Source organism: Viridibacillus sp. NPDC093762 (assembly GCF_050279675.1).
GTDB lineage: Bacteria > Bacillota > Bacilli > Bacillales_A > Planococcaceae > Viridibacillus.
On the sequence record NZ_JBNNUK010000005.1, the window covers coordinates 1 to 57,671 of the forward strand.

The following is a 57,671-nucleotide window of genomic DNA, read 5'->3' on the forward strand; positions in this document are numbered from 1 at the left end:
AAGGAAAAATTAAAAGACCTAAGCCCGGTGGAATACCGAACTCAGGTCTTAGAAGCTGCTTAAATAAATATGTCTAACTTTCTTGGGTCAGTTCACAAATATAAACCTGTTTTTTTTATTGAAATCAATAAGTAATTTACTATTCCATTGACTATTGGACTAATGTTGCTTTAAGAGTAAAAAATCAGAGTCGATTCTTCATGTAAAAGGAAGTTGATTTTTTTATATGGTAAAATACAGTGATTGCAGTACTGAAGGTAGAGGGATATTGAATGCACATAGTCTGTAAAAACATCTCAATCATTATATAAATCTTTGCAATTTTGCCGCTAGCAAAAGACATAGAGTATGAACAAGTGACTGATAGCGAGTATATAGATCACATAAAATACATGGCATATTTTTTTATGCAAAACAAAATAAGTGATTTAATAAGTATCATCAGGAATTGCTACAATATTTACCTTTTTAAAATGTTAATTGTTAAATAAAATTTTGAAATAGACAGGGGGGAGAAAATTGACTGAAAAAAATTGCCCTTTATGTGGTGAGGAAAACAAATGCATGGCTGGAATAGAAGGTCAAAATGCGTGCTGGTGTTATATAGAGAAATTTCCTAAAGGAATTTTTGATTTAGTTCCTCAAGAGAGCAAGGGAAAGCAATGTATTTGCAAAAACTGTTTAGATACATATAGAGAAGAAGAAGGTAAGACAAAGTAAGAATTCAACTTATAAAATCTATAAGCGTAATATAAATATAGATGGAGGAATCGATTTGAATAAACCGACTGAGAATAAAAACAACATACGAATCGTGTTTTTATTAGCTATGTTGTTTATTAGTGTTTTGATTTATCCCATTGATAAAAGTTATGCTTGTTCATGTGCTCAGCCAGATCCGCCAAAAGAAGCTTTAAAAAGTAGTTCGGCAGTTTTCTCTGGTAAAGTTATTGAAATTGTTGATATTAACAAAAATAACGAAATACAATCTTCTGCAGATCCAATTGCTATTCTATTGGAAGTAGATAAATCATGGAAAGGAATCGACAAAACACAAGTCATTGTTTTCACAGAAAGAAGTTCGGCTAGTTGTGGCTATGGATTCTCTTTAAATGAAAAATATTTGGTATATGCATATAAGGACGGTGGAGAATTAAGAGTTAACGCTTGTTCAAGAACTGCGCCTTTGTCGGGAGCTAAAGAGGATATTCAAGCTTTAGGGAAAGGTGAGACACCGGCTGAACAAGTAACTTTAGACATAGAAAGCATTATGGGGCAAGAAAAGTCACCTTCTGAAAGCGCACAAAATAATACACAAATATATATTGTATTAATAATGTTAATACTTTTACTGACTGTTATAATCATTAAAAGTCGTAGGAAAAAATAACTAAAAATTTGATACAAAAATAGGTGCTTTGAATGCAAAAGAAAAGTCGATTCCTTCACTTTATAGGAATTCGACTTTTTATTTTTTATATGCTATTCAAAATAATTATTTCTAGAAATAAAAGTGACCATATTATAAATTTATAAGTTTTTCTAGATAACTTTTTTAATTATAAGGCATACATGAGCAATGATAATAAATCTGGTAACTTCTTATAATTTCCTTTATCAGGTAAAATGAAATCTATATCAATAAAAAGAAAGTAGGGAAGTTAGATGAAACGAAGTTCTATTGAGCAATCTTCAAATCACTATGATGAACAGCTTTTCTCGATTGATGAACAAATCTGTACATTATTAAAGCAACGCAAGGAAATTTCAATTGACCGTTCAGGTTTTCCACCTGATGAAGTGCTCTCAAAATGGGCAACAAAATTTGATTTGTATGAAGAATATTTAAGTTCGTTATTTGGAACAGTTAGCATGCATGACTATTTTAAACCTCGAGTTGAACCTAGTGGGTTTAGAAAGCATTTACCAGTTTTGAAATCAGTTGAAATTAATGAAAAAATTTATACTGTAACGTTTATAAGACAGTTTGAAAATGCCAGTGTTGTCCATCTTAATATCGATTGGAATGAAACAAATGAAACACTAATCGATCGTCACTTCAATCATAATCATTTTACTTTGTCTATTGGACAAGCTTATGATTGTCGAAATGACGGAGCATCAGGATCGACTGGGAACTTCGTGCATACATTCACTGTTTCTCCACCATTACCTGACGATATTTCGGAGATGACTTTAGTGTTTAAAGAATACAGCGATGTCTTTAATGATAAAGCAACAGGGCTGGAGATTGTTATACATTTGGAGTAGTGCAAATGTATAGAGAAAATAATGTTGTTTAATTCGATTGTAAATCCTTAATTTTCGCTTTCGATAGTTGATATAAGAAAGAGTTGCCTCAAATTTGAGCAAGATCAACAATTTTTCGGATAACCGTTTCAACTTCAGTGGAGTCTTTAATGATAAATAAATGGTCTGCCTCACCTTCAATCGGTGCCACTACATCATTTTGATTCGTTTCATTGTGCTGTCGAGTAAGCACTTCAGCAAAAGTTGATGCGGTTCTTAGTATAGAAGTATCACGTTGACTTTTCTCAACACGATCTCTAAGAACATATTCAGGAATTTCAAAACTTACAAGAATACTCGTAAATCCTTTGCTATGGAATTGTTCGAGTAGCTTTAAGCGTCCTTTTAGATTGCGATTTGAGTTGCATAAAATAAGATGGCAATGCGTTTCAGTAACAGCAAAATTAACAATGGTTTGTGTCAGAGCGTATTTAATTGTATTCTTTCCTTGTTTCGGTAATAGTGTTTGGTAATTCATTTGAAGGAATTCAGCATGCTTATCTTGATCAATGACAACAGAATTAAACATCTGATTTTCTAAAGCTTTTGCAAATGTAGTTTTACCGCTATGGGTTTTACCAACAGTCATAATTACTAATCTATTCATAAACATAACTCCAATCTTAAAAAATCAAGGTAATCTGCTTTTTCTTGAATATCGATATATTAATTGTACAGTAAAAAATGTAAAATATATAACAAATATTGGATTTAATATAATTTCTAAAATAAAGAAAAGGTGGAATAACTAGATGATGAATGAAAGATTTCCGATAGGAGAATTCGTTTGTACAGAACACATTTCAACAGAAGAAATCAAGGCTTGGGTAAATGAAATTCGTACGTTGCCAATGAGATTAATGGAAGTAGTCCATCATGTAAGTGACGAAGAACTAGAGTATACATATCGAGAAGGTAGTTGGACCATTCGACAAATTGTCCATCACATTGCAGATAGTCATATGAATGCTTATATTCGTTTTAAATTAGCATTAACAGAAGAAAATCCAATAATTAAACCGTATGCTGAAGAGAAATGGGCGGAGTTGCCTGATTCAAAATTATCCATCGTCACTTCTTTGAAAATCATTGAATCCTTACATGAGCGTTGGGTTTATTTACTTGAAAATTTAACTGATGAACAACTAAAAAGAACATTAATCCATCCTGATTCTGGTATTGTATCGGTCAAGAAAAACATTGGTATTTATGCGTGGCATGGTAATCATCACTTAGCTCATATTAAAAATGCTTTAAAGGAATAAAAAATTAGATTTACCTGAAAGATAAAAAATCCACTTTGAACAATCTTGTTTTCATAATGGATTCTTTTTGTTTTCAGTTAAATATTGAGCAGCTGTTTCTTTATTTTCAAACTTTACTTCAAACCTACATGGGGGTTGAAAGGTGGGTCGGTACATCATATTACATATGCTATTCAATTTCTCCAGTATTCTTTACTAGGCATTCACCTATATCTCTTCTTTCGCATACCTTACATCTATAGAAAAACTTCCAGTTAGAGAGGAGATTTTTTTAAGGTGAGCGGAAAAGCGTTACATTATTTTTTTGGAGGAAATACGGCAAGAGGTTTCTTTAGCCTATATGATTCTAATTTTGAGGGATTGGAGAAGGTCTTCATATTAAAAGGAGGTCCAGGGACTGGGAAATCAACTTTAATGAAGAATATTGCGAATGACTGGCAAGAAAATGGGTATGATGTAGAATTCATCCATTGTGCTTCCGATTCAGATTCTATTGATGGTGTTGTTTTTCCTGCATTAAAAATAGGAATAGTTGATGGGACGGAGCCACATGTCATAGAACCTAAGGCACCTGGTGCTATTGAGGAGTATGTAAATCTAGGGAATGCGTGGAATTCACAACAACTTAGCACTAAAAAGGATGAAATTATTCAATTAATGAAGGAAAAAGAAGAGGCGTATGCGCAAGCTTATCATACTTATGCAGAAGCGTTAGCCGTTCATGATGAATGGGAAGCAATCTATATTGCCAATATGGATTTTGAAAAGTTAAATGTGTTGACTGAGGAAATAAAGACAACATTTTTTGGGGAAATTCATTTAAATAAGGAAGCAGATGTCCGACATCGCTTTTTAGGAGCAGCTACGCCAATAGGTGCTGTAGACTATGTGCCAAATCTAACTGAGAACATTCGTAAGCGTTATTTTTTAAAGGGTAGACCTGGTTCAGGAAAATCAACTCTTCTGAAGAAATTAGCTTCTATAGCTGAAGAAAGAGGCATAGATGTAGAAATCTATCACTGTGGGTTCGATCCAAATAGTTTGGATATGGTCATCCTCAGAGAAATTGGAATCGCGATTTTTGACAGTACTGCACCTCATGAATATTTTCCATCTCGTGAAGGCGACGAAATAATTGATTTATATAATGTTGCCGTTTTCCCAAGAACGGATGAGATTTATGAAGAGCAAATTTTGGAGATTTCCAAACGATATCGAAATAAAATGAACGAGGGAACAGCAAGTTTAGCTGAAGCAAAAAAATCACATGATAAGTTAGAAGTAATTTATCGCGAAGCAGTTGATTTCTCTATTGTTGAAGGTATACAAAAAGAAATTGAAAATACGATAGTTGAGCTAGTAAAAGGTTCAACTGTGGATGAGTTTAGGTAAAGTATTTTATGATAGATATGAACTATTAGCGCATATCTTAATCGTGGGCATCAGTTAGGTATGTATCTTTATTAATAGTGTTAGAGTTTTTAATTTTAAAAAATATATAAGATTAAGTTACTGGAGAAATTCAGTAACTTTTTTAGTATGCTATTCAAATTTATAAGAGTGTATGTTGTTAAACCATTGAGAACTGGAACATCATACTTTTAAGCGTACAACATCTTACATAATTTGATTAAATAAAAAAAGGGGGACCATCACTTTAAAGATTGAATTGTAAGCAACAACCCTTAGGAAAAAAGTCTCCCTATTAATCACATTTTAACAAATCCAAGAATTTGTAACGAAGAATATAGATAGCATTTCAGTTGTATAAGACTGTATTATTTATCAATCGTCTCAGTAAATGATTTTCTCTGTGATTTTAACTTTTTAATTTTTACGTTAATATTTTGAATGGAATTCTCATTTAGCTCCACTTTTCCATCTTTTTCGAATTTTTTCCACGCTTTGAAGTTATTACGGTATAAGTACTCAGATAAGCGATAAATATCAGTATTATGATCTAATGCTTCTTTGTATGTGCCTTTTATTTCTTTTTTTACTTCATTTATTACCCCTTTTCGAATTTCCTCAGACGATACGTCTCCATGAAATTCACTAATAGTGACATTCATTTTTAAATCAATATCAAATTTTACATCACTTTTTCTAACAACTGGTTTTACTTTCACTTTTAATTTATCAACAACAACCGTAAATTCTACTGATTCATTAGAATCAATCTTGACTGTAACTTCCCCACGTTTTGTATCTTTCGTCATCCATTGTAATCCACGTATTTTGTCCGCGGGCAAGTACCCTTTAAACTTTTTTGGAGAGAGTAGTCCAACTCCTGATAACTCAGTGGTTTTTGCTTTTCCTTGTTCAGTCGCCCATTGTTTGTTTACAGATATAAATGGAATCGCAATTTCATGATTAGGTTCATTTAGTCCAATTATTAACTCGCGGAAATTGATGGGTTTTATAAATGATTCTTGTTCATATGAATTTTCCGGGTCTCCCAACTTTGACAATATAAGTGCTTTATTGATGATGGGTGTTGCTAACAGTAAATCCTTAATAGAATCATTAGTACCATACATCCAGATTTGATATCTGGTTTCTCTATAACGAAGGAAATTATCGATAACAGGATTTGCTCTTCCATCTTTTAACACTTCCTCCGAGAAAATGATAAACGAAAAGAATCCCCAAAAAACTTTTTGATCGATGGAATGATATAACTTGAAAATTGCTTCATCAATTGTTTTACCTTTAGCATTACCTACTTCTGATTGTACGGGGTTGGTAGTAGGTTGTTCCGTTTTTGCTGTATTGGTAAAATCAATAATTTGGGCATAAACTACGTATTCCCCATCTTTGTAATCCACGCCCACACCATGAATATAAAGCATCCTTTCAGGTTCATCTACATCCCAACAACCTGAAAGCAAGGTTGACAATATTAGTGCAATAATCAATATTCTCTTATTCATTTTCATCCTCTTTTTTCCGTGTTTTATCTAGAGGATCTAACATATTTGGACGCTCTTTATAGTCTTTTGGAGGAAGTCTAAATATTGTTTTTTTAAAGGTTGACCAACTTAAATCTGCAGAAATATTCATGTATGGAACTCCGAACGTTCGAATATTTGATAGGTAAAAAAGTGTAAAGTAAAGAGACATAAAGAAGCCGAATAATCCTAAAAAAGCTGTAGCTAAAATAAAACAAATACGTAACACACTTACTGCAGTAACAAGTGATTGATTGATTAGCGTAAATGTTGCAATGGTTGAAATCGCTATAATGACAATCATCGCAGGACTTGTAACCCCAGCTCGAATAGCTGCATCCCCAATAATTAATCCTCCAACAACACTAATCGTTCCTCCAATCGCAGCAGGAAGACGTAAACCGGCTTCTCTGAATAACTCAAACATAAGAAGCATAAGGAGCATTTCAACTGCAGAAGGAAGTGGAAGTCCTGTATTCAATTGTACAATGGTCGCTAGTAATTGCAGTGGTAATTGATCTTGATGAAAAGTAGTTAAAGCGAGCCAAAATGCAGGCAGGAGCAAACCGATTAATATACTAAACACCCGTAGTACCCGCTCAATTGAACTGAAAATGATCGTATTTTCATTGTCCTCACCAGATTTTAAGAGTAAAAATAAATTCACTGGTGTGATGACTGCATAGGCTACTCCGTCAACCATAATAATAAAACGCCCCCTTACTAAGGACTGAATCACATGATCTGGTCTTCCTGTATAATCAGTACGTGGAAAGAGCATCCCGCTTTTAATAATGTGCTCCATTAATATGTCTCCGCTAAAAACAATATCTGTATCGACTGTATTAAGCTCTTTTTTGATTTCACTCAATATTTCTTTATTGGCAATATCATCAAAATAAAGAATGGCCACAGAAGTTTTTGAACGTTCTCCCAGTTCTAATTTTTCGACGCATAATGAATTTGTAGGCAATCGCTTTCTTATTAAGGCAATATTAACTGAAATATCTTCGATGAAGTTATCTCTAGGGCCTTTAATAACCATTTCCATTCGAGTTTCTTCCGGATTTCGATTGGGCATTTTAGCAATATTACTTGAATATAGAAGCAATTCATCTTCAAAAAAAAGAAGTAAGTGTCCAGAAAATACAAGTGAAATTGCATCTTCTTTATCTTCAACTTTTATTAAATCAGGAAGTATTAATTCGGTTTTCACGGTTTCTTCCAAATTTTGATCTACATTAGTAGATAGAAATTGTTGAACTCTTTGGACAATAACTTCATTTAACATCTGTAGATTTATCATTGCATCACAAGTAATAAAGTGTACATTATGTTGATTGAATGTATACGATTGAAAATGAACATCCGCAGACTTTTGAAATAACTGCCTCAAGGTATTTAGAGCTATTGGCTCTTTAGCCGATGTCATCATCCTTCACTACTTTCTAGAAAATTATTTTATTTGGGCCTTTTTATCTGCTCTTCCTGAAAAAAAAGCTATAATTCCAAGGAAAAGGGATAGTATTAAAAAAAAGAGAAAAGTAACGGTCAATAAATAATGCCCCTTAATTTTAAGAAACATACTGTCGCTCATTAGGAATAATGATAAAGAAATAAAGAAGAAAGCAGGAGATAGCGTTAACCAAATACGCTTTTTCTTCCCGTTCATATTGAAAATATCTACAACGACGTATAGTAATAAGCCAACTCTTATAAATGCACCCGTAAGCCATTGATAAATTGAAAGAAAATCAAGATGTTCAATAAAACGACCTATTGAAATGAGTCCCCACTCTTCATAAGCAGGATACGTTTGTTTGGTAGCTTCAGTTGGTCCAAATTCAATGATTGCTCCAACGAGTGGCCCTAAAGTTAGTCCCATTAAAATAAAAAGCATAATCGTGAAATGGTACCAAAGAATTTTGCCTTTAATTTGATGTTGAAGAAATAAAAACAGTACGAGCTCTATAAACCCGGAAGCTGGATATACCATTCCTTTGAAAACTGGTTGTAAGCCGTGTTCAAAAAAAGGACGCAATAATTCGGGTTCTTTAACTTGAATGTTCGTAAATGCTACAAAAAAGCCAAAAATAATTACTCCTAAAAGTACCATTACATTTATCATCGCAATGCTCTGTAAGTTAGATGTGACAAGTAGGATACAAAGAATTGTATAAATGATCAACATAATTAACATAGGTGTTTTAGGTAAAAAGGTAGTTGTAATCCATTGCAAAGTTTCTCTCATCGTAAAAGCAGCCATAATCATGAGATAAATGGCTATAATATATAGCACAATAGAAGAGACAACTGTGCCTAACTTACTTTTTAACCAATCTTTAATCGGTTCTTGTTTTGATTTTTTATGAATATAAACTAAAAGAAACAGCCAAGGAAAAAGTGCGACTGTCGCTAATAGGATAGAAGCCCATCCATCCCTCTCAGCAACTTTTAATAACGACGGAATAATAGTTACATGATTTTTTAAACCGATTACTGTCATCGACAAGAAAATGACGTGTAAAATACTAATTGTACCGATGTTTTTCACATTACACCCTCTAACATCTATTGGTATCTCTTAGTTTTACCAATAATGGGGAAGTTTATAAGGAATATAGTGCAAAAAAATTAAAACCACTTGAATAATTAATTAGATTCAAGTGGTTCTAGCTATTTACAAATTTTTATCAGGAGCTTAAAGGCTCTTCGAGAGAGTACAATAATTTCTCTATTTTATTTTCGCTGGCTTGAACCCATCTACTTTTATCTTCAATATGACCGTCTTTATCCAAAGGCTTTTGAAATTGACTAACCCCAGCGACAGCCGTTAATGCATTTTCATTACGGTCTAAACCGATATTCACAACATGTTTTATGACATAAGGGGAACCAAATGCTATTAAAGCTTCGTAGTGATCTAATTCTCCCTCTAAAACTATAAAGGGAAGTCTTAAATATATCGTCTCTCCAGCTTCTCTCCATAAAATGCTGTCAAATTGCCCTTGATCATACTCGAAATTAGAGGAAAATTTACAACCATATTCCTCGAAAATTTCTCGAATATATCCAAAATGAGTTTTTCTACCTTCAATAGGGGATTGTAGTCTAATAATTATTATTCACTCCAGTTAAAATAGATTATTACTATTCTATACAAAATGAAGAGTCTCATACAAAAAAGTAACAAGAGTTAAAAAAAATAAGTGTCCAGTTGAAAGAGAAAACTTGAGATATAAACGAAAAAACATGAGATCAAAAATTTTAGATATGTGCATTTTATCTTCTATTCACATGTTAATAATCTTTAAAGAGTTTATTTTTAAATAAATAATCATAGGTATTTCTTTTTGGGACAACATAAGTAAGAAAAAATCTCAAGAGGTGATGATCATGATTATTGAAAGGTCGTCTAGGTGGGAAGAAGACTTCATAAATAAGCTAGAGAGTAATGGTGAATGGGATAGTTGGAAACTTTACAATATGAATTATGACGTAGTGAAAACAAACCTTATTACTGAATTTTCTGGTCTCCAATCTCCTAAATACTTACCGAACCTAACACCCCTTACTCATCAATTAGAAGCAGCTGAAACAGTCATCGAAAGGATGAATGGAAAAGCGATTCTTGCAGACGAAGTTGGTCTTGGTAAAACGATAGAAGCAGGTCTCATACTGAAAGAATATCTAATAAGAGGTCTTGTAAAAAAAGCATTAATATTAGCTCCAGCTTCTCTTATTAATCAATGGGTAGAAGAATTAAATTATAAATTTTATATTCCGGTAATTGCATATAAAAAAAATGTTCAGTTAGATCAATACGATATAGTAGTCATGAGTATGGATACGGCAAAAAAGAGTCCTCATAAAGAGGCAATATACACTCAAGATTATGACATGATTATTATTGATGAGGCACACAAATTAAAAAATCATAAAACAAAAATCTATGAGTTTGTCCAAAGTTTAAAGAAAAAGTTTTGTTTATTATTAACTGCTACACCAATTCAAAACGATGTATTTGAATTGTTTTATCTCATTTCTTTATTAAAACCTGGGCATCTAGGTAATTACGAAATGTTTCAGTCCTCTTTTTCAGCAAGTAAACATAATTTAGAGCACGATGAGTATTTAAGAGAATTAGTTAATCAAGTGATGGTTAGAAATAGAAGACAGGATACAGGGATTGAATGGACAAATCGACAAGTGCAGATTATCCCGATTCAATTTACAGATGAAGAAAGAGAAGTTTACAATTTGATTTTGAATTTAAAAGATGTTTCGTCTGCGTTTTCTGGCGCATTTTCAATGATTACTTTACAAAAGGAAATGTGTAGTAGCAAGGAAGCTACTTACTTAACCTTAAATAATATGCGTCAAAATTGCGGTGACCAAGAAGAGGAAGATTACGTTGAAGGGGTCATTCAAAAACTAATGGCATTGGAAGTGAACACGAAAGCGGAGAAAACGTATGAGATTATTTCCAAGACAACTGACAAGGTCATTATTTTTACTGAATATCGAGCAAGTCAAGCTTATTTGCAGTGGTATTTGAATTCAAAAGGTATTACAAGCGTTCTTTTCAATGGGAAATTCAAAAAAAATAAACGTGATTACATGAAGCACTTATTCAAGGAACATGCACAAGTCCTGATTGCCACGGAAGCAGGAGGGGAAGGTATAAACCTGCAATTCTGTCATCATGTCATAAATTATGATTTACCTTGGAACCCGATGAAGTTAGAGCAACGAATTGGCCGTGTCCATCGTTTAGGACAAGAACATGACGTTCAAATTTATAATCTAGTGACAGATAACACCATTGAAAAAGACATTCTGGACATGCTCTACGTTAAAATTGACGTCTTTGAAAAAGTAGTCGGAGAATTAGATGACATTTTATCAGCTTTAAAAAAGTCCATATAAAACAAAAGAACGGTGGTAAATGTTTTTCGCCCGGAAAAGAAGCGCCAGGAGAATTCAGAGGAGGGTTTACATGTTTCCACAACAAGTTCATGGTTACTTGCGAAGTTTTTTTCTAGAGAACGATTGTCATGTTGTAAATGAAAGTGACCATTACATTACTGTGCAATTAACGATTGATATGGATAAACGAATTATGAACCGTCCTTTTTATTGGAGATATTTAGAAAGTACGAACGGTGTACCATGTCCGGCTCAATTAACATTAATTACAGATCAAACGAAGCTTGACGGCAATATTAAAGGAGAAGTTGTACATTTCGGTTCTCCTCGGCTCAATCAATTGTTTCAAGCAACCAAAGAGTTAGGGGCAATTGTACAAATGTTTGAGAATGTAAATAATCTTGAGACAAAGACCATTTTAACTCCATGGCTTGCTGTAAATTATAAAGTGTCATATTACAGTGATCAAACAAAAGAAATGCTGTATTCTTTTGGAATCAATTTAATGACTGGCCAACTTTTAGATGGCTTTCAAGAATCATTAAATGAAGTAGATTTAATACCAGCCATGCCAGAAAATGCATTTGAGCTGCCTTATATTATAAAACCGATTCGCGCTTTAGAACGATTAAATGTGGCAATAGAAAAAATCGTTCAACAAGATGACCATACTTGGGCTGAAGAAGCGAACAAAAGATGGCAAAAGGCACAGCAAGTATTAGAGTACTTTTATGATGGGGTTGAAGATAAGCCGGAAAGTTACGAAATGGAGAAGCAAGCACTAGAAGAACAATACGACCCTAGAATTAAAATAGAAATTATTAATGGTGGATTATTTTATTTGAGATAGTGAGTGCTGATGATATTTTGCAGAAAGCTCAGGGATGATATAAAAAATAATTTGATTATTAAACTGCGCCTATTATAAAGGAAAGTACATTACTAAGTAACTGTAGTAATGTACTTTTTTTGTGAAGAGAGTAGGAGTGGAATTGGAAGAAAAGTTAACACATTTTATTGGGCTCTAAATAACTACTCGAATGTTCGATTCTTTCGTTGCTCCCAATTATACAAAAGAGTAGAGAAAAGGTTTGCTCCCAAAAACAATAAATTTCCTTGTGCATTAAAATGTAACTCTTGGGTTTCGAAACTCATCTTCTCATAATATTCTTCTTTCGTTAAACCTAATTCCTTTATTTTTTGATCAGTCTCTTTTAAATGTGTAATGTACTTATATTGCATAGGCATTAAAATTAACGATAATAAAATATAAGCAGCAACAATCCATAATGTTATATTTAAACCCACCACAAAAATCCCCCTTTCTTAAATGTTTCTTCTAAACCGAAAAATTGGAAAAGGTCTGTTTTTATCCACTTAAAAATATATATACGCATTCATGCTATTTCTGATGCACTTCATTTCTAACTATTTGCTTTTTAGTTGAACTGTTATATTCTCTAAAATATATCTTGCATTATTAAGTCCGAGGACACTGGTTTCTTTCCTATTTCTCTAGCCCAAACTGATAATTGTCCGATATGATGAATTTCATGTGTAATGATGTGATGAAGAATCTTGTTATATGTAAAATTCATTTTATTTCCATTTCCCATTGGGTAAACGAGAATTTTCTCTTGAGCTTCATTAATATACAATTTGATGAAATGCTCTGTAATGGGCTTTGTATGGGAGCTGAATTCTTTTATCGCATTCAAATTTGTTATTTCATTTATACTTTTTTCAATAATGGGTGTTCCTTGCATTTGATTGATCCAGAGTTGTTCACAGTCAATGACATGAAATAAATTTTTGAGAATACTTCCCATGCCACCTGTTCGTTTCTTTACAAGTTCTTCATTTGGAATGGTCTCACACCACTGAAACCATTCTTCTCTAATTTCCCAATTATATTGAAACAGTTCGTACATTTAAATCCATCCTCCTATTTTAATTAGATAAGTTCGAGTTTCTGTAATGCAAATTCAATTCCATCTTCACTTGAGCTTTTAGTAATAAAATTTGCAACCATCTTTAATCTTTCATGTCCATTGCCCATAGCGATGCCGTAACCAACAAGTTCAAGCATATCTATATCATTTTCTCCATCACCAAACGCAATTGCCTCTGATGAATTGATATTGAAGTATTCCAAAACTTTCTTAACAGCAATAGATTTTGATACATCTTGTTCTAATACATTAAGAATAAAGGGATGCCATCTTTTAAATTTTAAGTGAGGAAATCTTTGAACATATTTCTCTATCGATTGTTTATCTACATACAAACACATTAAATATACTTCTTTATTAATAATTTCTTCATCTGTAATTTGATATTCATTTAAAGATAGTGTTTCATTTAACGCTTTTAGAGTAGCTGGGTTTTGTACGCCATTCATTGAAAGTTCTTCTGTGAAAAACGATAAACTGTGTTGGTTTTCACACGCAAAATCATTTACTTCTTTCACAATAGCTCTTGTAACAGGGGTTTTATGTATAATTTGATCTTGATGTTTTACATAAGCACCGTTAGCTGTGATGAACGTGTCTATTCCTAAATCTATTAAAACCTCACACATTGATTGTGGTCTACCAGTTGCAGCTACTACTCTGATACCGTTATTTTTAAGCATTTGTATAGCTTTCTTTGTACTTGATGAAATACTGCCATCTTGATAATTTGTAAGTGTACCATCAACGTCAAAAAATACAATCTTATGGGTCATAATAATTCTCCTTTATGTTAATGGGAATTCTTACTATTTATTGTAACTTGAAAGGAAAAACAAAAACAGCTTGTAATTTTTCATCACAGGCTGTTTCATCAAACTATAAAATATATATTTAGTATCTTGAACGGTAATGTATTTACATTGAAGAATACCATAAAAAAATTATTGGATAGAGATCTCTGTAGTACTGAACTCTTGATGATAATCTGGATGTGAATGGATTATTTAGCTATAATACGTAAAGGAGTTTAGGTAAAAGTAAATATATAATTCCAAGGGGTTTATCAGAATTGAAGTACATAAAATTTTTTCTATACCTAGTTTTCCTACACTCTATTGTAGGTTTATGTTTTTACTATAGGGGCACTTTTAGTGAGTCATTTAGCGATTTCAGTGGTTTAGATATTACAAGGTTAATCATTATTATAATAATTTTGACGTCTTATTATGGGCTAATCAGAGATTTGTTTTCTAGGTTTGGCGAGATTTCTAATAGAGTTAAAGTTTTATTAGTTTTAGTATCTTTGTTTCGGTATTCACAGTAGGACTCTTACTTAGTGTTTATTTCTAGTGGTAATAGTGAATGGCTTCCTTTATTAAGAAGACCGTATTTTGTCTGTTATTGAATTGTAGCAGCTCATCGTATAGTTTAGATGTAGAGTTAATCATAATGAGGTGAATTTTTTGTCAATTGAACAAGCAAGTAAACTTGATATAAAATACATAATTGAAGAATTTGGAAGATTAGATCTTGAAGAAAATGAAAACCCGAGAGAAGAGTTCAAATATATTGGTCTTTTAGACGTTTATAGTTATTGTCTTTCTGTAGACGAAGCATCAGAACTTCTTACATCCTTTGAAGGTCATCAATTAAAATATGAAGAGAATTTCAAAGACTTTTTTATTAAAACTTTTCACTGGACACAAGACATGCCAGTTTACATTCATATGTCTCCTTTTTGGGGAGAAGACTTTAAAAAACTTAAGCCTGCTCATTTCAATGGGTATCATCTAAGCAAAGCCGAAAAAAAGAAAGTAGTTCAATTACTCACTTATAAGACTAATACCTTTATAGTAAGTACCATACAGGAATTGTTATTATTTGTAATGCTTGCAACAAGAGAAATTTGGTTGCCAATTTTCTTTTTCCCTGGAATTGAAACCGCAATCCTAGGGAATTTTGAATTAAGTTTTCCAGTTTATTGTAAACATCAAGACTCTTATATCCAACTTGAAAAATTGGCAGAAGAATCGGGCATTTACATAAGGTAAACATAGCTATGAGAATTTTTCATTAATCAATGGTGGCTTAATCATTGATGTCAGTGAAATGGATAAAGAGCCTCTGGTCCAAGTGGAAGTTCTTACTTAGCCATACAGCGAAAAACCTTATCATATATTGATAAGGTTTTTATAATGAAATCGATTTTATAAATAATCCGAATTATTCCATTTGATATCAGCTAATTTTTTAACGTGATAATAAAATCAAGACATATTTCATTATCTTCAGCTATTATCATTTTGAACAGTTGCTTCCTATTCTTACTTAAGTAATATCTGCGCTTTCATTTCTAATTTTCCGCCTTGAAATGTAAAGTTAGCATTTGAAATTCCATCTTTCCCGTAATACACTATCATATAAGTGTAATATGTATCTCCTTTTGAACCAACTTCAGACAATAATTCTCCTTTACCACCAACGATTTTCTGTACACGTTTATAAGACATTCCGTTTTTAATTTTATTGTATTCTTTTTTTGTTATTGTTACTTTTGACTTTGCGTATGCGACATCTTGTCCGTTAATTGCAATTGGTGTAGCCACTCCGAATGTTAATAAACTTGCTATTATAAAACCTTTAATCATTTTCTTCATTTAACTAACCTCCAAGTTATATTTTCCACTCCATACATTATTATACAATATATTTGTGATGATTAATTAGAAATAAAAAATTTGAGTATGTGTATAATCTATAAACTCTCTTAAACAATGCAAATTTATAGGTAAACCCCATTTTTTGATTCTCTAAACATGAAGAAACTTGAGTGAAATATAGTTTGTGAGTGAGGTAATTAAAGTACTAATAAGATTGCCCAATCGATGTGCATAATCCCATTCAGCGTGCTAACAATAAGGAAGATATGAACAGAAAGGGAGAGGATACACCATGTTATCATTTCAACCGAATTGTTGGTCGGAGCATGAAGAACTTGAGGTTGTTTTGCTATGTACACCATCTAAGTTGGAAGTGCCAAATTTAAAAACTGCTGAGTATGTGGGGTGGAGCTCTTCTGTTAATCATGCAAAAGCACAACAAAATTTCATGGAATTTAAAGGTGCTTTGGAGAATGAAGGAATTAAAGTCGTAGATTATTCTGAAGAACTAGCACAAGATGATCGAAACTTAAGTGATCAGCTGCTTAATCGTTATTTTGTACGGGACCTTGCCTGTGTGTTTGGAAACATCATTTTACCAGGGAAAGCAGGGGTTTCTATGAGGCGCCCCGAGTATGTACAAGCACATTCGCTAATGGAAAAGTGGTTTCCAAAAACCTTTTTATTACATGAAGATGCTAATGTAAGAGCACTAGAATTTGGGGATGTACTAATACTTAATAGAGATGCTGTGTTAATAAATATTGGCATGCGTACAAGTAAAGAAAGTGTGGAGAAGGTGAAGGAAAAGATTTTTCACGCTGGTTTTTCTGAAATAGGAATAATTGATTTACCACGTAGGCCAGATACACTTCATTTAGATATGAATTGTAATGTAGCAAACGAAGATTTACTTATAGCGAAGAGTTTCGTACGTTATTTACCATTACATGTTTTGACAGAGAATGCCTCTCGATTTGAAATGCCAGAGCAATTTTTAAAGCGCCATGGATTTGAAGCATACTGGCTAGATGAGTATAATACTATTCCTGATATTAACTTTCTTAACATAGATCCAGAAACATTATTAATAAGTAAACAAGCACATAAGCAGATGATCAAAAATCATCCTAAATTGCAAAAGAAGAATATTATTGAAATTGAAGTAACAGAGTTAGAGAAAGGTGGAGGAGGCATTCGCTGTATGACACTGCCTCTAATAAGAAAATCCTTAAAATAACACTTTGCAATAAATGTATAGGAGTGATCCTGATGGGGTCAAAAACGAAGAAAAGCCTTATGACGTGGTGGCAGTTATCTCTTCTTGGAGTGGGATGTACGATAGGAACAGGTTTTTTTCTTGGTTCAAGTATAGCCATTGAGAAAAGTGGACCTGCTGTATTTATTCCCTTTATTTTAGCTGCAATCGGAACATATATCGTATACGATGCACTGTCAAAAATGTCTGTAGAGCATCTTGATAAAGGATCTTTCCGTTCATATGCTAAGAAAGCTTTTGGAAGGTGGGCTGGCTTTAGCAATGGATGGGTATATTTGTTTTCTGAAATGCTCATTATGGGAAGTCAACTCATAGCATTAGGGATATTTACGCAGTTTTGGTTCCCATCTTTGTCTCTTTGGATAGGAACATCCATATACGCTGTACTAGGTTTACTTGTTATACTTACTGGCATGAAAGGGTTTGAAAAATTTCAAAATATTTTTGGATTGATGAAAATGGCAGCTATAGTCATGTTTATCATAGTTGCTGTGATCCTATTGAGCAGGGGGATGAATGGTCAACCGGGTGACGTCAATTCATTGCTAGATAATTATAAGAACTTCTTTTCGGAGGGCTATAGAGGGATTTGGCTAGCGCTGCTCTATGCATTTTATGCTTACGGTGGAATTGAAGTAATGGGCCTTTTAGTTATTGATTTAAAAGATCCCAAAGAAGCACCTAAAGCCGGAAAAATTATGATAATTGTACTGACCATCATCTATATTTTGTCCATTGTTCTTGCTTTGACATTCATTTCTTGGGAAAAATTCAAAGTAGAAGAAAGTCCATTTATTACAGCTCTTGAAAATTTTCAGCTCCCATATGTGATGGACGTCTTCAATGGAATTCTGATAATAGCTGGTTTTTCGACGATGGTTGCCTCATTGTACGGAGTACTGACAATATTAACTTCGCTTGCAGAAGATCATGATGCACCTGCTTCCTTGGCGAAAAAAGGAAAAATGAAAGTGCCGTTACCTGCATTTCTTTTTTTAGCTGGTGGCTTGCTCATAACCATTATCGTTGGTTTTTTGCTGCCAGATAAGATTTTTGAATATATAATAACAGCTGCTGGTTTGATGTTCCTGTATAATTGGTTATTCATTTTAGTGACTTATACGAAGCTAATGAAATTGTCGCTATGGGAACGAGTGAAAACAATTATAGGAATGCTGTTGATCGTTATAACGATATCAGGTACGTTAGGTGAAAAAACAAGCAGACTCGGATTATATGTGAGTCTGCTCTTCATAGTCATTATAGGAATTTGTACATTTATAATGGCGAAAAAATGGGGGAGTAAAAAGAATGGTTGATAAAAGGTACTGATTTAGGGCGAATTCACAATTTGTCTTTTAACCTCATAAAAGGACATTTGGATGCGCTATTATCATCATCATTGCTTAAATAATATTGCTTCCATTCAAGAGTGTCTTCATTTCCATACCATTTTAGATCAGGATGAACTGAAATGCCATCATATGCAACAAGGCGTTTACGTATCAATTTTCTCATTTTGAGTCCATTATCAATAGAGTTGTTAATTTCATCGAACACCCAACGTGGCTGAAATACTATGAGAAGAGATGGAAAATGACGACTCTTTCGTAATGTATGAGCAGGTGTGGCACAGAAAACAAAATAAGGTTCTCCATCAAAACAAAATTCCCATTTATGATGAGAGGGATATATTGGCATATCTGTTGGCCAATCTTTTTCATCAAATGTTGTCAGCTTATTTAAAATGGACCAAAATAATTTGCGAAAGTCCTCCAAGTCATAGTCCTCAATAATTTCCTCTGGCGTTTCCAAGAAAATAGCTAAAGCGGTATTTTTCCCTGCATCACGTGAACATTTTCCATACTCCCTCAAGCAGTTTGCAAGATCATTTATAGAACTTAGTTCCCGAGGATCTCCTACAAAACTAAACCTAAGGTAATTCGATAAAAATCCATGTCTTGCTGGGAAACACGGATACGTATTGTCTTCGTCTGCAATCATGGAAGAGAAGGATGTATAAGCTGATTGTTGCCATAATGGAAGTGTTTCAAAATGTACATCTATCCAGCGTTTTTCTAAAAGACCTTTCACTTCAGATGCCTCCTTCTATACTTAATTACTTTATTAATGGAGGTACAAATGGGTGACTATCGGTCTGGAACTATTTGAAAATCGGCAGATATGCTTCATAAAAAAACTAACACCATTATTGGATAATCCTCTCCAATTGATAGTAACTGTAACAATCGTGAGTTCATAAACTTTTCTAAAATTGCTAACGGGGTTTATGGAATTATCGCTCAAGAAGATGCTTAGAAATATGTCAATACTGTAGAATAATAGTTGCACTAAGCTATGCATATCAGATGTTTTGATAATACTGCCCCGTATATTCAAAACCTAAAAATAGTATTAAGTAGCTAAGGGGATTTATTAATTTTATGATAGTTCAATATTCAGAAATGTATAAGAAGCACTGTTAATCAAGCAAGACTCTTTTAAGATATTTTAGTTGACTGTTTACCCACGGGGGTATAATATGGTGTTTGTAAGAAAGTTGTTAGTGATTTGCGAAAGTATGGGTACTTGCAGTTCTACGAATGAAGGAAGAAGGAAAGAGTTAAAAGTAGGTAATCTTACAGCATAGTGCAGTACATTCTGGTTTCTAGTGAAAATTTGTGTAATAGTTACAGATACAGATAATCTTCTGAAATGTATTAAAAGAGCAGATGAAGACAACTCAAAAAACAAGTGTTTAAGGAAGCAGTAAATGTAGTCGGGAAAAGTCACTAAGGCTTGCGACTATTTATTTTTATAATAAATAATACCCCTGGTGGTATAAAGGAGTTTAGAATGGAGAAGAAAAGAACGACAATCGTATTATTTAGCGGTGATTATGATAAGGCGATGGCAGCATACATTATTGCAAATGGGGCAGCCGCATATGATCATGAAGTAACAATTTTTCACACCTTTTGGGGTATTAATGCACTTCGTAAACAAGAAGATTTAAAAGTGAAGAAAAGTTTCCTTGAAAAAATGTTTGGCAAAATGATGCCACGAGGTGCAGAACAACTCGGTTTATCAAAAATGCAAATGATGGGTATGGGCCCGAAAATGATTAAGCACGTTATGAACAAACATAATGCCTTAACATTAACGCAATTGATTAATATGGCACAGGAACAAGATATTAAATTAGTATCCTGTACGATGACAATGGATCTACTAGGACTTCAACAAGATGAATTAATAGACGGAGTACATTATGCAGGCGTTGCAGCGTACCTAGCAGATGCTGAAGACGGCAATGTTAACTTATTCATCTAAAATATATTTTTTTATAATAAATAATACCCCTACGGGTATGGAGGTATAAGAGATGTTAAAAGCAGATATGCAATTAGATGCTAAAGGCCTTACTTGCCCTATGCCAATCGTCAAAACGAAAAAAGCAATGGCTGACTTAGTAGATGGTGAAATTCTTGAGGTACAAGCAACAGACAAAGGATCAAAGGCAGATTTAGCTGCATGGGCAGGTAATATTGGACATCAGTATATTGGTACTATTGAAGAGAATGAGATCCTATATCACTATATTCGCAAATGTTCAAATGACATAAATGTGGAAGAAACATTTGAATATACCATTTCAAATGAAGAAATCACAAGTCGTCCTGGAGTGATCCTAGATGTTCGTGAAGAAGTTGAATACGCATTCGGTCATATAGAAGGTGCAATATCCATTCCATTGGGCGAGCTTGATACACGGATAAAAGAATTGGATATGGATAAGGAAATTTATGTGATTTGCCGAACAGGTAAACGTAGTGATATGGCTGCACAAAAGTTAGCAAACGCTGGATTTAATAAAGTATACAACGTACTACCTGGGATGACAGCCTGGACAGGTGATTTAACAAAAAAAATATAATTGGTGGAGGGAAAATCAATGTCAAACAAAGTAGCTATTATCGCTAGTAACGGTGGTCTTTTCGATGCTTATAAAGTATTTAATATCGCAACAGCTGCAGCTGCTTCTGAGAAAGAAGTTACGATTTTTTTTACATTTGAAGGCTTAAATTTAATTCATAAACAAGCAATGCAAGCATTATCAATGCCAGAAGGGGTTGAGTTCATGGCTGAAGGTTTCGCAAAAGCAAACGTTCTGACAATTCCTCAATTAGTGGAAATGGCACTAGAGTTAGGTGTGAAATTCATTGGGTGTCAAATGACAATGGATGTTATGGGCTTAACTATAGTAGATTTCGTTGAGGGGATTGAAGTGGGTGGAGCTGTTACATTCTTAGAATTTGCAAAAGATGCTTCTCCAACATTAACATTTTAGTTTAATGTGTATTTAATATTGCTATTAATCCGTGCAGTAGGAGCATTTTCTACTGCATAAAAAATCGTGAAAATAATACCTATGGGGGTAAAGTGGATATGACAGTAAATACATGTACTGCAGCAGATGTTGCACGTAAAGTTATCGAACAGAAGGAGTTATTCATTTTAGATGTACGAAATGCAGATGCATTTGAAGATTGGAAAATTGAAGGCCAGAAATTTGAGTATTTAAATATACCTTATTTCGAGCTACTTGATGGTGTAGAAGAAATCCTTCCAAAAATCCCAACGGATAAAGATGTATTAATAGTTTGTGCAAAAGAAGGTTCATCAATTATGATCGCTGAAATGCTTTCAGATGAAGGACTTGATGTTTGTTATCTTGCAGGAGGCATGAAATCTTGGAGTATGTACTTAGAGCCAATTAAAGTAGGCGAACTTCCGAACGGCGGTGAATTATACCAATTTGTACGTCTGGGTAAGGGATGTCTTTCATACATGGTGGTTTCTGATGGAGAAGCAGCTTTAATTGATGCGGTACGTTTTACGGAAGTATTTACAAACTTTGCTCATGAAAAAGGTGTTGAAATAAAACATGTATTTGATACACATTTACATGCTGATCACATTTCAGGTGGTAGAGCCATAGCAACCGCGACTGGTGCAAAGTATTACCTACCAAAAGCCGATGCTACAGAAGTTGTTTTCGAATATACAGAACTTGCAGATGGTTTAACAGTAAAACTAGGTAGCTCAACTATTGATGTTGGTGTGTTATATTCACCCGGTCATACAATTGGATCAACTTCTTTAGTAATCGATGGTCAATATTTATTTACTGGTGACATTTTATTTATCGATTCAATTGGCCGTCCTGACTTAGCTGGCCTTGCAGAGGACTGGGTAGGTGACCTACGTGAAACGCTTTATAGACGTTACCGTGAATTACCAGAGGACTTAATCGTTCATCCTTCGCACTTTATGAACATTGAGGAATTAAACGAAGATGGTACTGTCGCTAAACGCTTAGGTGATTTATTTGTAGAAAACCACGGGTTGAATATCGAAGACGAAGAGGAATTTCGTACGCTTGTAACAGAGAATTTACCACCACAGCCAAACGCATACCAAGAAATTCGACGAGTGAACATGGGTAAAATCACACCAGATAATGAAGCGCAAACAGAGATGGAAATTGGTCCAAACCGTTGTGCTGTAAGATGATTTTTTGAAATTAGAAACAGATGGTAGAAATGTGATGTATATGTTTGCATAATACTCAAATGCAAGTTGAATAAGGAGAGGCAAGGATCTTTTCCAACATAAACAATAAAACGAATTGAAAAGAGGAAATAAACATGAATATCATAAAAACTTTAGACGTAAAAGGGTTAGCCTGTCCGATGCCAATAGTAAAAACTAAAAAAGCAATCGATACAATTGCTTCTGGTGAAGTACTAGAAGTATTGGTAACGGATAAAGGCGCATTAAATGATTTTACAGCCTGGGCGAAAGCTGGAGGTCACAATATCGTAGAACAGAAAGAAGATGCAGGTGTATTAAGCTTCTTCATAGAAAAAGCATAAAAGAATAAATGAGCGGGTACTCGAGCAATCGATGCTCGCTTTTTTAGATAGGAAGAAGGAGAAAAAATGAGTTTTTCATTAATAACTGTCTTATTTTTCATTGGTTTTGTAGGTTCATTTATTTCCGGTATGCTTGGTATTGGTGGCGCTATTATCAAATTTCCGATGCTGCTATATATTCCGGCATTACTTGGTTTAACAAGTTTTACTTCTCACGAAGTTGCTGGAATTAGTGCAGTCGAAATACTGGTGACATCGATTGCGGGTGTATGGGCGTATCGTAAAGGCGGATATTTAAATAAATCATTGATTTTTACAATGGGTATAGCAGTATTAGCAGGTAGCTTACTTGGTAGCTTTGGGTCGAATGAGCTATCGGCAGAAAATATAAACGTCGTGTACGGAGTGTTTGCATTACTTGCAGCAATGTTGATGTTTATTCCTCGTAAACAAATTCCTGATGTGCATGTGCATCAAGTGCAGTTTAATAAATCTCTTGCAGCTGGCTTAGCGTTTATCGTTGGCATAGGTTCCGGTATTGTTGGAGCAGGAGGTGGTTTTATATTAGTACCTATCATGCTTGTCATTTTAAGAATCCCAACCCGTATAACAATCGCCTCTAGTCTAGCAATTACATTTATTTCTTCCATAGGTGGATCAATTGGGAAAATAACAACTGGACAAGTGGAATGGGGGCCAGTGTTAGTGCTAGTAACGGCAAGTTTGATTGCAGCGCCAATCGGAGCCAAGGTCGGTAAAGCAATGAATACAAAATTATTACAGATGTTTCTAGCAATGCTCATTGGTGCAACTGCTATAAAAATTTGGGTGGACATTTTAATGTAGAAGAAATTGTGGATGCAGGATACGCAAATATATCCTGCATTTTTATATTGAATGTAAGCAATAGAGGATAACTAAGGTGTATGAATGGTTATTTTTGTGACTTTTTATTTCTTATCCCAACAATTAGAGCAAAGTCTATTAGCTAATTTGCTGTATCCGAACAGCTTTATAGGAGGGATAGATGGAAATACTTTGTTTATTGGTACTTATTAATTTTTTTATAATGTAAAGTGAACTTGACTATTAATAAATTGTAAATTAAAATAAATGTAAAGTGAACTTTACTAAGAAGATGGAGATAAAATGAAAAATAACATTAAAGTATTTCGGGTAAAACATCATTACACGCAAGATGATCTTGCCGAAAAGTTAGAAGTATCAAGACAGACAATTATTTCACTGGAGAAGGAACGATACAATCCTTCCATTACTTTAGCCTTTAAAATTTCCCGATTATTCAACTGTTCAATTGAACATGTTTTTATTTATGAGGAGAAATAAAAATGGAAAGAATGTGGATGGGGATTGGAATGTTTACATTTGTAGTGGTAATTCGTTTAAAGAGAAGTGAAGTAAATTCGACTACTTAGTATTTACTTAATTCTAAGTTGAATTATCTTAATAATCACTTTATTAAGAGTTCAAAGCGAAAGTTATTATTCTAAAGTGCATCCAAGTGACTTAATCTACTTGATTTTTTTTAGTGTATATTCTGATTCTAATAATGCCAAATGGTAACTAATCAATCTCTAATAAAGAATGTACTTATAATAGGGGGAAACGCATTGAAACGTCTTTTCGTTAATTATGTACTACCATTATGGATACCCATTGCAATAGGATTAGCTTTATCTTTAGTATCGACACTGCTTATGGTTTCACAGCCACTCGTCATGAAGAATCTTATTAATACACTTACTGGTGGACAAACGACTTCTTTCATTAGAAATGTTACACTACTTATTTCAATTCCTATAGTAGCTACTATAATCTCCTATATTCAAACGTATTTCCTATCTGGCATTGGTCAAAAAATCTCACAAAAACTCCGTGAGGATACATTTCAAAGTATGTTAAATCAACCAACAGAGTATTTGGACAAAAATTCAGCTGGCACCATGTATCAAAATGTGCAAGACTCTTTAATGGTTGGTGATGGCTATATTGATTATGAGCTGGTGCCAGCCATATTATCTGTTTTTACCTTACTAATAACTTTTGGATCCATGCTATTGCTTGATGTACCTATTAGCTTAATAATTTTAGCATTTTCATTACTGACAGTTTTCTTAACAGCAATGACAGGAACTAAGGTTAAGGATGTTGAAAATAAATATAGAGGTGCAAGAATAGGTAGTGCTGATTTTCTTCAGGAAGTGTTGGCTAACGTTCGAACAGTCCGTCTTTTTACAAATAGAGATAGAGAAATTGCAAATTGGAAGAAGTGGTTGGAAATAGATCGTAGTTTCTGGATGAAAAGACGACTAATTTCAGATTTAAATGTAAATGGTATATTGATTTTTATTCAATCGCTCTGTTTAAGTATTGTCATTATTTATGGATACATAAGAGTTCAAAATGATTTGCTAAGCCTCGGCAGTATCGTTGCTTTTATAGCTTATGTGCCTATGGTTTTTCAATCTGTGTCAAGTTTACAAAGAGCACAGCTCGGCACAAAAAAGGTTAAAACTGTAATCAATCAAATTTATACTTTGCTTGATTCGCAGTCAGAGCTACCTGAAAACAAAAGGAAAAATATTGAAGATGAAGCTTTGGGAATTGAGTTTAAAAACGTAGATTTTCATTATCCAGACCGTCAAGAAGGGTTAATAGATATAAATTTTACCGCAAAGCAAAATTCGACTACCTTGATTGTTGGCCCAAGTGGAGTAGGGAAAAGTACAATAATTGATTTAGTCACTTGTTTGTACTATCCAAATAAAGGTGAAGTGAGCATTGCAGGTATTCCTACTGTTGATTGGAACAAAGACGAATTACGTAAACAAATCGGAATCGTACCTCAAAGCGTTGTCATCTGGAACCGTACTTTAAGAGAAAACCTCTTGTATGGCATATCAAATGCGAATCAAATATCTTCCGAACGAATTGATGAAGTAATAAGAATCACTCGATTAGAGTCATTTGTAAAAAAATTGCCTGATGGATTAGAAGAGGTTCTTGGACCTAACGCAGTTCAAGCCTCATGTGGGGAACGGCAGCGGATTGCATTGGCACGTGCATTGTTGAGAAATCCAGCGATTCTTATATTTGACGAGGTAACATCGGCATTAGACCCTATATTAAGCGCGGAAATCACGGAGTTGATTTGGAGTAAAGAATTGGTTTCAACTAAAATTATTGTCAGCCATAGACTTTCTTTTGCTTCACGAGTAGATCAAATCCTTGTCGTGGACACTGATGGAACCATTACATGCGGTAAACACAATGACTTAAAAGATAATCACCCACTTTACAGACAGTTAGTAATGGCAGATGAGTTTCAAGATAATCAAGAAATAGAAAGTCATAGTTTTAGTAAATGAATATGATAAGTTATTTTTAATGATGTAGATGCTAAGCAAATATCTTGAAGTCAAATATATTAAGTTAGGTAGGCCATTTTCGTATTATGAAAGTTAAATAATAATAATTTCAAGAGCTGTCCAAAATCATAGGGCAGCTTTTTTCTATTCATATACTTTTCAAAAGTCAAATTCGTTTAGTTCTTTTCTCTCTCAAAGTTGAATAAACTCTTAGCAGGCTCATATTTATTAAGATTCAAGGAAAAAGGCGTTTTATAAAAAACTTTAGACGAAAAATAGTAATTAAGGGAACTATATATTGATGAATGTTAGAAATGCCAATTAAAGAGATTCAAATGATAAGTGAAAATAAGAATGCGTTTTGAATTCTATTGTTGGTTTTATTAAATAAACTATTAACTACATCGTTTTAGTCATCATAATCATATTGGAGGAGCGGAGCGATTGCTTGTAGATATTCATAATCATATTTTACCAGGACTTGATGATGGGCCAAAGTCAATTGAAGAGGCTATGTTACTTGCCGCAAATGCAGTAGCCAATGGGATAACACATATTATTGCTACCCCTCATCATCATGATGGCAAATACTTGAACCCATCCTCTTTAGTTGAAGAGGCTGTATTCAATTTCAATAAGGAACTGAATAAAAGAGCTATTCCATTGAAAATTCTACCAGGGCAAGAAACACATATATACAATAGCTTGATTTCTGATTTAAATAACAATCTATTGACACTAGCTAATAGTGGAAAATATATATTAATAGAACTTCCGATAAATCATATTCCGCCCTTTACTTTTGATGTTCTGTTTCAAATACAGTTAAAAGGTTATATTCCCATAATAGTTCATCCTGAAAGGAATATGGTATTTAGAAAAGACAAGCAGAAGCTATATGACCTAGTGAATAAAGGATCTCTCGTACAAGTAACAGCTTCCAGTCTGATAGGTGTAAATGGTAGAGCCATAAAAAAATACATAAAGTATTTGATTAAACATAATATAGTCCATTTTATATCTTCAGATGCGCATCATCATTTAAAGCGTCCGTTTTTATTGAAAGCTGCATACAAATACATACGAGAGAAATTCTCCGAGGGACATGTATCTTATTATAGTGAAAATGCAAAACACGTAATAAATGGCACTAGTTTTCAACCGAAACGTCCGATTAGTTTCATAAAAAGGCGAGATTAATAGACTAAATGTCTTTAGTATAGAACGGCAAAATAAAGGAGGAGACAACTCTTATGGAAGAAACGATTAGTCTACATGACATATTCAAAACATTAAAGAAAAGAATCTTTCTCATCATTAGTACATTTATATTAGCAGTTTCTATTGCAGGAGGAGTTAGTTACTTCTTGTTAACACCGGTTTATGAAGCGTCTACACAAATACTAATTAGTAAGAAAGAATCTAAACAGAACCAATTTATGGCACAGGACGTTCAGGCGAATCTACAGTTGGTCAACACATATAGCGTCATCATCAAAAGCCCTATTATTTTATCAAAGGTAGTTGATACCTTAAATTTAGATACCAGTTTAGAAACTCTTAATAAAAAATTAAATGTGAGCAGTGAGCAAAATTCACAAGTTATTAACGTGAGTGTTCAGAATCCAAACCTGGAAGATGCTGTAGATATAGCTAATACAACCGCAGAGGTATTTCAAGAAGAAATTCCAAAATTAATGAACGTTGATAATGTTAAGATACTTTCACCAGCAGTCGAAACCAAAAATAGTAAACCAGTTAGGCCTAATCCTATTCTTAATATGGCAATTGGAGCTCTAATTGGTTTAATGATTGGGGTAGGAACGGCATTTCTTATTGAATATTTAGATAAGACTATAAAAACAGAGCAGGATGTTAGTGAATTAGTAGAATTACAGATTCTTGGTCTTATTAGTCCAATTTCACAAAAAAAATCGAAAAATAAAAAAAATAATAAAAAGAGAAGAGGGGAGTAGGATGTTTAAGAAAAGGAGGAAGGAACAGCGAAGAAAGCTTGTGACGAGTACTGATCCAAAATCAATTGTTTCAGAGCAATTTCGAATGGTACGAGCGAATATCAAATTCTCCATGAAGGACAAGCAACTAAATACATTGCTGTTTACTTCAGCTTCAAAAGGTGAGGGCAAGTCAACAGTAGCAGCTAATACTGCTATTGCATTTGCACAAGAGGGTAAGAAGGTACTTCTTGTAGACGCAGATTTGAGAAAACCTACTATACATCATACGTTTAATAAGCCACTCTCTCCGGGATTTACCAACTTGCTAATGATTCAATGGAAGATTCAAGATGTGGTTGAAGAATCTGGTATTAAGGGGTTAGATTTAATCACTTGCGGACCAATTCCTTCGAATCCTGCTGAACTCCTTGGATCTAATTCGATGGACGGTTTTATGAGAGAGGCGAAAGATAAATATGACATTGTAATATTCGATGCCCCACCAGTTCTTTCAGTAGCAGACGCACAAATTTTATCTGAAAAGTGTGATGGTACGATTCTAGTGATCAGTTCGGGGACAACAGAGAAAAGGTTTGCTATAAAAGCTAAGGAAGTTCTTCAAGCGTCCAAAGCAAACATAGTGGGAACAGTTCTTAACAATTTTAAACTTGAAAAGAATCATTATTATTACCAGTATTATTAGGGAATAGAGTAGATAACTTTGTGCGGATTTTCAAATTGAGTAATGGAAGGAGAAGATGATGAAACGAAGAGTTTTACATATTCTAAGCTCTGATGGACTTGCTGGTGCTGAAAATGTAGCCATCTGTATTATAAAAAATTTATCTGAATTCTCCGAATCTGTTTACTCTTCACCAATGGGGAGTATTGAAAAAATACTGGATAGTAGAGGGATTACTTATTTACCTATGAATAAGTTATCAATTATGCAAATAAGAAAAGTAATGAAAAAATGGAAGCCTGATATAATCCATGCACATGATTTCACTGCGACGCTTTTAAGTTTAGTAGCAACCTTTAATACGCCTGTAGTATCACATATTCATCAATTTCCAGAATGGTTGAAAAGCGTAAATAAATTATCAATTCTTTTTTTCTTAGCATGTATAAAAATCAAAAAAATAATAGTAGTTACACCTGCAATTAAAGAATCTACATTTTTGTCTCGAATATATAATGAAAAATCAATTGTCATAAAAAATATTGTAGATGTAAATTGGATAACAGAAAAAGCTTCTCTACCTACTGAGAAAAGTTATGACGTAGCATTTGTAGGGAGATTGGAAGATGTGAAGGATCCAATTCGATTTATTAATATTATCTCAGAAATAGTTAAAGAGATCCCAAGCATTTCTGTAGTTATTATGGGGGAAGGAAGACTAGAAGGACAATGTAGAGATTTAATAAAAAAATTAGATTTAGAGAGGAATATTGATCTAATAGGATTTATGAATAATCCATATCCTGTATTACTAAACTCTAAAATTTTAGTAATGACATCTAAATCTGAAGGTTTACCAATGGTCGCGATTGAAGCGTTGTCTATGGGCAAGCCTATAGTAGTTCCTAACCTTGAAGGAATAGAGAGTATTGTTAATAGTAAATGTGGAGTTATTTGCAATGAAGATCAAGAATTTATTACTGCGATATTGAAACTTTTGCTAAAAGAGAAAGAATATGAAGAGATGTCTTTAAGTGCTTCTAAAAAAGCGGAAGAAATGTTTAATATGGCAGACTATAAGAATCAGTTGCAGCAGGTGTATAGAAGTGTCCTTTGAACAACAAAAAGAAAATGCTACCTATACCTTCGAAAAAACTGGTCCATTCTTCCGGCGAAGTTTAGGGTATTTAGACTTATATATCATCGGATTTTGTATTCTAAGTGATAAGTTATTAAATATTAATTTACTGGTTTATTGCTTAGGTATTTATTTGGCTTTCCGTATATTATTCGTATCACCAGACTATGCTTTTGCTGTTTTAATCTCATTAGTACCAAACTTAGCGGTAATGTTTATCCCAATTCCAGGTTTGTCTGTTCCAATAATAAATGTCTTAATTGGTATTGCGCTTTTTAAAGTTATGATTTCAAATTTTAAGACTCCCATTAATAAGAGTTATCTTTTTATTATTGGATTGTTTATTGCTTATGAATGGAGTCATATTTTTTATTATGATATTAAATCAATTATCTTGCTATTTAGTTGGAGTTTTGCAATTTTATATGTTTCTTTATATTTCTTTTATTCTCTGAAGTCATATAATCATAAAGTTGTCATTATATATTCTATCGCGGGTGTATTGATTTCTATATTCTATGGGACGTTAGATTTTTTTGAGAAATACGGAACTCTGATGTCGAATAATGCCACTATTAGATTTAAAGGTGGAGCCGGAGATCCAAATTATTTTTCAATGTATGTAATGATTTCGTTGTTTCTACTTTTATATCTCGTAAAACGTGAGACAAATAAATTTTTTAAATTCATTTATCCATTGTTATTTGTCTTTTTAGTTGGGTTCGGTGTACTCAGCTTATCGAGAATGTTTTTATTAGTTATTTCATTGTTATTAGTGTTATTACTTATAAAGATTATTTTTAGATTGAAAAAAAATAAAAAGATATTGTTTTTTATTATGTCGGTAATTGGTTTTCTTGTTCTGTTTTCAATTTTCTTTATTTCGGAATTTACATCAGTCTTAAATTTACTACTTTCAAGATTTACAGATTTTATTGATGATCCATCTGCTCTTACTAGTAATAGAAATGTACTAGCTGAACAATATATTGAATTATTAATGGCGGATACAAAAGACATGATTTTCGGAATGGGAATTCAAGATTATCACCTCAGGTCAGGCATCCAACTTCAAGCGCATAATATCATTTTAGAACTTCTTGTAGTATGGGGATTAGTAGGATTTCTAGTTTTTATCTTGTTTATAGCAACATTTTTGAAATTTAGCAATGTTTGCAGATTTAATGTAAAAAACGATTTTATTAGTTGGCTACCTATTATTTGTATGGGGATCAGTTATTTGTCTCTAAATGCAATGTCTAACGAAAGTTTTTTCCTGTTACTCCTTTTCGCTATAAAAAACCTTCAGGAGTTTGATTCACTGGAGCACGATTTGATGAAGAACGAGTATGGATAATAATTAATGTAGCATGGCAACATAAATAAAAAGAAAAGAAGGACAAATCATAGAAACTATAAAAAAAACAGCTGTTCTTTTGATGGTCATTACAATTCTATCAAAAGTTACCGGATTTCTACGGGATATCACACTATCCTATTTTTATGGTGCTACTTCAACGAGTGATGCATATATTATTTCCATCACGATTACATCTGTATTATTTAGTCTTATTATTTCAGGGATATCCACTGCATATATCCCTATGTTTAAACAAATCGAACATAGTGAAGGGCAGCGATCTGCGACATACTTTACAAATAACCTCATCAACATTGTACTGATAGTTACAACTGCGGTCATAGTAATTGGTCTTCTATTTTCTGACGTGTTGGTGAAATTATTTGCTTTAGGATTTGATGGAGAAACATTAAGAATTGCTGTTCTTTTTACTCGAATAGGTTTAGTAGGCATATATTTTACTAGTGTAACTCAGATTTTCAGTGGTTATCTACAGTTGTATGGAAAATTCACAGTACCAGCTATGGTTGGGTTGCCTTTTAATTTTATTATTATCATTTCAATTATAGTAAGTACTCAAACTAATATTGTTGCATTAGCGATTGGAAGTGTTCTAGCTGCGTTTATTCAACTAATATTCTTATTCCCCTCATTAAAGAAGACAAATTATAGTTACGTTCCTATTGTGCAGTTCAACGACGAGAAAATAAAGAAAATGGCAGTTATTGTTTTCCCTATTATGATAGGAATATCTATTGACCAAATCAACTTGATGGTTGATAAAACTCTTGCTTCTACTTTAGTGGAGGGGGGAGTTTCTGCTTTGACATATGCTAGTCGATTAAATGATTTTGTACAAGGTATATTTGTTCTGTCATTCGTGACTGTCATGTTTCCACTTATCTCTAAAATGGCTGTACAAAAAAATAAAGAAGACTTCAAACAATCAATTAGTGAGGTTATTTCGGTTGTCATTTTGATCGTAGTTCCTGCTAGTGTCGGAATAATGATTTTGGCAGAGCCTATTATAAGGTTACTTTTTGGACATGGACATTTTGACGAACGTGCAATAGAAATGACAACTCATGCACTCTTCTTCTATTCAATAGGTATGATAGGGTATGGTATCCGCGAAATTTTAAATCGCACTTTTTATTCTTTACAGGATACAAAAACCCCTATGTACAATGCTTCTATGGCCGTTATATTGAACATTATATTAAGTATTATTTTATCTTACTTTATGGGAATCAGTGGGATTGCTTTAGCTACGAGTATTTCTGCACTTTTCTGCTCAACATTGTTAGTTATCAAGCTTCGAAAAAAAATTGGTGCGTTCGGTTTGAAAGGGAATTTCATCACCTTTATGAAAGTAACATTTGCGTCCAGTGTAATGGGAGGGAGTGTATATATTTTTAACAACTATATACTAACAGATTGGAATGTTTTTTTGAAAATGAGTGTAGTCATCCTGATAGGTAGCAGTATCTATTTCCTATTAATTACATTATTAAAGGTGAAAGAGTCAAAACTACTTGTAAATTTCTTTGTGGATAAAATTCGTCCAAAACAAACCTAACCCGAATGGAGGATAATTTGGAGCTCATTCAGATTACTACGTATATGGACTTGGGGAGATATGAGAAAGAATGGTCTGCTATTTTAGAAGAAAATGATAATACGAATCCATTTATCGAATATGAATTTGTTTATAATTGGTGGAGATTCTTAGGGAAGGAAGAAAAAGTAGAAATATATGCAGTAAAAGAAAATAATCGTATGATTGCATTCTTTCCATTTCAATCAGAAAAAACTTGGTATGGATATATTCTTCATTTTTTAGCACTTGGGGATGCGAATTATATGGATATTATTGCAAGGAAAAGAGATATAGACCGAGTCATCATGTTTGTATTTGATGCTTTAATAAAGAGGAAAAAGAGCGTAGTTTTTTATCTACATGGATTATTAGAAAGTGTAGAAACACATAGTAAACTTTCGAATTATTTGAAAGCTAGAAATATGAAGGAACGATATTCTCGTATTGTCACTCCTTATATTGATTTGGATAATATTTCGTATGAAGAGTACATGAAACCTCGTCATAAGTTACATGGATTAGATCGAAGGGAAAAAAGGTTGAGGGCACTTGGCGATGTTCAACTACAAATTTCATCTGCGACGGAGATGGATCAAGTATTTAAGGTGCATCAAAAGCGATGGGAAAAGAAAAATGATACGAGTGGGTTTTCTAGTAATCGAAAACAAGCTTTCTTTAAATACTTAGCTGAACAGAATGATGGGAAATTGAGTGTACGCTTATCTACATTAACATTACAAAATGAAATGGTCGCTTTTACGTATGGTTTTGCATGTAGAGGAAGGTATTTAGGATATGTATTAGGACATGATTCAGATTTTGATGTATACGGTCCTGGTAGAATTTTAGTAAAAGAGAAGATTAAACGAAACATAGACGATGGATTTCATAAACTCGATATGAGCATCGGATATGAACCGTATAAGTTGGAATGGAATACAAATTTTGATTATACGAGAAAAACAGTTTTCTCTACAAATACGTTTAGGGCTAGTATGTTTCGGAATTTTCTTTGGCTAAAAGAAAAGGTGTTTTCTAAGATTAGAAAACACTATTCTATTGTTATTTTTCGCCGAAACACAATTGGTAAGTTGAAATATTATTTTCGAAATAAGGAGAAATTTCGTTTCTGGAAAGATATTTGGAAGAATAGACTGCAACCTTTTGTTTATGAGCAAAAGCAATATTTAATAGCAAAGATGACAGTTAATGAAATGAGATTAAATAGTCATTTTGAACAAATAACGCTTGAAATGGCTCTTTCAATGAAGAATGATAGAAAAGAAATACTTCAAAAAATATATAACGGATATAAAGGTTATTACTCAACTGACGTCAATAAAGTATTTTGGGTAAATGAAAATGTCATTAGACTAGACGATATTGAAGTCGTTGTAAACTTAAAGAAAAAAAGCATTTATATTAGAGATTGGGAAAATGAAAACTTAAAGCAAATTCTTTCTTTTGTTCAGGCTAAATATCGTCCAAAATTCATTTTTGTACATGTAAATAAGCGTGATAAAAAAAGAGTTCAATTACTCCAATCAAATGAATTTGAAATCACTGAAAGGCTTTCTTACTTAAGAGTTTTAGGGAAGAAAAAAGTAAAAAAAGAAGTAGAAATTTAAAAGAGAAGGTGCCTTTTATTATTCTATTAGAGAGAAAATTTTTAAATATAAAAATGAATAGTTATTATTTTTTGAAAGAGAATGTTTTAACTGAAAAATTAACAGATATTGAAGGCTTTTCTCATTCTCTAGTTCCTAAAAAGCAATTACAGCAGTTTGAAACAGTTTATATTGATTTAACGAAAAGTGAAAATGAATTATTTCAGAATTTGCATCGTACTAATAGAAAGCAAATAAAAAAAGCAGCAGACCATCATTTTCATATAGAAGTTCTTGAAAAACCATCAATTGCAGATATTCGAGCATTTCAAGAGTTTTATAATCAATTTACTACTTATGCAAACACTTACTCTTGTAATTCCTTTCATGTAAATACGATGAATATTTTAAAAGACAAAAATGCACTTGTCATTACAAAAGTTTTGAATGAAGAAAAAGAAGTGCTTTGTTATCGAGTGTATATCTCGGACGGTAATATAGCTTTTTGTTTATATTCTGCCTCTCATTTTCGGATGAAAGAAAAAACTGAAGAAAAAAGATTATTAAGTGAAGCGAATAGATATTTGATTTGGAGAAATATATTATATTTTAAATCAAGAAACCATACAATTTTTGATATGGGTGGACTAACAACGAATCCAAATATTCGTAGTTTCAAGATGGAGTTTGGTGGGGAAATAGCTTATGTTTACTCGGGCTATGTAGCAAATTCAAAATTGGGTCAGTTAATACTTTGGCTACGTGCAAAAAAAATGAGGAAAGGATGAAGAACTGGGGGCTCTTATTATTTCATTAGATTTTGAACTGAATTGGGGCGTACATGATGTTTTTACTATTGAAAATTACGGGGAAAATATTTTAGGAGCACGTATAGCAATCCCTAAAATACTACAGTTATTTCAGAAGTATGATATTCATGCTACATGGGCTATAGTTGGGATGCTGCATTGTAAAAACAAAAAGGAACTTTTAACTTGCTTAGAAAGTATAGAAGTTCCATATGAAAATGAAGTTTTATCAGCAAAACATAACCTACCGAATGTCGGTGAAGATGAACAAGCGGATTTATATCATTATGGAAATTCGCTTATTAATATGATTAGAGAAATACCAAACCAAGAAATTGGTTCGCATACTTTCTCGCATTACTACTGCCTAGAAGAAGGGCAGCGAATCGAACATTTTGAAAAGGATTTGCAGGCAATGGTTAATTTGAATGAAGGGATTTCATCTTTAGTATTTCCAAGAAATCAAGTGAATTTAGAGTATTTAAAGCTATGTGCTGAATATGACATCACTGCTTATCGAGGGAACGAAGCTAGCTGGATATACGGCCCATATATTAAAGAAATGAATACAACTATAAAGCGAATGCTTCGATTAGCTGATCATTATATAAATATTACGGGTCATCATAGCTATAAGTTAGAGAAAGTAAGAGTGCACCCGATAACCAATGTACCATCTAGCCGTTTTTTAAGACCATATAGCAATAAATTTAGAATATTAGAGCGACTTCGATTACAACGCATTAAAAATAGCTTAACGGTAGCCGCCAAAAATAATGAATATTATCATTTATGGTGGCATCCACATAATTTTGGAAAGAACACCGAAAAAAATCTTCAGTTTCTTGAGGAAATATTACAGCATGTGGACTATTTAAAGAGGAAATATAATTTTCAAAGCATGCATATGAGAGATATGGTAGAATTGATCAATTTGAATAAGATAAATTAAAAGTTCGGAGAGAACAGGCAATTTCTTTTCGGACTTTTTTTATTTGTAGTCAACTTCACCTTATACATAACCTAAACTGTTATATCTAAAACCGTGTGAATCGCATGCCCAAACAAGTGAGCTGTGGATACAGCTTGTCCGGCTGCTCGAGCTGATGCAATAGCGGCATTATCAGTGGCTACTAGAGGTGCAGCATAAAGTACAACGATTCAGTACCTCAGTTCAACCATTTTATACAGCTTACTAATTGTGTAATTGACTTTGTTGTTAGCCGATTAAAAATTATTTATTTACATAAAATTTATTTGTTGACATTTATTTCATAACGTTATATAGTTAGTTACGCAAGTAACTAACCAACTAACTAACTAAATTTAACTCACAAGAGGGGGGAGATACTTTGAAATTAGATGTAAACAGTGAAGTACCAATTTTTCAACAAGTGGCAGAAATTATTTCAAATGAAATATTGAATAACAATATACTTGAGGGGCAACAAGTACCTTCCACAAATGAAATCGCGGAATTTTATCAGATAAACCCAGCGACCGCGAGGAAAGGGTTAAATATACTAGTTGAAGATGAGATTTTATATAAAAAAAGGGGAATAGGTATGTTTGTAAATGAAGGAGCAACAGGGAGGATTTTACAACAAAGAAAAAATGAATTCACCCATGTTTTCTTAAAGCCATTATTAGAAGAAGCGAATCGTCTAGGGATTTCGGTTGATGAAATTAAGAAACTAATTGATAATCAGGAGGAATAAACATGACTGTTGTTCAGATAGAAAATGTTTCTAAGAAAATAAAAGATCATATGATTTTAGATAATCTAAATTTTGAATTTGAAGAAAATCAAATTGTTGGATTTCTAGGTAAAAACGGTTCTGGGAAAACATCACTAATGAAAATTATCGCAGGAGAGTGGGCTTCGACTTCTGGTCAAGTATATGTAAATGAACAAAAACCATTTAATAACCAAAAGGTGCTAAGTAAAGTTTGTTTTATTCAGGAAGGAAATAATTTTCCTCCAGATATGAAAATCTCTGAGTTATTGAAACTAAGTAAAAACTTCTATCCGAACTGGAATAATGAGATTGCAACATCACTTCTAACTCTTTTCGATTTAGATAGCACAAAGAAAATTAAGGAATTATCTAAAGGAATGGAATCCGCGGTTGGAGTAACGGTAGGTATTTCAAGTAGATGCGAAATTACAATTTTCGATGAGCCCTATATCGGTATGGATGCGAATGCACGAAAGAAATTTTATAAATTTCTTCTGAATGATTATATGGAGGTTCCTCGTACGATTATTTTTTCAACGCACTTAATTGATGAAGTAAGTTCCTTATTTCAAAAAGTTTACATTATTAATAAAGGGAAATTGCTTTTAAATATCCAAACGGATGAGCTGAAAGAGAAGGTCTATACGATTACAGGACCGACAAAAGAACTTGAGAAAATAAAGAATGGGTTTACTATTTTGGAAGAAAAACATTTTATGGGGAATGGAGAAATCATCGTCTTCGATCAATCACATATACAAAATGAAGTGCCACCAAACTGTAAGAAAAATGCGTTGAATATGCAAGACATTATTGTTCATGTAACTGAGAAAGGGGAACAAATTCTATGAATCGGGTACTTACAGCTAAAAAGATTTTGGAAGTAAGAAACATAAAAACACAAAGTATCTTCTGGGGATTCTTATTATTATTTCTAACACTTAGCCTTATTCTCACAGTAACCGTCAATAACTTTACAACGCAGTTTACGAACAATGTAGCCATTTACATTTTTCTAGCAATATCCAGTTATGTTTTAATGCGAAAACACTTTAATTATTGCATTCACTTTGGTTTAACACGGAGCGAATTTATAAAAGCAAGTATTTTGAGCCGTATTCAAAATGTCATTGTAATGGTGCTAATCAATATCATCATTCTAGTCATTGTAAATCAATTGAAAACTTCATTTAGTATCCAACACTTTAACCTCTTTAATTGGAGTAGCATTTTTACGAATCACTCATTAATTGTTACTAATATTTGGGTTGATTTTTGTATAGGTGTATTAGTTAGTAGTGCAGCTTTGCTGAGTGGTGCATTGTATTATAAATGGGGATTAGTTGGTCCTATTAGCGTCTCAGTAGTAATTGTATTATCTGCATCATTACCTTTTATTCGCTCCAACTTATTTGACTTTTTCCTAGAAGTATATGAACAACAAGCTCTTGCTTCTTTTGGCTGGTTATTGATTGTTTCCATCATCTTATGGGCTTGTACGTATTTGTTATTAAATAAAGTGGATTTGAAAAGAGAATAGTTGATTACTAAACGCTCTATTAAAGAAAAAATGCAATTTAAATAGTTTGAATATTCCGTTAAGGTGAATCTGGTAAAGTATCATAGCTTTGTCTGAGAGATGTATACTCTAATAATTAACTTTCATAAGATGAAAGGATTCAAGAAATTTAGCCTAGAAGGGGAATAGCTGAGTGAACAAAAAAATTGTCTTTAAGATTATTGGTTTGGAACTTCTTTTGATGGTCTTTTATGCGGTAAATGGCGCCTTTGTAACGATTACAGAACCTACTAGCCCATATTTACAATTTATTATGCTAGTTCCATTTGCAATCATTCTTTTCCTATATATAGCTTATAAAAAGAAATGGCGTCAATATTTCTTTGTAAAGGTTCATCTTAATAAAGAAAATCTATTGCTTTATGTACCGCTAATTCTTGTATTATGTATCATTCTATTTAGCACCAACGGCTTAAATTTCAAATCTGTTCCTAACCTTGTCGCTATGTTTATCATGCAGTTTGTAATCGTCGCGTTCATCGAAGAGACAGTTTTCAGAGGGATGATGCTTCGAATTTTATCGGCAAAAGGCACTTTTTTGGCAGTTTGGATTTCAAGTATTCTTTTCGGCGTGACGCACTCATTACAGTTATTAGGTGGTCAATCAGTTGAAGATACGATTATTCAAATTTTGTATGCACTTGTTGTAGGATTAGTGTTAGCATTGCTTGTAATGGATGGGCAGTCGATTATCATTACGATGATGTTCCACGGCTTTAATAACTTTTTTAACTTTATGGGAAATGTCGAAAGTTCAATCACATCAGCATATATCATCTTTTTCGTATTATTAGTATATTCAATTTTCCTATGGAAACGAGTAAAGAACAATGGGAAAACATATTCTTCAGTACCTTTAGGATCTTTAGCTAAATAAATGAAATGCCAAGACTACAAATTGTAGCTCTTGGCATTTTTATTTGAAGCGTTTTATAATAATGATGGCCATCAATATCAAAACAATAAGACCAGCAGAGATAGGGAAAAAGAGTTTGTTCTGTAACGTGTTGAGTATAGTGGACTGTTGTTCATGCCTCATGACTGCCTTCAAATACAGTTCATCCTTTACTTGAACAGCAATTGCTTGCGATGTACTAATTCCTTTAATGGAGAAGTACATAGTTCCTTTTTCATAAGTATTTGAAAAGTTCCCACCAAGTGGTTCCATATCTGAATAACTCGTGACATGTCCAATTTCTTTGTCTATATCAGTGACAGGTTCATCAGTTACTTCATAAACATAGCCATTCCAAGAAACGAATGAAAATGCCCATGTAGTAGCAGAGGAATGCTTCGGTAAAATCATTAAACAAGTAAAGAGAAAAAGAAAGATAATCTGTTTCAATTTTTAAAAAATTCCTCCTTCAAGGGATTTTCCTAGTTTTACATATTATAATATGAAAATTAGTACAAAATGAAGAAAACTTGGTTATATTTTTAATAAGAATTAGAGAGATAAGGGGGCACTAAAATGGGGAGATCCAAAGAATTAGTAATGCGGGAAATTCCACAATCCGAGATAGGTCAGTCGATTGAATTACTAAACTATGTGTTTCAAATTTCCTTATCTATCAATAAGGACCGATTATTTGTAAATGCAAAAAGTAAACAGTTTGATGAGGGACTAGCACTTGGTTGGTTTGACCGAGAGCAACTTGTCGCACAAGTTTTAAATTTGCCTTTTCAAGTGAATATTCATGGAACGATATATGATATGAGTGGCATGACAGCAGTTGGCACTTATCCGGAATATTCAAGCCATGGTTTAATGCATACACTAATGGTTGAGAGTATGAAAAGGATGCGTAAAGAAGAGCGCTATATAGCCTATCTATTCCCGTATTCAATTCCTTATTATCGCAAAAAAGGATTTGAAATTATGAGCGATATTCTGGAATATCAAGTGAAAGATACGCAACTACCTTTTTATAGAAATATTCCCGGACAAGTAAGACGTATGAAGGATGACTTTTCGGATCTTCGTGATGTATATAACAGGTATGCTCGGAATACGCATGGTGCGATGAAACGAAATGCAATAGCTTGGAATGAGAAATTCCAAGAATCGTATTGGGAAGAGAAATTTGAAGGTAGTGATACGAAACTACAAGCTGCCGTGTATTATGATGATGACGGTTTAGCTCTTGGATATATGTTCTATCGGATTATGGAAGAGGATTTTTATATTGATGAGCTTGTATATTTGAAGGAAGTTGCTCGTAAAGCACTATGGAACTTTGTACATGCCCATCGTTCGATGATTTACCATGTATATGGCAAAACTTCTGGCAATGATGCGATAGCTTTCCTAATGGAAGATAGTGAAATCAAGCAAAATGTCTCTCCGTACTTCATGGCAAGAATTATTGATGTCCAAAAGTTTCTTGAGCGTTTTCCTTTTGTAGAATCGAACTTCCACATTCGTTTAGCTTTAACGGACACCCTTCTAGAATGGAATCATGGAACCTTTGAAATTACTGTTCGATCAGGAGATGTAACGGTCGAAAAGGTAAGTAATGAGCTTGAGGCAAATACTGTACAAATGACGATTCAAACGTTTGTCACAATGTTCTTAGGGTATAAGCGTCCAAAGTATTTGCATAGTATAGAAAGGTTAAAAGGTGATACTGCATCTGTTGCCTTACTTGAAGTGATCTTGCCAAATGCGGTACCAAGTTTTATCGATTATTTCTAGTAAATTTGAATAGACAATATGAGCGGAATTCTGTATTATAAATATAACTAAAAACGAAAGGGTGACCCAATTACATGAAGTACTAATCCTATTTTTTCGAAAGCTAAGAATGAATCGTATTTTAAATCAGATGAAATACTCTGTTTTTTCAAAATGCCTTCATTCCAGTGTTTTCAGAATAGGATTGTTATTCATGTGTTGGACAAAAAAGAGACGTCTCTTTTTGCTGTGCACCCATGCCTCCTATTCTGATGTAATAGGGGGCATTTTTTTGTCCCGATACATGAGGGGAGAGATTTTTTTGATGTTATTAGAAGCAAATGAATTGCAGTATTCAATTAAGGATAGAGAAGTTTTTAATATAGGAAAGTTACAAATCAATGACCATGATCGCATTGGTTTAATCGGTATAAATGGCTCTGGAAAAACGACATTGCTTGAAGTTTTGGCAGGATTGAAAGAACCCGAGAGCGGATATGTGAAAGCTTACAGTACGATAGAACTTGTACCACAGTTAAAGGAATCGACATCTGCAAAGAGTGGTGGGGAAGTTACAAAGGCTTATATACAAGGTGCACTAGCGAAGAGTGCCCGTCTACTAATAACGGATGAACCAACAACTCATTTAGACACGCTTCATGTGGAATGGCTTGAAGGAGAGTTACTAAAAAGAGGTGGCGCATTATTAATCGTATCCCATGACCGTGCATTTCTAGATGCAGTTTGTACGAAAATTTGGGAGCTGGAAGACGGAGGATTAAAAGAATATAAAGGGAATTATTCAGACTATGTTGAGCAAAAGAAAATTGAGAAAAAACAGCAAGAAGCATCTTACGAAAAATATACAACTAAGAAAAAACAGTTAGAGGAAGCCTTAGTTTTAAAAGAAAAGAAGGCAGTAAGAGCAGCAAAAGCACCGAAATCAGTGAGTAAATTGGAAGCATCCAAAACAAAACCGTATTTTGCAAAAAAACAAAAGAAATTACAAAAAACAGCCAAAGCAATTGAAATGAGATTAGAGCAATTAGAAAAGGTGGAGAAAGTAAAAAATCCGGTTGCGATTAAAATGGATTTACCAAACGCTGAAACGGTGAAGGGTAAAATTATAATACGAGTAGAAGATGTTGAAGGTCGTGTAGGAGAGCGATTGCTTTGGCAAAAAAGCAGTTTTCAAATACGGGGAGGAGATAAGGTTGCTATTACCGGGAATAATGGTAGTGGAAAAACGACTTTGCTAAAGAAAATCGTTGGGCAAGGAAAAAGTATGACCATTTCACCGGCAGTGAAAGTCGGTTATTTCAGTCAAAACTTGAACGTGTTAGATGTTGAGAAATCTATTTTAGAAAATGTCAGCGAACTATCTGTACAAGATGAGACATTTATTAGAACCGTACTGGCAAGGCTTCATTTTTATAGGGATGATGTATATAAAAAGGTAGGGGTGCTCAGTGGCGGTGAGCGTGTGAAAGTAGCGCTTGCTAAAATTTTCGTCAGTGATGTAAATACGTTGATATTAGATGAACCGACGAATTTCCTTGATATAGATGCAGTCGAGTCATTTGAATCGCTCTTAAAAGAATACGAAGGAACAATCATCTTCGTATCTCATGATCGACGTTTTGTAGAAAATATTTCTACTCGACAGTTAAAAATTGAGAAGGGTAAACTTCAATTTTTTGAAGGGCCTTTAAAAGAAAGTGTGCAAACAAAGAAAACGAAAGCACCTGATAACAAGGAAAATGAGTTATTAATCTTGAATTTAAAGATTTCTGAAGTGTTAGGGCGACTTAGTGTAGAACCTACAAAGGAGCTTGAAAGTGAATTTCAACGACTAATAGAAAAAAAACGTAAATTATAATAGTAGAACCTCAAAAAGGGTGAAAGACTTCCTTTTTGGGGTTCTATTATTTATATCTAATTTTCTAGTGGTCTTCATGGCAGTAATATTAGCGATTATTATAATGATGTTCTTTATCTATACAATGAAAAGTACAACTGAAGTGCGGATGAGCGGTTGCAAATAGAACGTGAAAATCTACAAGTTCAACAAAAAACGCTAACAGAAATGAATGAGCGAATTATATATATAGAATAAATGTTAAAAGGGGTTGAATAAATAAAAAATGGATATACTAATATTGAAAGAACTTAAGATGATCCAAATAAATTCGCAGAAGTTTTCAAATTAGGCGTCATTAAATAGAAGGGCAAGATCTTCATGTTAATCAAATGAAATATAAGGTAATTATTTAAAATAAAAAGATTATTTAAATAATTTTCAAAATATTATCAAAGATAGAATTTGATTGAAAAGCCCTATTTGATAAGGTTTTTGAGCTATTTGAAAGAAAAAGTGTAATGTGGAATTCTGTTCTTTTGTTTTTTATTCGTTACAACACTTGCATATCTCGTAAGTGCATGGTATTATGAGGTTAGTTATTTTTGTTCGGTGCAAAGGGCAGTATAAGTTTGACTTGTCGTCTGGACCATCACTTTGGACAAGGATAGTAATACAATGTGTGGATATCACACTAGGAGGCAACAATAATGGAACAAGGTACAGTAAAATGGTTTAACGCAGAAAAAGGATTTGGATTTATCGAACGCGAAAACGGAGATGACGTATTCGTACACTTCTCAGCAATCCAAAGTGAAGGATTCAAATCTTTAGACGAAGGTCAAAAAGTTACTTTTGACGTTGAGCAAGGCGCACGTGGCGCTCAAGCTGCTAACGTTCAAAAAGCTTAATTTGAACTAGCTGTAGAAAAAACCGATTCTCTTTTGAGAGTCGGTTTTTTTATTGTCTTTTTTATTTTCCATAGTGTGGCGAACAATGGTGCATTTACTAGATAGCACATAAACTCATATTGCGATGATGAGAGTATGTCAAATTGCTTCAACACGTTTACGTATAATACTTTGAGGAAAAGTGAAACATATGATTAGTGCAATATAGTGAAGCTTTATATTCTTTAACTTCTGCAATTGAACTATTTCAACTTCAAATTGAAGAAAACTTAATTATGAGGGTGTTGAAAAAAGTGAAGGAATTTTACGCAGATTTACATATTCATATTGGTCGTACCAAAAGTGGTAGACCTGTAAAAATTACAGGAAGCAAAAGGTTAAATTTACGACGTATTTTAGAAGCGGCGAGTGAACGAAAGGGTATTGACCTAATAGGCATTATAGATTGTCATTCTCCAGAGGTCATTGAAGAAATTGATGAGATGATACAAGATGGAGAGATGGTGGAAATTGCTGATGGAGGGTTACAGTTCGGAAACTCTACCTTGATACTTGGTTCAGAAATTGAAATATACGATGAGCACTGCCACGGACCCATTCACGTCCTTGCTTATTTTCCAACTATTGAAATTATGAAAATTTTTTCGATGTGGATGAGTGGCTATGTGAAGAATATCAATTTAAGTTCTCAACGTGTTTATTGTGATGGTATTACACTTCAAAAGAAAGTGCGTTCACTTGGAGGTTTATTTATTCCTGCGCATGTGTTTACTCCTTTTAAAAGCTTATACGGTAAAGGTGTATTATTTAGTTTAAGTGAGGTATTTGATCCATCTATGATAGATGGAATTGAGCTTGGTTTAAGCTCAGATACGTATATGGTGAGAGGTATAAAAGAGTTAGAGCAATATACCTTTTTAACGAATTCAGATGCCCATTCTGTCGGTAAAATTGCAAGAGAATATCAAAAAATGAGACTTGATCATGCAAGTTTTACTGAATTACAAAAAGCGCTTCAAGAAAAAGACGGACGAGCTATTGTTGCTAATTATGGTTTAAACCCTTTGCTTGGAAAATACCATCAAACGGTTTGTGGTGGCTGTGCTGCAAAAGTAGATGAGGGCTTATCAGAATGCCCTGTATGTCACAAACATAATATCATTAAAGGTGTTGCCACTAGAATTAAGGAGCTATCTGAAAGTGAAGAGAGCGAACGACCTAGACCGCCATATATTCATCAAGTTCCGCTAGATTTCATACCAGGACTCGGACCGAAATCACTAGAACGCTTACTTCTTGCAGTTGGGACAGAAATGAATATTTTGCAAAAAGCAACTTATCAAGAGTTAGCAGCAGTAGTGCCAGAAAAATTAGTTCGTTATATTGACCAATCACGCAAAGGGGAGTTGTTAATAGAAGTTGGTGGTGGAGGTAAGTATGGTAAGGTACAAAAAGAAGAGTCTTAATGATTTTCAGTGTGAAAAGCTTTCGACGAATGGATTAGCCATTTGCCGCAAGCTTATTTTGTTTATTTTCCTGCGTTACTTTGACTGATGAGATGTTGATATTCTTCATCGATTAGCGCAATGTCTAATCGTTCAAACAACGGCTCTACAAATTGAATGGATGTTGGTAATTCCACTAATTCATGCCACGAGACATCATTAATTCCAAGCATGTCTCGAATTTTCTTTGTTGAGAATGGTACAAAGGGTTCTAGTAATTGTGATAAATTCGCAATGATATAGACGCATGTTGCAAGTGTATTCGCACAACCAACTTCATCATCTTTTACTTGTAACCATGGTTGTTGTTCGTCAAAGTATTTATTGGCCTGGCGGATGTAAGAAAAGATTTCTTCAAGTGGTGCTTTGAAATGCCCTTGTTCAATCGCGATAGCTACTTCATCATATAGTTTTTGCGTTTGAAGTTTGATTGAAGTATTCAGCATGCCTTTAGGAATTTGTTTATCGAATGATTTTTCGATAAATTTAAATGTCCTGTTAACGAAATTTCCATATGCACCTAGGAGCTCGCTGTTGTGACTATAAATAAACTCGCGCCAAGAAAAGTCTGTGTCTCGATTTTCTGGTGCATTAATCGTCAAGAAATATCGAATTGTATCTGCATCGTATTTTTCAATAATATATGGTACCCATACCGCCCAGTTTAGACTAGTGGAGAGTTTTCTTTTCTCTAGTGTTAAGTATTCATTTGAAACAATATGTGTTGGGAGGGCAGGGCTATTTAATCCCATTAAAATAGCAGGCCAAATAATTGTATGGAAAGGGATATTATCTTTCCCATGAACGTAATAAGTGATTGTGTCGCTATTCCATAAATCTTGAACGTTTTTCTGATGCTGTTTTGCCCATTCTAAAGTAGCAGTGTAATATCCTGACACGGCTTCAATCCAAACATATATTTTCTTACCGTCAAAACCATCTATTGGTACATCGATTCCGTTTGGTAAATCTCTCGTAACGGCTCTATCAGGTACGCCTTCTGATAAGTATCGTTCGGATAAGTCAATTGCATTTTGGCGCCATGCTTTTTGTTCCTTTGCATTTTGTACATAGTGTTCTAATGCGTTTTGCATCTTACTAAATGCAAAGTAAAAATGCTCGGTTTCTTTCACGATGGGTTGATTGCCACATATTTTACATCGTCTATCGATTAAATCGAGTGGGTCTAATATTGTTGAGCAATGATCACATTGATCCCCACGTGCCTTGCTACCGCATACTGGACAGATTCCTTCGACAAAACGGTCCGGCAAAAACTGCTTGTCGTATTCGCAATACGTTTGTTCAATTGTTTTTTTATATAAAAAGCTGTTATCTAGTAGCTCCAAAAAGATATTTTTTACAGCTTGATGGTGGTGTACAGCATCGGTACGCGTATATAAATCGTAAGTAAAACCCAGTTTGTTAAAACAGGTTGTAAATTCTTCATGATATCGATCTGCAATTTCTTTTACAGTAACACCTTCTTGATTTGCTCTTATAGAAATTGGCGTTCCGTTACAGTCGCTACCGGATACATAAAGAACGTTTTCTTTCTTTAATCGATAATATCTAGCTAAAATATCTCCTGGTAATAATGCCGCAATATGCCCTAAATGTAATGCTCCGTTCGCATAAGGCCATGCTCCACCAATAACAATATTCATTAAAAAATCCCTCCTAAAATAAAAAAACTCGCCCTAATCAAAATAATTGATCAGGACGAGATTATATACCCGTGTTACCACCTTCGTTTGCAAACAGCTTGCACCATTTGCCTTCATCAGTACGCCAATTAGGGATACTGTTGCTGTTATAACGAGTGCCTTTCTCGTCGTAGCCTACTAAATAAATCGTTCGGTACGAAGCTCAGAGGTCATTTTCAAATAGTAAAGTTCACTTCATTTCCACCAACAGAAGCTCTCTAGACAACTTAATTTATTTTACTTTTCCTCATCAACGCGTGTTTCTATATGTTGAAAAGAAGTATAAAACACTATTGATGGAAAAGCAAGTATATTTCGAATAATGGATTAGCTATTGAATGAGGATGAATCTAATAATATGTTATAATTATCTAATTTACAAAATTGGAGGAAGACTATGCAAGCTGTAAAAAAGATACTACAGTTTTTAAAACCGTATAGATGGTTGGCCATTTTAGGGCCGTTATTGATGGTAGTCGAAGTAACGATGGACTTAATTCAACCGACTATTATGCAACATATTATCGATACAGGTATTGCTAATCAAGATCATACATATGTTGTGAAAATGGGCATTCTAATGATTGTCAGTGCAATAGTCGGGCTTATTGGTGGAGTAGGTTGTTCCATTTTTAGTGCTAAGACAGCTGTCCATTTTGCAACGGATATTAGAAAGGATATATTTAATACAATTACTTGTTTTTCGAGTAGTAATAGAGAATCGTTTGGGACCGGAAAGCTTATTACGATAATGACAAGTGACGTAGAGGCACTACAACGTGCTTTACTGATGACTTTGAAAATTTTTGTACGTGGCCCCTTATTATTTGTCGGAAGTATTGTCATAGTGTTTATGACTGCTAGAGAGCTATTTCCAGTACTACTCATAGTAGTGCCGATCTTAATAATCTGTATCTATTTTTTCACGAAATTATCAGGTGCTATGTTTGGTAAAGTACAGCAAGCGATAGATGCAGTGAATACAAAATTGCAGGAAAATTTAGCTGGAATTCGCGTTATTAAAGCATTTAATCGAAAACGCCATCAAATTGAACATTTTACGGATGTTAATGATCAATTAACAAAACGAACAATCACTGCAGACCAAGTCGTAGCGGTTTTGATGCCTTTGACAATGTTTGTCATTAATATGGGGATTATTGCGGCACTTTGGTTTGGAGCAATAAAGGTGGATAATGGTACGCTACAGGTAGGTGTTATTTTAGCATTTATAAATTATTTAACGATAATAATGAATGGTCTAATTTCTAGTAGTATGGTGTTAATGCAAATTGCCCGCGCTTTTCCCTCTGCAAATCGAGTGCATCAAATACTTGCAACACCAATTGACATCCAAAATACTGAAAAACCTATCCAACTAGATGAAGCAATAGGTGCTGTTACTTTTGAAAATGTAAGCTTTAGCTATAGTAAAAATGGAGAGCAAGTGTTGAAAAACATTTCATTTACTGCGCACCCAGGAGATTTTATAGGCATTATTGGAACAACAGGCAGCGGGAAGTCAACGCTTGTTAAAATGATACCAAGACTTTTTGATGTGGATCAAGGACAAATCTTCATAGATGATATACCGCTTAAGCAGTATGATTTAGAAACGCTTAGAGAAAACATTGGATTTACACCACAAAAAGCAACGCTATTTTCGGGGTCAATAAAAGAAAATTTACAATATGGGTATCAAAAAAGTATAGAAAAAGATATGTATAAAGCACTTGATGCTGCGAGTGCTACGGAATTTGTTGAGAAATTAAAAGATAATTTACAGCACAATTTAACACAAGGTGCAACAAACTTATCAGGTGGACAAAGACAGCGTTTAGCTTTAGCAAGAGCTTTTATCAGAAAGCCATCCATCCTTATCCTAGATGATACTACTTCTGCAGTTGATAGTATTTCAGAAAAGAATATACAACAGGCAATTGCAACAGATTATCAAAAAACGACAACTTTTATAGTGGCTTCTAAAATTTCCTCCATTATCAATGCCAATAAAATTTTAGTAATGGAAGACGGAGCGATTGTTGGTATGGGGACTCATGAAGAATTGCTTGAAAATAATAAAGTCTATCAAGAAATTTACGATACCCAAGTGGAAAAAGGAGGGGTATTAAGTGAATAAACAACAAACTAATCAACCCCGTAACGGATTAGAACGTGGACCACATTTTCGTGGTCCTGTTGTGAAACCGAAAAACCAAAAACAAACGCTAAAACGAATTTGGGATTATGTGAAACAGCAGCGAATGCAACTCATAGGAGCCATTTTCCTCGTTATATTGACAACGGTTTTAAGTTTAGCAGGACCACTTCTAATTGGTGTAATCGTAGATGATTATATTATTACAAAAGATTTAAGTGGCACGGCCAAAATGTTATTTATTTTGGCGGGTGTATATGTATTAACGTCAATTTTCACTTGGCTTCAAACATATGTCATGATCAATGCAGCGTTAAAAACGATTCAAAAGCTAAGATTAGATCTATTTGAAAAGTTGCATTCACTTTCATTACGTTTCTTTGACAAAAGGTCACAAGGGGATTTAATGAGTCGTGTAACAAATGATATTGATAACTTAAATGTTGCATTGAGCCAAAGTGTCGTTCAAATTGTTTCATCAATACTAACGTTGATTGGTACGAGCATTGCAATGTTCATACTAAGTTGGCAGTTAGCGATTGTCACTTTAACCATTATTCCGCTAATCGTATTCGTATCGAAACAAATTATTAAAAAGAGTAGTGTGAACTATTCTGAAAGACAACGTGATTTAGGGGTATTAAACGGCTATATCGAAGAGACTATAACTGGCTCTGAAGTAATTACTCTATTTGGTCAAGAAAAAATGACGACTGCACATTTTGCAAAGGTCAATGAAAGTTTGAGAACATCCGCTATGAAGGCTGAAATAACTTCTGGCTTTCTTGGACCCATTAATAACTTTATGAACAATCTTGGTTTAGGGTTAGTGATTGGGACAGGGGCACTGATGGCGGTAAGTGATCATACATCAATCGGCGTCATTGCGGCATTTGTAACGTATACACGTCAATTTTTCCGACCAATTAATCAGCTATCTAATTTGTTGAATACATTTCAATCTGCCATTGCAGGAGCAGAGCGTGTGTTTGAGATAATGGATGAAAAACCAGAACGAATTGATGGACCAAATGCAATTGTAAAGGAACAGCTTAAAGGGGATGTTTCATTCCGCGATGTTACTTTTTCGTATGATATAGGTAAACCAGTCTTAAAGAATATTTCATTTCAAGCAAAAGCAGGTGAAACGATTGCGCTTGTGGGTCCTACAGGGTCAGGGAAGACAACGATTATTAATTTGCTGACAAGATTTTATGATATTGATCAAGGTGAAATATTACTAGATAACGAAGATATTCGTTCTTATAAAATAGCCAATGTCCGTGAAAAGGTTGGCGTTGTATTGCAAGATACGTATTTGTTTTCTGGAACAATTATGGATAATATCCGCTATGGTCGACTTGATGCATCAGATGATGAAGTCATTCAAGCTGCGAAGGTGGCATATGCTCATTCGTTTATAAAATACTTACCAGATCAATATCAAACGGTGATTAAGTCAGGTGGAGTGAATTTAAGTCAAGGACAACGCCAACTGCTGGCAATTGCAAGAGCCATTTTAGAAGATGCGGATATTCTTATTCTTGATGAGGCCACCTCTAGTGTAGATACACGTACTGAGGTGCAGATTCAAAAAGGCCTAAAACATTTAATGACTGGTCGAACGAGTTTTGTCATAGCACACCGTTTAAAAACGATAGAAAATGCCGATAAAATACTTGTTATTAGAGACGGAGAAATAATAGAGCGTGGCAATCATAAAGAACTCATAGAGCAACAAGGATTTTATGCTGAATTACAAAGGAAATTAGATATTCTACCAACATCATCTTAAATTGAAAAAAGATTGTAGTTATTATTACCTATCATCTTATTCACTTAATATAACATTCATAGAGGTTTGGTTTTTTGATAAAAATATATCTAAAAATAATATTTAAATAAAATATATACTATTATAGGTTTTATTTCTTTGTTCAATAGTCTTGGTTATAGCGGTGTGTGGACGATGTTTTTGCCCTATTTTTTCATTGGTTTTACTTTCTTTAATTATTAAAATATTGTTTTACTGTATAATTAGAACTATTAGAAATGGGGTTTACTTAATATGGATAAGGACCTAAGAGAAATACATCATCTAGAAGATACACCGCTTATTCGTTGGAACAAAAATGAACCTAATGAGTTTTTACAACAATTTGTTACTAAGCTAAAAAGTTTGAATATGATTCTTTCAACAAATACATATGTTAAAGGTACAAATAAAGTACTGACGCGAATTATTGAAGACGCTCAAAATCAGACTATGATTTTACTTATAGGCATGACTGGTGCAGGGAAAACAAGTTTAGTAAATGCACTGCTTAAAAGATCTATTCTATCAACGAAAATGGAGAAAGCAACAGCGATAAATACTATTATTCGATACGGTCAAACAGAAGAAGTGAAGGCTTTTTTCCTTGATGGACAAGTAGCTAGTTTTGACCTTGATAAAGTGGAACTATTTACAACATCGGACACTTTTAGTGCTGAAATCTTACGTGAAAACTTGGACTATATTGAAGTCTATGTCAATAATGAACTACTAAAGAATGTTACATTTATCGATACAACACCGCTAGAGCCGAGTGGTGATGATTCAGCGTATGTAAAGGAATCGATATTAAACCGCGCGGATGATTTGTATTGGATTTTCAACTGTAATTCAAAACCAACGCAAGGTGAGTTGAAGTTGCTCGGAAAATTCCGCGAACGGAATGTAAAACCATTAGCAATTATTAACGCTATTGATATTCATGAAACGGCATATGAACAATTTATAGCTGAACAAAATAAATTGCTTTCGCCTTATTTCCGTAAAATAATGGGGATATCTGTAAGGGATGCCGAAGTAGCTGTGGCAACCGGTGATGATGACAAGTGGAACCAAAGTAAGTTTGAATTATTATTAGAGGAAATTAAGAATTCCCATGCTAACCAATCAGACCGTGTATATCTCATCATTGAACGCTTTATTAAATGGCTTAAGAGGTTCCAAACTGAGTTGGAACTAATACCACAAAGAGAGCCGTATATAACAGCTTATAATCTATTAATCCAGTATCAAATAGGGAAACAAAAAGCATCTGAAAGAACAGAAATTGAAAATCAAAAGCTCATCACATATGAAAAGGAATATCTTAAGGCTAGCGTTATTTTTAAAGATGTGCAAACGTTGTATCAATTGCTACAAGTAATCTCGAATAATAAGCATTTTAAAACCTATGACGTCATGGTCTTTGTTGAGTATTCAAACGATTATTTAAAGGCTGTAAGGGAATACCGTACAATGCTTCAATCGTACAAAACCGAGTCTAATAGAAACGATGGAAAACAGCGTCATTCAACAGGGAAGGGCCTGTTAAAAACAATGTTTGTCAACGAGCAACAAAGTGTAAAGCAGAGTAAACCAAACGAACCATCTCAAATTTTACAAGCAACACTCGAGCAACAATACAAGAAAGTTCTCGCGTTAGAAACGCAATTATTTAACGAATATCCAGCAGTATTGAAGAATTTAAATGACATCGCTAACGATCAAAGAGAGCGCATTATTAAGCGAGTTAGTCTGATTAGCACTGAGCGAATGAAAAAGAAACAACAGTTAATCAACGCAATTAGACAGCTGAATGGCTTTAATAATATTTTGGAGGCAAAAGACTTTGTCGAAACATTTGTGGAGCAGCTGATTGATCAAAAGGATCTCGTTGTGACAAAAAAGGAAAGATTGTCACTGAGTGAAACTTTAGTAAAGATTAAAAGTATTAAATTATCACATGAAACGTTAATTGCAAGTACATATATCGATGAACAAGATGACGAAATCTCAAAAATGCAAAAAAGATTATATGAAAAATATCATTTACTGCCACTTCGATTGACTATAGATGATATGAAATCAGAAATTGAAAAACCGCCTATTTATAGCGGTATTAGCGATTAAGTAAGGATACTTACCCCGGTAACAGGGTGTAAGTATCTTTTTTTATAGTATCAATAATTCCAATATGTTACAATAAAGGGATTAAAAAAGAAGGGCTGATTTCACATGGGGATTAGAAATTTAATTCAATAACACACCTTTCAGATACTAAAAAAGGAGTGTTAATTAATGAACAAGAATGAACAATTTTATGACAAACAATACGAATGGATGACTCAAATATTTGATGCAAAAGTAGATGCTTACCATCAAGAACGAGTCGAGTTAGTTGAGAAAAAAGGCTTAAAGAAAGATTTAAACATTCTAGAGCTGGGGAGTGGCAACGGAGAATTCGCAGTAGCAGCAGCGATGCATGAACATCATGTTTCAACTGTTGAAATCATTCCACATGCCACAAGTAAAATGTTTGAGCTTGCCGAGGAGAATAACGTAACGACAAGAATTGAGGCTTATCGGGACAGCTTCTATACCATTGTGCTATCTGATAAATTCGATGCTATATGTTATTGGGATGGTTTTGGGGTTGGGACTGATGCGGATCAACAATTATTACTTCACAATATTGATTATTGGCTAAAACCTGATGGTACAGTATTCATAGATGTTTACGCACCCGCATATTGGGCCAAAACAGCTGGGCAATTTATGGAGCTTTCTCAGACAGTTTGTCGAAAATATGATTTTAATATAGAAACTAATAGAATGATAGATACTTGGTGGTTGACAGATAACCCGGATGAAAAAAAGCAACAATCGTTGTGCTGTTATGAAGTAGCTGATTTCGAAAAAATGTTAGTAGACACTTCATTAGCTATCAAAGAGATTATTCCGAATGGCAAAATGGACTATGATAGCTGGATTTTTCATAAGCAAGTACCAATTGAAGAAGCAATGATATATACAGTAATTCTACAAAAAAAGTGAGGTCTAGACTATGACTTATTTTATCCGTCTTGCAACAACCGAAGATATAGCAGGTATTGCGAAAGTACATGTAGATAGTTGGCGCACAACGTACAAAGGTATTATAAGGCAAGAATTCTTAGATAATCTAACATATAGCAACAGAGAAGCACTATGGAAGCGTAATATCGAAAGAGGAAGAGAAGGGGATACTATTCTTGTAGCTGTAAACGAAGAAGAACAAATCATAGGTTTTACATGTGGCTCTAAAACACAAGAGGGTGAATATCCAACATATGATGCGGATCTTACAGCTATTTACGTATTTGAGCATGAGCAAGGAAAAGGAATTGGAAAAGCTATGTTAAAACAACTATTTGTAGAGTTTAAAAAACTTAATTACAGTTCGTCAATTGTGAAAGTATTAGAAGACAATTCATCTTGTCGCTTTTATGAAGCGATGGGTGCAAAGTTTATCGACTCAAATCCAATTCAAATTGGCGGTGAACAATTAGAATTACTCACGTATGGTTGGCCAAAAATTTAGCATATGTAAAAACGAAAGCAGCCGATTTTAATAATCGGCTGCTTTCTATCTTTACTTCTTAATCAATTGGAAATCCGATTAATCACCAAAGGCGAATATTAATTCTGTCTCGCAAACAATTTCCCCATCTACAGTAGCGACTCCTTTGCCTTTCCCAATAGCACCTATTACTCGAGTGATTTCAACTTCAAGGCGTAGCTGGTCTCCAGGTATCACTTGTCGTTTAAAGCGGCATTTATCTATTCCAGCTAAAAGCCCTAATCGTCCTTCATTACCTTCTTTTGTAAGCATAACAATAGCACTTACTTGAGCTAATGCTTCTACAATTAATACACCGGGCATAATAGGATAGCCTGGGAAATGCCCATTAAAAAACTCTTCATTTACACTTACATTTTTTATGGCAACTGCTTTTTTACCTTCTTCTAATTCGAGCACACGATCTACTAATAGAAAAGGGTAGCGATGTTTAATGATTTCTTTTATCTTTTGTGTGTCTAACAATATGTTTTCCTCCAAGATTAAAAATTGATACCTCTTCATATTAACACCTGGTGCTAATGGTTGGTAATGTTTTTTATTAATTATAAAGAAAAAATAGTGAGATGGTATTCAAATAATTGTACTTTCAAGTTATTAAATTAGGTGCATAATGTAAGATAGTTTCCTATTATCAAGTACTATACATATTTTTAGAGCATTAAAAAAGCGTTCAACAAGTGCTATTGCACTGGCTGAACGCTTTTTGTTTTTAGAAGAATACTTTTTCAGTATTGTATTTCGCACGGAAATGGTTGATAGCAAATGTTTCATAAATTTCACGTTCCATTTGATCTTCAACAACGAACACTTCAATTTTATGAACTTCGTTACGGTGATCTTTAATAGGTGAAACGTTATCTTCAAAGTGCTTTTTCACACGTTGACGGATTTTACGTGCTTTACCTACGAATAAAAGCTCATTTTCTTTGTTAAAGAACATGAAAAAGCCGCCTTTATCACGAGGGATTTCATGGAAATCAATAAATCCATAAATTGAAGGGATAATCGCGTCCCCTTCTTTAATTTTTTGTTCGCGTTGACGAATTACTACGTCTGGTTTTGGCATTTCAATTTTGATCAAAAAAATTCACGTCCTCATTATTATATAGTAGTTAATGCTACCATAATTGTGATAGAAAAGCTATCGGATTTACTAGTTGCCGAAATACACGTCTATTATAAAAAAAATTGACCATATTATCAATTTCTCCTTAAACAAAATAGACGAATATTTTACGAATAATATTGCTTTTTTTCTAAATTCTTTACGAATCTAATAATCCAATATAGCATAATCCAAGGTAGAACGAACTTTGTAGTCCATTCCACTGTATTAGTTAGAAGTAAGTATGAGTTAATGCCGAAGGATGGAAGAATTATCAAAAGGACTAAAAAAATTAGTATACCTACTATTATATTTTTCATTTATAATTCCTTTCACATGGCCATTATAAAACTAATATTTGTTTATTTATCTGAAATGTCTATCACTTAACTCGTGTCAATCATTATCACCAGCCAGTTCAAGTTGTGCAGTGATGTCGATACCATTTAGCGCTTGTGTGGCAAGACGGTCCGACTCAGCATTCGATTTTCTTGGAACGAGCTCGTATTTAGGAAGAATACTAAGCTTTTTTAATTTCTCGTCAATTCGATCTGCCCAGCTTGTTAAGTCTTTTTCTAGCAATGCCCAATCTCCGCTCATCTGGTTGATGACAACTTGTGAGTCTCCAATGAAAATAACAGGCAGATGGTGAACATTTAGTAGCTCAAGCTCCACAAGACTCAGATAAAGTGCGGCATATTCAGCTTCGTTATTTGATTTCAGCACTTCAGAAGGAGCATTCTTCCTCACCCTGTACGATTTTCCACTCTGTTCAAAATAAATAACGCAGCCTAAACCAGCAGTCCTAGTCGTACGATCAAAGCCACCATCGAAATACACTGTAATATTATGAGGTTCAGTTTCGATTTCTTTAATAAAGCGTTTCAATTCCTTGATTGTCCAAGTGCTGTCAAACGAGTCAGTAAAGGTTATACTTTTGGCGCGTCCTGTCCGCTCAAGATCCTCTGCTATTAACAGTCCTCTTTCTGCTGGCATCTCCTCGGAGCGGAATATAGTTTCTGTTCCTCTTGGTAATTTGTAAACCCATTCGATTGAGATGTTCATCGTCATTCCTCCTATGCCTGTGATTTAATAATCTAAGATATAAAACACACCAATATACCAGGTATATTAATAGTAGTGTATATGTTAGAGGGGATTGTTGTAATT

Annotated in this window: 56 protein-coding genes and 1 other annotated feature; of the genes, 40 read left to right on the forward strand and 16 right to left on the reverse strand. The window is 33.7% G+C overall.

What is annotated here, in order from left to right; genetic code table 11:
* Positions 1–519 precede the first annotated feature (519 nt).
* From ACQKM9_RS08280 to ACQKM9_RS08290, 3 genes are all read left to right on the forward strand, one after another.
* Positions 520–720, forward strand: coding sequence for a cysteine-rich CWC family protein (locus tag ACQKM9_RS08280; RefSeq protein WP_427733915.1), 201 nt, complete (start codon positions 520–522; stop codon positions 718–720).
* A gap of 55 nt (positions 721–775) precedes the next feature.
* On the forward strand, positions 776–1,390 hold the full coding sequence (locus ACQKM9_RS08285; protein WP_427733916.1) for a hypothetical protein: 615 nt from the start codon (positions 776–778) through the stop codon (positions 1,388–1,390).
* A 275-nt stretch (positions 1,391–1,665) separates the two neighbouring features.
* A complete protein-coding gene (locus ACQKM9_RS08290) occupies positions 1,666–2,271 on the forward strand; it encodes a hypothetical protein (RefSeq protein ID WP_427733917.1) in 606 nt (201 codons plus the stop codon).
* An 88-nt stretch (positions 2,272–2,359) separates the two neighbouring features.
* Here the strand turns inward: ACQKM9_RS08290 and ACQKM9_RS08295 are convergent, their stop codons facing one another.
* Positions 2,360–2,917, reverse strand: a complete 558-nt coding sequence (locus ACQKM9_RS08295; protein ID WP_427733919.1) for an AAA family ATPase — start codon at positions 2,915–2,917, stop codon at positions 2,360–2,362.
* Between the two features lie 148 nt (positions 2,918–3,065).
* Between ACQKM9_RS08295 and ACQKM9_RS08300 the strand changes: the two genes are divergently transcribed.
* Positions 3,066–3,575 (forward strand): YfiT family bacillithiol transferase, encoded by a 510-nt coding sequence (locus ACQKM9_RS08300; RefSeq protein ID WP_427734127.1) that lies wholly within the window; start codon positions 3,066–3,068, stop codon positions 3,573–3,575.
* A 276-nt stretch (positions 3,576–3,851) separates the two neighbouring features.
* Positions 3,852–4,967: a PRK06851 family protein gene (locus ACQKM9_RS08305; protein ID WP_427733920.1), complete on the forward strand. Its 1,116-nt coding sequence runs from the start codon at positions 3,852–3,854 to the stop codon at positions 4,965–4,967.
* 386 nt (positions 4,968–5,353) lie between these two features.
* On the opposite strand, the gene ACQKM9_RS08310 is transcribed toward ACQKM9_RS08305, so the two are convergent.
* From ACQKM9_RS08310 to ACQKM9_RS08325, 4 genes are all read right to left on the reverse strand, one after another.
* A complete protein-coding gene (locus ACQKM9_RS08310) occupies positions 5,354–6,508 on the reverse strand; it encodes a Ger(x)C family spore germination protein (RefSeq protein ID WP_427733921.1) in 1,155 nt (384 codons plus the stop codon).
* Positions 6,501–7,958, reverse strand: a complete 1,458-nt coding sequence (locus ACQKM9_RS08315) for a spore germination protein (RefSeq protein ID WP_427733922.1) — start codon at positions 7,956–7,958, stop codon at positions 6,501–6,503. Before ACQKM9_RS08315 ends, ACQKM9_RS08310 begins: the two co-directional genes overlap by 8 nt.
* A gap of 24 nt (positions 7,959–7,982) precedes the next feature.
* Complete coding sequence (locus ACQKM9_RS08320) at positions 7,983–9,080, reverse strand: GerAB/ArcD/ProY family transporter (protein WP_427733924.1); 1,098 nt, start codon at positions 9,078–9,080, stop codon at positions 7,983–7,985.
* A 139-nt stretch (positions 9,081–9,219) separates the two neighbouring features.
* Entirely contained in the window at positions 9,220–9,651 is a 432-nt protein-coding gene (locus tag ACQKM9_RS08325) for a YugN family protein (protein WP_427734128.1), read from the reverse strand.
* Positions 9,652–9,922: 271 nt separating this feature from the next.
* Between ACQKM9_RS08325 and ACQKM9_RS08330 the strand changes: the two genes are divergently transcribed.
* Both ACQKM9_RS08330 and ACQKM9_RS08335 read left to right on the forward strand, forming a co-directional pair.
* A complete protein-coding gene (locus ACQKM9_RS08330; RefSeq protein ID WP_427733926.1) occupies positions 9,923–11,455 on the forward strand; it encodes a DEAD/DEAH box helicase in 1,533 nt (510 codons plus the stop codon).
* 70 nt (positions 11,456–11,525) lie between these two features.
* The gene (locus tag ACQKM9_RS08335; RefSeq protein ID WP_427733927.1) at positions 11,526–12,305 is read left to right on the forward strand and encodes a YqhG family protein; all 780 of its coding nucleotides are present in this window, start codon (positions 11,526–11,528) and stop codon (positions 12,303–12,305) included.
* 182 nt (positions 12,306–12,487) lie between these two features.
* Here ACQKM9_RS08335 and ACQKM9_RS08340 read toward each other — a convergent pair whose 3' ends face one another.
* The 3 genes from ACQKM9_RS08340 to ACQKM9_RS08350 form a co-directional block, all read right to left on the reverse strand.
* A complete protein-coding gene (locus ACQKM9_RS08340; protein ID WP_427733928.1) occupies positions 12,488–12,763 on the reverse strand; it encodes a DUF3949 domain-containing protein in 276 nt (91 codons plus the stop codon).
* A gap of 152 nt (positions 12,764–12,915) precedes the next feature.
* Entirely contained in the window at positions 12,916–13,386 is a 471-nt protein-coding gene (locus ACQKM9_RS08345) for a DinB family protein (RefSeq protein ID WP_427733929.1), read from the reverse strand.
* 23 nt (positions 13,387–13,409) lie between these two features.
* A complete protein-coding gene (locus ACQKM9_RS08350) occupies positions 13,410–14,183 on the reverse strand; it encodes a Cof-type HAD-IIB family hydrolase (RefSeq protein WP_427733930.1) in 774 nt (257 codons plus the stop codon).
* A 690-nt stretch (positions 14,184–14,873) separates the two neighbouring features.
* Between ACQKM9_RS08350 and ACQKM9_RS08355 the strand changes: the two genes are divergently transcribed.
* Positions 14,874–15,461, forward strand: coding sequence for a hypothetical protein (locus ACQKM9_RS08355; protein WP_427733931.1), 588 nt, complete (start codon positions 14,874–14,876; stop codon positions 15,459–15,461).
* A 273-nt stretch (positions 15,462–15,734) separates the two neighbouring features.
* On the opposite strand, the gene ACQKM9_RS08360 is transcribed toward ACQKM9_RS08355, so the two are convergent.
* Positions 15,735–16,067, reverse strand: a complete 333-nt coding sequence (locus ACQKM9_RS08360) for a DUF3862 domain-containing protein (RefSeq protein ID WP_427733932.1) — start codon at positions 16,065–16,067, stop codon at positions 15,735–15,737.
* 295 nt (positions 16,068–16,362) lie between these two features.
* On the opposite strand from ACQKM9_RS08360, the gene ACQKM9_RS08365 reads away from it, so the two are divergent.
* Positions 16,363–17,310 (forward strand): arginine deiminase family protein, encoded by a 948-nt coding sequence (locus ACQKM9_RS08365; protein WP_427733933.1) that lies wholly within the window; start codon positions 16,363–16,365, stop codon positions 17,308–17,310.
* 32 nt (positions 17,311–17,342) lie between these two features.
* Positions 17,343–18,668, forward strand: coding sequence for an amino acid permease (locus ACQKM9_RS08370; RefSeq protein WP_427733934.1), 1,326 nt, complete (start codon positions 17,343–17,345; stop codon positions 18,666–18,668).
* A 25-nt stretch (positions 18,669–18,693) separates the two neighbouring features.
* On the opposite strand, the gene ACQKM9_RS08375 is transcribed toward ACQKM9_RS08370, so the two are convergent.
* Entirely contained in the window at positions 18,694–19,443 is a 750-nt protein-coding gene (locus tag ACQKM9_RS08375) for a YqcI/YcgG family protein (protein WP_427733935.1), read from the reverse strand.
* 762 nt (positions 19,444–20,205) lie between these two features.
* On the opposite strand from ACQKM9_RS08375, the gene ACQKM9_RS08380 reads away from it, so the two are divergent.
* From ACQKM9_RS08380 to ACQKM9_RS08460, 17 genes are all read left to right on the forward strand, one after another.
* Entirely contained in the window at positions 20,206–20,682 is a 477-nt protein-coding gene (locus tag ACQKM9_RS08380) for a DsrE/DsrF/DrsH-like family protein (RefSeq protein ID WP_427733936.1), read from the forward strand.
* A 52-nt stretch (positions 20,683–20,734) separates the two neighbouring features.
* Positions 20,735–21,286 (forward strand): sulfurtransferase TusA family protein, encoded by a 552-nt coding sequence (locus ACQKM9_RS08385; protein WP_427733937.1) that lies wholly within the window; start codon positions 20,735–20,737, stop codon positions 21,284–21,286.
* A gap of 18 nt (positions 21,287–21,304) precedes the next feature.
* Complete coding sequence (locus ACQKM9_RS08390; protein WP_427733938.1) at positions 21,305–21,700, forward strand: DsrE/DsrF/DrsH-like family protein; 396 nt, start codon at positions 21,305–21,307, stop codon at positions 21,698–21,700.
* Positions 21,701–21,798: 98 nt separating this feature from the next.
* Positions 21,799–22,926, forward strand: a complete 1,128-nt coding sequence (locus tag ACQKM9_RS08395; RefSeq protein ID WP_427733939.1) for an MBL fold metallo-hydrolase — start codon at positions 21,799–21,801, stop codon at positions 22,924–22,926.
* Positions 22,927–23,060: 134 nt separating this feature from the next.
* A complete protein-coding gene (locus ACQKM9_RS08400; protein ID WP_053416158.1) occupies positions 23,061–23,288 on the forward strand; it encodes a sulfurtransferase TusA family protein in 228 nt (75 codons plus the stop codon).
* A gap of 66 nt (positions 23,289–23,354) precedes the next feature.
* On the forward strand, positions 23,355–24,134 hold the full coding sequence (locus ACQKM9_RS08405) for a sulfite exporter TauE/SafE family protein (protein ID WP_427733940.1): 780 nt from the start codon (positions 23,355–23,357) through the stop codon (positions 24,132–24,134).
* Positions 24,135–24,437: 303 nt separating this feature from the next.
* Positions 24,438–24,635 (forward strand): helix-turn-helix transcriptional regulator, encoded by a 198-nt coding sequence (locus ACQKM9_RS08410; protein WP_427733941.1) that lies wholly within the window; start codon positions 24,438–24,440, stop codon positions 24,633–24,635.
* A 284-nt stretch (positions 24,636–24,919) separates the two neighbouring features.
* The gene (locus ACQKM9_RS08415; protein WP_427733942.1) at positions 24,920–26,677 is read left to right on the forward strand and encodes an ABC transporter ATP-binding protein; all 1,758 of its coding nucleotides are present in this window, start codon (positions 24,920–24,922) and stop codon (positions 26,675–26,677) included.
* A gap of 444 nt (positions 26,678–27,121) precedes the next feature.
* A complete protein-coding gene (locus ACQKM9_RS08420) occupies positions 27,122–27,877 on the forward strand; it encodes a tyrosine-protein phosphatase (protein ID WP_427733943.1) in 756 nt (251 codons plus the stop codon).
* Between the two features lie 53 nt (positions 27,878–27,930).
* Positions 27,931–28,653, forward strand: coding sequence for a YveK family protein (locus tag ACQKM9_RS08425; RefSeq protein WP_427733944.1), 723 nt, complete (start codon positions 27,931–27,933; stop codon positions 28,651–28,653).
* Position 28,654: 1 nt separating this feature from the next.
* On the forward strand, positions 28,655–29,338 hold the full coding sequence (locus ACQKM9_RS08430) for a CpsD/CapB family tyrosine-protein kinase (protein WP_427733945.1): 684 nt from the start codon (positions 28,655–28,657) through the stop codon (positions 29,336–29,338).
* Positions 29,339–29,396: 58 nt separating this feature from the next.
* A complete protein-coding gene (locus ACQKM9_RS08435; protein ID WP_427733946.1) occupies positions 29,397–30,434 on the forward strand; it encodes a glycosyltransferase in 1,038 nt (345 codons plus the stop codon).
* Positions 30,424–31,812 (forward strand): O-antigen ligase family protein, encoded by a 1,389-nt coding sequence (locus ACQKM9_RS08440; protein ID WP_427733947.1) that lies wholly within the window; start codon positions 30,424–30,426, stop codon positions 31,810–31,812. Before ACQKM9_RS08435 ends, ACQKM9_RS08440 begins: the two co-directional genes overlap by 11 nt.
* 58 nt (positions 31,813–31,870) lie before the next feature.
* Positions 31,871–33,394 (forward strand): murein biosynthesis integral membrane protein MurJ, encoded by a 1,524-nt coding sequence (murJ, locus tag ACQKM9_RS08445; protein ID WP_427734129.1) that lies wholly within the window; start codon positions 31,871–31,873, stop codon positions 33,392–33,394.
* 5 nt (positions 33,395–33,399) lie between these two features.
* Entirely contained in the window at positions 33,400–35,043 is a 1,644-nt protein-coding gene (locus tag ACQKM9_RS08450; RefSeq protein ID WP_427733948.1) for a GNAT family N-acetyltransferase, read from the forward strand.
* 53 nt (positions 35,044–35,096) lie between these two features.
* Positions 35,097–35,810 carry a hypothetical protein gene (locus ACQKM9_RS08455; protein ID WP_427733949.1) on the forward strand — a complete coding sequence of 238 codons (714 nt, stop codon included), beginning with the start codon at positions 35,097–35,099 and terminating at the stop codon, positions 35,808–35,810.
* Between the two features lie 172 nt (positions 35,811–35,982).
* Positions 35,983–36,783 (forward strand): polysaccharide deacetylase family protein, encoded by an 801-nt coding sequence (locus ACQKM9_RS08460; protein WP_427733950.1) that lies wholly within the window; start codon positions 35,983–35,985, stop codon positions 36,781–36,783.
* 71 nt (positions 36,784–36,854) lie between these two features.
* On the opposite strand, the gene ACQKM9_RS08465 is transcribed toward ACQKM9_RS08460, so the two are convergent.
* Entirely contained in the window at positions 36,855–36,992 is a 138-nt protein-coding gene (locus tag ACQKM9_RS08465; protein ID WP_427734131.1) for a putative immunity protein, read from the reverse strand.
* A 191-nt stretch (positions 36,993–37,183) separates the two neighbouring features.
* Between ACQKM9_RS08465 and ACQKM9_RS08470 the strand changes: the two genes are divergently transcribed.
* From ACQKM9_RS08470 to ACQKM9_RS08485, 4 genes are all read left to right on the forward strand, one after another.
* Positions 37,184–37,549 carry a GntR family transcriptional regulator gene (locus ACQKM9_RS08470; RefSeq protein WP_427733951.1) on the forward strand — a complete coding sequence of 122 codons (366 nt, stop codon included), beginning with the start codon at positions 37,184–37,186 and terminating at the stop codon, positions 37,547–37,549.
* Positions 37,550–37,551: 2 nt separating this feature from the next.
* Positions 37,552–38,421 (forward strand): ABC transporter ATP-binding protein, encoded by an 870-nt coding sequence (locus ACQKM9_RS08475; RefSeq protein ID WP_427733952.1) that lies wholly within the window; start codon positions 37,552–37,554, stop codon positions 38,419–38,421.
* Entirely contained in the window at positions 38,418–39,110 is a 693-nt protein-coding gene (locus ACQKM9_RS08480; RefSeq protein WP_427733953.1) for a hypothetical protein, read from the forward strand. The genes ACQKM9_RS08475 and ACQKM9_RS08480 overlap by 4 nt, the downstream gene beginning before the upstream one ends.
* A gap of 172 nt (positions 39,111–39,282) precedes the next feature.
* Positions 39,283–40,026, forward strand: a complete 744-nt coding sequence (locus ACQKM9_RS08485; protein ID WP_427733954.1) for a CPBP family intramembrane glutamic endopeptidase — start codon at positions 39,283–39,285, stop codon at positions 40,024–40,026.
* A gap of 39 nt (positions 40,027–40,065) precedes the next feature.
* Here ACQKM9_RS08485 and ACQKM9_RS08490 read toward each other — a convergent pair whose 3' ends face one another.
* Positions 40,066–40,455, reverse strand: coding sequence for a hypothetical protein (locus ACQKM9_RS08490; protein WP_427733955.1), 390 nt, complete (start codon positions 40,453–40,455; stop codon positions 40,066–40,068).
* Positions 40,456–40,620: 165 nt separating this feature from the next.
* On the opposite strand from ACQKM9_RS08490, the gene ACQKM9_RS08495 reads away from it, so the two are divergent.
* The 4 genes from ACQKM9_RS08495 to ACQKM9_RS08510 all read left to right on the forward strand — a co-directional run bounded on the left by ACQKM9_RS08495 (position 40,621) and on the right by ACQKM9_RS08510 (position 46,058).
* Positions 40,621–41,844, forward strand: coding sequence for a GNAT family N-acetyltransferase (locus ACQKM9_RS08495; protein ID WP_427733956.1), 1,224 nt, complete (start codon positions 40,621–40,623; stop codon positions 41,842–41,844).
* A 301-nt stretch (positions 41,845–42,145) separates the two neighbouring features.
* Positions 42,146–43,702, forward strand: coding sequence for a Vga family ABC-F type ribosomal protection protein (locus ACQKM9_RS08500; protein WP_427733957.1), 1,557 nt, complete (start codon positions 42,146–42,148; stop codon positions 43,700–43,702).
* A gap of 689 nt (positions 43,703–44,391) precedes the next feature.
* Positions 44,392–44,592 (forward strand): cold shock protein CspC, encoded by a 201-nt coding sequence (gene cspC / locus ACQKM9_RS08505; protein ID WP_010331195.1) that lies wholly within the window; start codon positions 44,392–44,394, stop codon positions 44,590–44,592.
* Positions 44,593–44,885: 293 nt separating this feature from the next.
* The gene (locus tag ACQKM9_RS08510) at positions 44,886–46,058 is read left to right on the forward strand and encodes an endonuclease Q family protein (RefSeq protein WP_427734132.1); all 1,173 of its coding nucleotides are present in this window, start codon (positions 44,886–44,888) and stop codon (positions 46,056–46,058) included.
* Positions 46,059–46,120: 62 nt separating this feature from the next.
* Here ACQKM9_RS08510 and metG read toward each other — a convergent pair whose 3' ends face one another.
* Positions 46,121–47,764: a methionine--tRNA ligase gene (metG, locus tag ACQKM9_RS08515; protein ID WP_427733958.1), complete on the reverse strand. Its 1,644-nt coding sequence runs from the start codon at positions 47,762–47,764 to the stop codon at positions 46,121–46,123.
* A 48-nt stretch (positions 47,765–47,812) separates the two neighbouring features.
* Positions 47,813–48,066 (reverse strand) — a binding site (T-box leader).
* Positions 48,067–48,200: 134 nt separating this feature from the next.
* Between metG and ACQKM9_RS08520 the strand changes: the two genes are divergently transcribed.
* The 5 genes from ACQKM9_RS08520 (at position 48,201) to ACQKM9_RS08540 (ending at position 55,354) form a co-directional block, all read left to right on the forward strand.
* Positions 48,201–49,943 (forward strand): ABC transporter ATP-binding protein, encoded by a 1,743-nt coding sequence (locus ACQKM9_RS08520; protein WP_427733959.1) that lies wholly within the window; start codon positions 48,201–48,203, stop codon positions 49,941–49,943.
* Complete coding sequence (locus ACQKM9_RS08525) at positions 49,936–51,756, forward strand: ABC transporter ATP-binding protein (protein WP_427733960.1); 1,821 nt, start codon at positions 49,936–49,938, stop codon at positions 51,754–51,756. The genes ACQKM9_RS08520 and ACQKM9_RS08525 overlap by 8 nt, the downstream gene beginning before the upstream one ends.
* Positions 51,757–52,029: 273 nt before the next feature.
* Positions 52,030–53,904, forward strand: a complete 1,875-nt coding sequence (locus tag ACQKM9_RS08530; protein WP_427733961.1) for a dynamin family protein — start codon at positions 52,030–52,032, stop codon at positions 53,902–53,904.
* A gap of 168 nt (positions 53,905–54,072) precedes the next feature.
* On the forward strand, positions 54,073–54,828 hold the full coding sequence (locus ACQKM9_RS08535) for a class I SAM-dependent methyltransferase (RefSeq protein WP_427733962.1): 756 nt from the start codon (positions 54,073–54,075) through the stop codon (positions 54,826–54,828).
* Between the two features lie 10 nt (positions 54,829–54,838).
* Positions 54,839–55,354: an N-acetyltransferase family protein gene (locus ACQKM9_RS08540; protein ID WP_427733963.1), complete on the forward strand. Its 516-nt coding sequence runs from the start codon at positions 54,839–54,841 to the stop codon at positions 55,352–55,354.
* Between the two features lie 78 nt (positions 55,355–55,432).
* On the opposite strand, the gene fabZ is transcribed toward ACQKM9_RS08540, so the two are convergent.
* The 3 genes from fabZ to ACQKM9_RS08555 form a co-directional block, all read right to left on the reverse strand.
* Complete coding sequence (gene fabZ / locus ACQKM9_RS08545; RefSeq protein WP_427733964.1) at positions 55,433–55,858, reverse strand: 3-hydroxyacyl-ACP dehydratase FabZ; 426 nt, start codon at positions 55,856–55,858, stop codon at positions 55,433–55,435.
* 247 nt (positions 55,859–56,105) lie between these two features.
* Positions 56,106–56,477 carry a nucleotide excision repair endonuclease gene (locus ACQKM9_RS08550; protein WP_053416132.1) on the reverse strand — a complete coding sequence of 124 codons (372 nt, stop codon included), beginning with the start codon at positions 56,475–56,477 and terminating at the stop codon, positions 56,106–56,108.
* A gap of 420 nt (positions 56,478–56,897) precedes the next feature.
* On the reverse strand, positions 56,898–57,566 hold the full coding sequence (locus tag ACQKM9_RS08555; RefSeq protein ID WP_427733965.1) for a ribonuclease H family protein: 669 nt from the start codon (positions 57,564–57,566) through the stop codon (positions 56,898–56,900).
* Positions 57,567–57,671 lie beyond the last annotated feature (105 nt).

What these genes read in the sequence shown, in the direction of transcription:
- ACQKM9_RS08290 (WP_427733917.1), top strand. Translation starts at nt 1,666, where the DNA reads ATGAAACGAAGTTCTATTGAGCAATCTTCAAATCACTATGATGAACAG.
- ACQKM9_RS08295 (WP_427733919.1), bottom strand. Translation starts at nt 2,917, where the DNA reads ATGAATAGATTAGTAATTATGACTGTTGGTAAAACCCATAGCGGTAAA.
- ACQKM9_RS08300 (WP_427734127.1), top strand. Translation starts at nt 3,066, where the DNA reads ATGAATGAAAGATTTCCGATAGGAGAATTCGTTTGTACAGAACACATT.
- ACQKM9_RS08310 (WP_427733921.1), bottom strand. Translation starts at nt 6,508, where the DNA reads ATGAATAAGAGAATATTGATTATTGCACTAATATTGTCAACCTTGCTT.
- ACQKM9_RS08315 (WP_427733922.1), bottom strand. Translation starts at nt 7,958, where the DNA reads ATGACATCGGCTAAAGAGCCAATAGCTCTAAATACCTTGAGGCAGTTA.
- ACQKM9_RS08330 (WP_427733926.1), top strand. Translation starts at nt 9,923, where the DNA reads ATGATTATTGAAAGGTCGTCTAGGTGGGAAGAAGACTTCATAAATAAG.
- ACQKM9_RS08335 (WP_427733927.1), top strand. Translation starts at nt 11,526, where the DNA reads ATGTTTCCACAACAAGTTCATGGTTACTTGCGAAGTTTTTTTCTAGAG.
- ACQKM9_RS08345 (WP_427733929.1), bottom strand. Translation starts at nt 13,386, where the DNA reads ATGTACGAACTGTTTCAATATAATTGGGAAATTAGAGAAGAATGGTTT.
- ACQKM9_RS08350 (WP_427733930.1), bottom strand. Translation starts at nt 14,183, where the DNA reads ATGACCCATAAGATTGTATTTTTTGACGTTGATGGTACACTTACAAAT.
- ACQKM9_RS08360 (WP_427733932.1), bottom strand. Translation starts at nt 16,067, where the DNA reads ATGAAGAAAATGATTAAAGGTTTTATAATAGCAAGTTTATTAACATTC.
- ACQKM9_RS08365 (WP_427733933.1), top strand. Translation starts at nt 16,363, where the DNA reads ATGTTATCATTTCAACCGAATTGTTGGTCGGAGCATGAAGAACTTGAG.
- ACQKM9_RS08370 (WP_427733934.1), top strand. Translation starts at nt 17,343, where the DNA reads ATGGGGTCAAAAACGAAGAAAAGCCTTATGACGTGGTGGCAGTTATCT.
- ACQKM9_RS08380 (WP_427733936.1), top strand. Translation starts at nt 20,206, where the DNA reads ATGGAGAAGAAAAGAACGACAATCGTATTATTTAGCGGTGATTATGAT.
- ACQKM9_RS08385 (WP_427733937.1), top strand. Translation starts at nt 20,735, where the DNA reads ATGTTAAAAGCAGATATGCAATTAGATGCTAAAGGCCTTACTTGCCCT.
- ACQKM9_RS08390 (WP_427733938.1), top strand. Translation starts at nt 21,305, where the DNA reads ATGTCAAACAAAGTAGCTATTATCGCTAGTAACGGTGGTCTTTTCGAT.
- ACQKM9_RS08395 (WP_427733939.1), top strand. Translation starts at nt 21,799, where the DNA reads ATGACAGTAAATACATGTACTGCAGCAGATGTTGCACGTAAAGTTATC.
- ACQKM9_RS08400 (WP_053416158.1), top strand. Translation starts at nt 23,061, where the DNA reads ATGAATATCATAAAAACTTTAGACGTAAAAGGGTTAGCCTGTCCGATG.
- ACQKM9_RS08405 (WP_427733940.1), top strand. Translation starts at nt 23,355, where the DNA reads ATGAGTTTTTCATTAATAACTGTCTTATTTTTCATTGGTTTTGTAGGT.
- ACQKM9_RS08410 (WP_427733941.1), top strand. Translation starts at nt 24,438, where the DNA reads ATGAAAAATAACATTAAAGTATTTCGGGTAAAACATCATTACACGCAA.
- ACQKM9_RS08425 (WP_427733944.1), top strand. Translation starts at nt 27,931, where the DNA reads ATGGAAGAAACGATTAGTCTACATGACATATTCAAAACATTAAAGAAA.
- ACQKM9_RS08430 (WP_427733945.1), top strand. Translation starts at nt 28,655, where the DNA reads ATGTTTAAGAAAAGGAGGAAGGAACAGCGAAGAAAGCTTGTGACGAGT.
- ACQKM9_RS08435 (WP_427733946.1), top strand. Translation starts at nt 29,397, where the DNA reads ATGAAACGAAGAGTTTTACATATTCTAAGCTCTGATGGACTTGCTGGT.
- ACQKM9_RS08450 (WP_427733948.1), top strand. Translation starts at nt 33,400, where the DNA reads ATGGAGGATAATTTGGAGCTCATTCAGATTACTACGTATATGGACTTG.
- ACQKM9_RS08455 (WP_427733949.1), top strand. Translation starts at nt 35,097, where the DNA reads ATGAATAGTTATTATTTTTTGAAAGAGAATGTTTTAACTGAAAAATTA.
- ACQKM9_RS08460 (WP_427733950.1), top strand. Translation starts at nt 35,983, where the DNA reads ATGCTGCATTGTAAAAACAAAAAGGAACTTTTAACTTGCTTAGAAAGT.
- ACQKM9_RS08475 (WP_427733952.1), top strand. Translation starts at nt 37,552, where the DNA reads ATGACTGTTGTTCAGATAGAAAATGTTTCTAAGAAAATAAAAGATCAT.
- ACQKM9_RS08480 (WP_427733953.1), top strand. Translation starts at nt 38,418, where the DNA reads ATGAATCGGGTACTTACAGCTAAAAAGATTTTGGAAGTAAGAAACATA.
- ACQKM9_RS08490 (WP_427733955.1), bottom strand. Translation starts at nt 40,455, where the DNA reads ATGATTTTACCGAAGCATTCCTCTGCTACTACATGGGCATTTTCATTC.
- ACQKM9_RS08495 (WP_427733956.1), top strand. Translation starts at nt 40,621, where the DNA reads ATGGGGAGATCCAAAGAATTAGTAATGCGGGAAATTCCACAATCCGAG.
- cspC (WP_010331195.1), top strand. Translation starts at nt 44,392, where the DNA reads ATGGAACAAGGTACAGTAAAATGGTTTAACGCAGAAAAAGGATTTGGA.
- metG (WP_427733958.1), bottom strand. Translation starts at nt 47,764, where the DNA reads ATGAATATTGTTATTGGTGGAGCATGGCCTTATGCGAACGGAGCATTA.
- ACQKM9_RS08520 (WP_427733959.1), top strand. Translation starts at nt 48,201, where the DNA reads ATGCAAGCTGTAAAAAAGATACTACAGTTTTTAAAACCGTATAGATGG.
- ACQKM9_RS08530 (WP_427733961.1), top strand. Translation starts at nt 52,030, where the DNA reads ATGGATAAGGACCTAAGAGAAATACATCATCTAGAAGATACACCGCTT.
- ACQKM9_RS08535 (WP_427733962.1), top strand. Translation starts at nt 54,073, where the DNA reads ATGAACAAGAATGAACAATTTTATGACAAACAATACGAATGGATGACT.
- ACQKM9_RS08540 (WP_427733963.1), top strand. Translation starts at nt 54,839, where the DNA reads ATGACTTATTTTATCCGTCTTGCAACAACCGAAGATATAGCAGGTATT.
- ACQKM9_RS08555 (WP_427733965.1), bottom strand. Translation starts at nt 57,566, where the DNA reads ATGAACATCTCAATCGAATGGGTTTACAAATTACCAAGAGGAACAGAA.